Source organism: Paenibacillus sp. GM2, from assembly GCF_900069005.2.
Taxonomy (GTDB): domain Bacteria; phylum Bacillota; class Bacilli; order Paenibacillales; family Paenibacillaceae; genus Fontibacillus.
This window is the reverse complement of record NZ_LN831272.1, coordinates 56,391-104,010: the sequence shown is the minus strand read 5'-3', so window position 1 is coordinate 104,010 and position 47,620 is coordinate 56,391. Positions and strand designations below refer to the sequence as shown.

Sequence of the window (47,620 nt, the reverse complement as noted above, 5' to 3'; positions counted from 1 at the left end):
CGGCGAAGCGCTGTGCGCCGCTGTGCACGGCGCGCAGGCCAAACAGCATCGCGTACAGGCTCTTGCCTAGCGCGATGCGGGCGGGCAGACTGACCGGGTTAACGACGCTGCGACCGGCCAGCCGGTGCACATCGCCGGATTCAGGGCAGTCTTGCCCGTCGCCTGCGGACTCATATTCCTTGAGTCCGTCTTCAGCCCTGCTGTTCTTCAGCAGCGGGAATATGATGTGATTCATGCCGAGCAATTGAACCAAAGCGGGTCCATTCAAATCATCCATTGATAGCTGATAATGCGGATGGCGAAAGACCTGCTTGTCTATATAGTTCTGCTCATTAATGATAAGCCCAACAGTCAGTAGCGGGCTGCTGCGATCGATCCAAAACCGCTGCCAGAAGGGCTGCATGAAGCGGGAGACATGAAAATGCGGTAGCAGGTGGAACAGGCTCCGGCCTATTTCACGGCTTTTGGCATAGAGTAGAAGCTGCGGATAAGCATCCTGGAAAATAAGTGCATTGCTGCGCTCAAAAAAACGATAGAAAGACTGTTTTCCCGCTTCGTCGAGGGCATTCTGTAATCTGCTCCCCTTCAGATCAGTCATCCACCAGCCGGCGTTACGCGATACCATATGTGCCAGGAAGGCCCAATGCACCTCTGGATATTGCACATAAAACTGCCAATAAGCTTCGGTTCGCGTAATATTGCTAATCTCGGCTTTACGGGTTGCGTCGGTGATCTCTTCGGCAAGCTCTAGCTCGGCTTCTGTCCAGGACTCGGCACTGCTTCCAATTGCCGGTTTGCGGCGCAGCAGATCTTCAATTTCCGCTTTAACCGCATTGACTGCAGCCTCGTTCCAGTCCAGGGGCAATCGCTCTTCCCTTAATTTGCTGGAATTGGTCCATTGAGCAGTCTTGTCTTTGACAACTTCGCTGATCGCTGAAGGTAGGCGAAGAATCAATTTTCTTAGACCGTCTTTGGACGTGTTATCCGGATCAGGGGGAATTTGCTGCGTCATGGTTGGACCTCGCTTTCTTCAAAGCATGTTGTCGTGTAGTTAAAATAAGTGTGTATTTCAAAAGGTCGTTCCCAGCATCGAAGCTTATGCTTCCGATGTGGATCAAAATAGCCTTCCAGTTTTACAATACTCAGCTAATCTCTACAGACTCACCGCATTGTATTTCATACCGGTCATCCACTTTTCAGCTTGTTCCTTACTCAGTCCCAACTTGTTTTTTTGTAACGCTTCAGTTAAATTGAGCTGAGGAGCAGACCATGTGAACAACTTCTATAAGTATGGCCGAAATATTTGACTTCCACACTTCAATTTGATTGACTAGAGGTACATCGATTTGGAGAAAAACATTAGGAGAAGGGAATGAAAGTCAATGAGAAAAGTTACTTCCGCTGAGGAGTTTCAAGTCAGCATTCAATCCAGCCATTTGGTAGTCGCTGTATTTAAAGCAGACTGGTGCGTGGATTGCAAATTTATGGACCCGTTCATGCCTGAAGTAGAGCAAAAGTATGAAGACCGCTTGACCCTTGTTGAGGTCGATGTCGATCAGGTCGGAGACGTAAGTCAGGAACAGAACATCATGGGCATTCCTAGCTTTGTCGCTTATACGGACGGTAGAGAACTCGTTCGTTTTGTTAATAAACTCCGTAAATCGCGCGAGGAGATCGAGGATTTCCTGAATAAAGCGCTGGAGGTATATTCGGCCCTTCACAATACTTCAGAGAGACGAGAAAACTAAGACCGATCCGAACAGGCACGCTGTCCCCAATTAATTTGGCGGGCGGCGTGTTTTGTTTTTGAATATTTTGTCATGTTCCCCTATGATTGCATCGTGGATATCAGGTATAATGAAGTGGTATCAATTGTGAAAATTTCCTAACACTTTGTTATAGCGGGTGAGAATCATTGAAGACAAAGCATTTGAAATGGCTTAGTTATCTGTCCTGTTTTGTGATGTTCCTCGCTACCCTGGGCGGGAGCGTGGTGACGAAGACGGAGTCGGGGCTTGGCTGCGGCAATGAATGGCCGCTTTGCAACGGGAAATTTGTTCCGGCCCATACGCTTGCATCGATGATTGAATACTCGCATCGGGCCGTAAGCGGAGCCGCGGGATTGCTTGCCGTAGGCGCATTCGTCGCTTTTTGGCTGTATCGTAAAAACCGCAAGGACCTGCAGCTTTACGCTCTGCTGGCGCTAATTTTTGTGATGGTACAAGCGTTTATGGGGGCGATGGCGGTAATTTATCCTACCTCGTCCGGAGTGATGGCCCTTCATTTTGGCTTCTCACTAATTGCTTTTGCAAGTTCAATTATGTTAGTGCTAGGAATACGCACTGAAGAGACAGCGGAGAAGAATTCCGGTTCGGCGCCTGCTCAGTCCGATGCATTATCGGTATCGATCGGTTTTCGCAATTTAACCTGGTTTGCCACATTATATACTTATATCGTTGTATACATAGGAGCCTATGTCAGCCATACGGATTCAGCGGGGGGCTGCAGTGGATGGCCGCTGTGCAATAATGAGCTGATCCCCGATCTGACCGGCGGGACAGGGGTCGCTTTTATTCACCGTATCGCGGCTCTGCTGCTTCTGGTACTCATCGCGTTAGTCGGACATTTGGCATATTGGAAGCATCCGCATCACAGGGAAATTCGTAAATTAGGCGTCGCTGCAACGGTCCTGATCATCATTCAGGTGTTCACAGGTGCAGGGATTGTATTTACTTTGAACAATTTCGAAGTTTACTTGTTTACTTCACTTGCTCATATTATCGTGCTCGCTTCGTTATTCGGGGTGTTATGTTATTTGAGCGTCAGAACGTGGCAGCTCAGCAAACTAAGCTCCAGCAAAGTTAGCGGCAAGCGGGTCGATGCATAGCTCAACCGGACTCTTGATCCCATGATTTCATTTGATCTTATAAAATATAGTGAGAACAAAAGTCCACGATCTGCTCGCGGGCTTTGCTTCATATTTGCCATTTGTCATGAATCTGTTGTTGGTCTTGGCAGAAAGAAACGCGAGTAACTGCTATACTGTGAAGTGGAATATTAAATCATTGAAATCATAAAGACGACAGATATATAGATACGGCAATCCAGGCTGTTCAGGGAGGAAATTTGAAATGGGCTACAAAAATTTGCGTGATTGGATAGATATGCTTCAGAGGGAGAATGAACTGACGATTATCGATGCTCCGGTTGATCCCTACTTGGAATTGGCGGAAATCCACCGCCGGGTCATTGATGATAATGGACCTGCATTGCTGTTCACAAATGTGAAGGGAACTCCATTCCCGGTGGCGACGAATTTATTCGGAACGATCCGCCGCGTTGAGCTGGCGTTTGGACCTCGTCCGGAGCAGCTTGCCAATCAATTGGTTACGATGCTGGACCGCATTATGCCGCCAAATCCAAAGGCGATCTGGAATGAGCGCGGCTTGATACGGGAAGTGCTCAAGGTAGGGCTGAAAAGCGTGCCGAAGAGTAAGGCGCCGATTCTTGAGGTATGCAAGCAGGATGCGCCTCTGCGCGAGCTTCCGAAGCTGACAAGCTGGCAGCTTGATGGCGGTCCTTTTGTAACGTTGCCTTTAGTCTATACAGAGAATCCGCTTCATCCGAAAGAGAACAACCTCGGCATGTACCGGATTCAAATCTATGATGATCAGACGACAGGCGTACACTGGCAAATTCAAAAGGGCGGCGGCTTCCATTACCATGAAGCGGAGAAGATGGGACAAGCCCTGCCGGTATCCGTCTTTATTGGCGGCCCGCCAGCGATGATTGCCTCGGCGATTTCTCCGGTGCCTGAGAATTTATCAGAGCTGCTGGTAGCTTCATTTATCCTGGGTGAGAAATTGCCGATGGTTGATAATCCACTGGGTGGACATCGGATTCCAGCGGAGGTCGAATTCGCCATTCAGGGCGTAGTGCCTCCATTCGAACGCCGTCCGGAAGGACCGTTTGGTGATCATTTCGGTTACTATTCCTTGCAGCATGATTTTCCGGTGCTGCAGGTAAAGAACATGTGGCATCGGAAAAATGCGATATATCCGGCAACGATTGTGGGCAAGCCGCGTCAGGAGGACTACTACCTGGGAGATTTCCTGCAGAAGCTGTTGTCTCCGGCATTCCCGCTTGTGATGCCGAAGGTTCATTCCCTGTGGACCTATGCGGAGAGCGGCTTCCATGCGCTATCGTCCGCGGTAGTGCGGGAGAGCTATTCCCGTGAAGCGCTGGTGGCCGGCTTCCGCATTCTCGGCGAAGGCCAGCTATCATTAACCAAGTTTCTGATGCTGACGGATCAGAAGGTCGATCTGGCCGACTTCCGTCTGCTGTTGAAGACCGTGCTGGAACGCTTTGATCCGCGAAGCGATCTGTTCATCATTAACAATACTTCACATGACACACTGGACTATACAGGGCATAAGCTGAACCACGGCAGTAAAGCGATTATGATCGGGGTTGGCGAACCTGTCCGGAAGCTGCCGAAGACCTATGATGAAGGGGATCTCGCTGAGATCAGTCAAATTTCTGTCTTCCATGACGGATGTCTTGTCGTATCCGGTGCATCCTATGAGGACGAGCCGGAATTAGCTGAACGTGTTCTGGCACGTTTACGGGAACGGGGAACCGCTTGGCCGTTCGTCGTATTGGTTGACGATGCCAAGACAGTAACGTTTGATCAGACGTCATTCCTCTGGACTGTGTTCACCCGCTTCAATCCAGCGAGCGATATTTATACGGCAAGTGAGGTGCGTCAGCACCATCTCGTCTATAGTCTGCCGATCGTGATTGATGCTCGAATGAAGCCGGGGTATCCGGATGAACTGTTCCCTCGGGAGGATATTGTAAAATTAGTGGATGAGCGTTGGAAAAGCTATTTTGTATAATTGAGAAATAGCAATTGATCACTAACCGTATTTCAAAAGGTTTCGCTTTTTAGGGTCAAGAGGTCTGGATAAAGTTGGGTCTGGGAGAGAGCTGCATGCTTTTTCGGAGAAAACAACCGCGTAAACACTTGGGTTGTTTCCGGAAAAAACAAGGCGATTTGCAAGCATCCGCGTAGACCCGGCTGATTTAAGATTTGCTGTCAATTCATTCCTGATCCACTTTGCGATCAATCGCGGGATTTTTTGCACAACTTCTAGCAGGAAGCGAGGAATGTACATGCTGCGTAGCTTGCTTGGGGAGCCGCCCAGACAACCGGAGGAGAGACTGGACAAGGCGCATAAGGCGATGAAGGAGACCATCCGTATACTGCGTCGTGAAATCAAGCTTAAACAGGACCCGACACATGATTATCGCAAGCTTGAGATTTGGATTCTGGGATTGATCTCATCGCTCGATGAACTGGAGGAGTGCTTGTTCGCCTCAAGTCTGTTCCGTAAGAAGGTTACGCATGATTCGGTAGAAGACATGGAGTTGGTAGAGCGAGAGGATTATGCCCGATACGTATTTTTCTATAAAGATGGATTTATACGTGTTTTTGCGGTTTTGGACAAGCTGGGAACTGTGCTTAACGAGTTGTTTGATATGAAGATGGCCAAGATTAAGCCTCATTTTTCGTTCTTTACGGTGCTGCGTCAGCTTCAGCTCATTTCGAAGCATGCTGAATTGGGCAAAGACTTGAACGTCATCAAAAATCAATATCGCGAAGCTTTATCTGAACTTCGACGCCGCCGCAATACGGAGATCCATTATATGAACTCAGAATTGCGCGACGATTTGTGGCAACGGCACCAGGCCTTGTTTGGTAAAATCGAGCTGGAAAACCTGGACCTGCATCTCCGCGATTTGGAGCAAGGTTATCAGATGGTGTGTGAGACGCTTGGAGCGGTTTTTAGCTACACCAATCAAAGATGGAAGCAGTTGTCCGAGAGATAAAATACGTGGTGTGACGCCGAAAATGTGAACTGTGTCAAATTTCCTTTGACAAACTGTGAGAATGTTACTATACTCAGAATAGTTTCAGAAACATAAACCTAAAATTTCATAATATTTTCTTATCTAGAGTGGCGGAGGGAAAGGCCCGATGAAGCCCGGCAACCGATTTATCCGATGTTTGGTACGATACCGGAATCGATAAATGTCATGGTGCTAATTCCTTCAAAGTCTGTTTGCTTATGGCAGGCAGGGCTTTGGCAGATGAGAAGGCATTGTCTTTACGTAAAGAGAGCCCTTTGAATCTGTGCAGGGGCTCTTTTCTTATATTTTCTGGACGATTGATGATTAACAGTGGTGAAAGAAGCGGTCAACCGCAATTCATCATTGTAGTGGGGGGCAATTCGCTATGATTGAACTCAAGCAGCTAACGAAGACTTATGGCGACAAAAAGAAGAAGACAACAGCCTTATCCGGACTTAATCTATCCGTTGGCAAAGGCGAGATATTCGGCGTGATCGGTCATTCCGGCGCGGGAAAGAGCACGCTGATCCGCTGTATCAATCTGCTGGAGCGTCCAACGGAAGGCGAAATTTGGGTTGGCGGTGTGGAGCTGACAAAGCTGAACAAGCGGGATTTGCAGGAGAAGCGGCGAAAGATCGGTATGATATTCCAGCATTTTAACTTGCTCTCTTCGGCAACAGTGTTTGATAATATCGCATTTCCGCTGACGTTGATTCATACACCGAAGCAAGAGATTGAGAAGAAGGTCAGTGAGCTGCTTGAGCTGGTCGGACTTCAGGAACATCGCAATAAATATCCTTCCCAGCTGTCGGGGGGGCAGAAGCAGCGTGTCGGTATCGCCCGGGCGCTGGCCAGCGATCCGGATGTACTGCTCTGCGATGAGGCAACTTCCGCACTTGACCCGCAGACGACGGATTCCATTCTCAAGCTGCTGCTGGATATTAATAAGAAGTTTGGCTTAACGATCATGTTAATAACCCATGAGATGCATGTAATCCAGAGCATCTGTGACCGTGTCGCTGTTATACATGCGGGTGGTATCGTCGAGGAGGGGCCGGTGGCAGAAGTATTTCTGAAGCCCAAGCATTCTGTGACGAAGGAATTCATTGATCGCGATGCCCAAGGGGAGGAAGGCTTCAAGCTGGCGGCGGCCTCGCTGGCAAGCGGATCCAAGCTGGCAAGGATCACATTCCTCGGTGCGAAGACCTATGAGTCAATTATGTCGCAAGTGGTACGTGAGACCGGCGTTAACTTCGCTATTTTGCAGGGCACGATATCGACGATCAAGGATACGCCATATGGGAAACTTACCGTATCCTTTGAGGGCAGCCATGATGATGTTAGCCGTACAATAGCACGGTTAAGAGAGCGTGAACTTGATGTGGAGGTGATGGAGTGATGTGGGGTCTTGATTTCTCGAAGATTGATTGGTCCGAGATGGGAACGGCTTCGGTGGACACGCTGCAAATGATGCTGTATTCAACTTTGTTTACGCTCATAATTGGCTTGCCGCTGGGGGTGCTGTTATATGTTTCCTCACGTTCTAATTCCACGGTATTGCAGTGGGTATACAGAGTCATGTCATTTATCGTTAATATTATCCGTTCGGTACCGTTCATCATTCTAATCGTTGCTCTAATCCCGCTCACCCGTGCCATCGTCGGAGTCTCCTCCGGTGTGCAAGGGACGATCCCTCCGCTGGTGATTGCCGCCGCCCCGTTTTTCGCTCGTCTCGTCGAGACGGCGCTGCGCGAGGTCGATCGCGGTGTGATCGAAGCTTCGCAGGCGATGGGGGCAACCCCGCTCCAGGTTATTCGCAAGGTGCTGCTGCCGGAATCACTGCCAGGCCTGCTCGCAGGGATCACGATCACAGTGGTTACCCTTGTGTCCTATACCGCGATGTCAGGGATGATTGGCGGGGGTGGCCTGGGGGACCTGGCCATCCGATATGGCTACTACCGTTATGAGAAGGAAGTTATGATCGTTTCGGTTATTTTCATGGTTGTTTTGGTGCAGGTGCTGCAAATGCTGGGCGACCGGCTGGTCATTTATTTTACGAGGAAATAAGGAATTACTAAATATATAAGCTGTTCTGTCCTTATTCAAATTAAATTATTAGGAGGTCATACTGTATGAAGAAGTGGAGTCTTACCCTGTTGACGCTTGTGTTGGTGTTGGTGGTATCTGCTTGCGGAAGCAACGGAGACAAGGGAGCGAATAATACGGCGGGCAATAGCAGCGCTGCCGGTAGTGAGAATACACAGACGGATAAGCCTGTGAAGCTGGTTGTGGGGGCGACTTCGCCTCATGCGGACATTCTTAAGCATATTGCTCCAGCGTTAAAGGAAGAAGGCATTGAGCTTGAAGTCAAGGAATTCTCTGACTACGTACAGCCAAACGTACAAGTATACGAGAAGCAGCTGGATGCGAACTATTTCCAACATCAGCCGTATCTTGACGAGCAGAACACACAGAACAACTTCGATCTGGTGTCTGTCGTAGGTGTGCATGTTGAGCCATTTGGCGCATATTCGAAGAAAATTAAGTCTGTGGATGAACTTGCAGATGGTGCAGCTGTCGCTATTCCAAATGATGCAACCAACGGCGGACGCGCGTTGCTCTTGCTTGAGAAGCAAGGTCTGATCAAGCTGAACCCGGATGCCGGAATTACAGCTACTTCCAAAGACATTACGGAAAATCCAAAGAACCTGAAAATTAAAGAAGTGGATGCAGCTATGCTGCCGCGTCAATTGGATGAGGTTGATCTGGCCTTGATCAATACGAACTATGCGCTGAAGGCTGACCTGAACCCGTTGACAGACGCTCTGTTCATTGAAGATAAGGATTCCCCTTATACAAATATTCTCGTTGCCCGTCCGGACAATAAGGATTCCGACGCGATTCAGAAGCTAGCCAAAGCGCTGACTTCCGACGATGTAAGGACGTTTATTGAGGATACTTATAAAGGTGCGCTAGTACCTGTATTCTAAGAGGAAGTTCAAAAAGATCGCTTTTGATCACGAAGCATTTCAAGGAAGGGGCTCGACATCGAATCTTGAATTCAGCCGGGCCTTCCGGTGCTCACGTACCCACAACGTACGCTGTGCTCCTCAGTCCCTGGCTTCATCCAATCTTCTCGGTGCTGAAAACCGGTCTTTTTGAACCTCTATTTGGAGAGGAAGTTCAAAAAGATCGCTTTTGATAAGAAAACCAGATCGAAGTTATTTCAGGGTTGGGCGACCGCGATTCAGAAGTGGGTTTTCTTGCGATATAGAATTCATCAGCTCCGCTGATAACGAAAGAATTCTATATCTAACACGAAGCATTTCAGGGAAGTGGCTCGGCGTCGAATCTTGAATTCAGCCGGGCCTTCCGGTGCTCACGTACCCACAACGTACGCTGCGCTCCTCAGTCCCTGGCTTCATCCAATCTTCTCGGTGCTGAAAACCGATCTTTTGAACCTTTATTTGGAGAGGAAGTTCAAAAAGATCGCTTTTGATCACGAAGCATTTCAAGGAAGGGGCTCGACATCGAATCTTGAATTCAGCCGGGCCTTCCGGTGCTCACGTACCCACAACGTACGCTGCGCTCCTCAGTCCCTGGCTTCATCCAATCTTCTCGGTGCTGAAAACCGATCTTTTTGAACCTTTATTTGGAGAGGAAGTTCAAAAAGACCGCTTTTGATAAGAAAACCAGATCGAAGTTATTTCAGGGTTGGGCGACCGCGATTCAGAGGTGGGTTTTCTTGCGATATAGAATTCATCAGCTCCGCTGATAACGAAAGAATTCTATATCTAACACGAAGCATTTCAGGGAAGGGGCTCGACATCGAATCTTGAATTCAGCGGCCTTCCGGTGAAGGAGGCGGCTATAAAAATCAAGAAACCAATCCTTTGCGGACGTTAAAAGTCCGCCAGGATTGGTTTCTTTTTATTTGCACGACTATTGCTAAATCTCGTACCACTTGATTTCATTCGCATCCAGCCGGAGCTCGAAGCTGGAACCGTCTCCACGATAGACGGTGGTTTGCTGCGGCTCATAGGTGTTGTTGACTACGCAGTATTTGCCGTTTTTCACATAAGCATGAACCTCGACATTGTAGTTGTCGCTGAACCAGCGATGCAGTTCATCCTCACTGTGGGCGCTCCATAAAATGGCGCGATACAGCAGCCGGCTGTTCTCGAAGCTGTAAGGCAGGCCGCTGATATATACTCCACGTCCCTGGCCGAACTCATTTACGGCGAGTTGCACCTCTTTGTCGATATGGCGCAGCACGGTCGCACCTTCCAGGGCGAATATATGTTTCTTTCCCTCGCCGAAGTCGATTAGCTTCTGTCCTTGTTCATCGGTTTGGCAATCGGAAGTAATGAAATGATCATGCTCGGTCCAATTGTATTTATCATAGCCCAGCGTGAAGCCTCTTTCCTGCTCTACACCGAGAATGTTGGTCAGCTGGAAGTAACGTCCGTTAGCCTGGTGGGCCGCCGGCTCGCCAACGCCAATGAAGCCGCCGCCTTCATGCACGAATTTCTTAATAGCGGTTGCGATCTCCGGATCCAGCCACCAGTCGCCGCCAGTATAAGCGGTATCGCCGTCCCCGATGTTAAGAATAACATCAATCTCTTCGAGCATGCCTGGATTCTGCTTAATATCGTCGAAGCTAATGAATCTAACGTCAAACGGCGCTCCGGAAAGCGCCTCAATAATGCCGGCATAGCTGTAGTTAGGCTTGTAATAGAGGGCATGATGAACCATATGGTTGCCCCAGGCTCTCATCTTGCCCCAGCAGTTGAGTACAGCTACCGTCTTCACGCAATAAGGCGTTGTTCCTTGAACATTGTCATACAACGTCCGGAATTCATCGCAGACGCTCTCTACGTAATCTACGAATTCAGGGAAATCGAGCGCCAGCTTCAGATAACCGCCATAGCCGATCCGGTCGATGGGTTTGCGTAGAATGGCGCGGCGGGCCGTTACCCAATTCACTTTGGCTTCCCGTATCGGGTCTCCGCCTTCATGGAAGGTGTCCGGGAAGAAGTAGGGCAGGAACCGGCCTTCGGTATATTTTACGCCAGGAATATCGCTGATCAGGCGCAGGGTCGAGCCGTTGCCCACACTGCCGACAACCGCATCCAGCCCAATCGAGGCGAATTCCTCCATGAACGGTTCGGTGCCGATCCAATGATCGCCGAGGAACATCATGGCTTCCCTGCCGTATTCATGGACAATATCGACCATCTCCTTGGCCAGCTTGGCGACTTCCCGTCGCTGGAAGGCCTGGAAATCACGGAACTGCCTGGAAGGAATCCGGTACGTATTGTTGAAATAGCCTTGATCGATAATAAATTCAGGTCGGAATGTATATCCGGCTTCCTGCTCGAATTGCTCAAGAATATAGGGGCTGACTGAGGCAGAATAGCCATACCAGTCCACATATTTCTCTCGTGCCAGCTCATCGAAAATAAGCGTAAATTGGTGGAAAAATGTCGTGAATCGGATCACATTGACATAAGGATGCTCCTCAATAAATTTGCGAATGCGCTCCATCGTAAATTTATGGGTTTTGGGTTGTCTGACATCAAAAGTGACTTGATGCTCCACATCCTTCCAGTCATTAACCACCGAATTATACATATGCACCGGATCCCACATGATATAAGCGAGGAAGCTTACTGTATAGTCATGGTACCGAACGGCCTCCATCGTCACGCTCTCCGTTGCCGGATCATAGCTCCAGCGTGCGGTTGGCACGACTTCGCCGGTTGTGCGGTCAATGACCTCCCACCAGCGGGCTATATCATCCTGATCGTTCACCTTAAGCATATCCGGATACAGGCCCTTCATCAGTGGGATGGTCAGTTCAGCGGCTGTGGCCGTATAAAATGGAGTCATCAGATACATCTGCTGAATTTCGTCCGGATTCGCCAGCGCCCATTTATTATCTTTGCGAGTCGTATAGTAAGTAGAGTAGACCTTGGCATCAATTTTATTGAGTTCGGACGGAAAGTCGGTACCGTCGCAATCTCGTATAGCATCGGCGCCCCAGCGCTCCATAATGTCATGGGTTTGCGAGATCACGTCCAGATCTGTTGGAATCGTTACACGGCCTTTTCTGTTAGCCATAGAGAATCACTCCTATTTATAGTGTTTAAAAAGTCGGATTTTAGTACCCGAAGCTTATGCTCGCAATGTGCGTTTTTTCAAAACGCTAAAATCGCGGTGGCTTATTTTTGAATAAGCCCTTGAATAAGCTTCGATCGGGTTCTCTTATTAAAGGGGACTTTTTAAACCACCTCTATTTATATTGTTTATTATAGAACCATAGCAGGCCAACCAGCAGGCCAAGCCCGATTAGCATCGTGCCTAACCCGGCGGGACCAATACTCTTCTGACCGGTGATGACCAGGATCATGGCGATAATAAAAACGACCAGCATGAGCAAATAACGTAGCATCGTTCTCGGAGAATCGTTCATCATGGCACCTTACCCTTTCAGCCCGCCCATAGTCATGCCTTGGGTGAGCTTTTTTTGTACAAGCATATAGAGGATCAGGGTCGGCAGCATAACCAGCACCAGACCCGCATACATCTGACCGTATTGGACGGCGGATTTCTGAGCGGCCATCAGGTTCATCAAACCTACAGGCAGCGTTCTTAGTCCTGGCTTGGTCAGCAAGGTCATCGAGATAATATATTCGTTCCAGAAGGAGAGGAAGTTGAACAGAATGACGGTCACGATGCTGGGCTTGGCCATGGGCATAATAACCTGAACCATCGTACGGAAATAACCGGCACCGTCCACGGAAGCCGCTTCTTCATATTCCTTAGGCAAGGTCTTGAAATAGCCGGATAGCAGATAGATCGTGAAGGGCAGAGCCATCGCGGCATAGACGAGCGCCAGAATGAACAGATTGTTGAGAAGGAAGGGCTGCCCGAGGAGACTGCGCAGCGATTTGTCCCCATTGTTGAGCATCAGAAAGATCGGAACGACGATATAGTTAATGTTGATAAATAAACCGGCCATAAATAGCATGTTCCAGAAGCTGCTGCTTCTGAACTTGTATCTGGCCAGCACATAGGCGGCCGGCAGGGCTATGACAAGCAGCAAAACAAGGGCAATCGCCGTCGTAACCACGGAGTTGAGCATATAACTGCCCATCTTCGCCTTTTGCCAGGCGTCCGCAAAGTTCTGAAGATGGAAACCTTCCGGTAGGGCCCAAGGGCTGCCATAAAATTCAACGTCCTGCTTGATCGAAGCGAGGAAAGCCCAGCCAACAGGGACGATGATGACAACCGCAAGGGTAATCAGCAGAAGATAAATAAAGAATTTATACAATTTATTGCTGCTATGCTGATGTTCTGGACTCATTTTGTCCCCTCCTTAATATTCCAAATGCTCTCGCTTGGTGGCCGCATTCAAGATAGCGGCAAGCGCGAACGAGAACAGAAATACGATAACGCCGATAGCCATGCCGTAGCCATATGAGGAATTCGTGTAGGCTTCCTTGTACATATAGCTGAGGAACACCTCGGTCGCACCGTCCGGTCCGCCGCCCGTCATCGCCATGACGAACAAGAAGCTCATATTGATCGTACTGATGATGAAGAAGGTCAGCGTCGTGCGGATATTTGTCCAGATCAGCGGAATGGTGATGCTGAAAAATTGATGAATTCGTCCGGCGCCTTCAAGATCAGCAGATTCATACAAGCTCTCGGGAATGTTGGCCATGCTCGCCATATACATAACCATGTAGTAACCGATGGCCTGCCAGACCATGGCGCCGCTCAAGCTGTAAATGACGATCTTCTGATCGCCAAGCCAGAGAATCGGGTCTGAGCTGGCGCTGCGGAACAAATTCAGGAATGCGTTCAGCAGACCGCTGTTCGGGTCATAAATCGCTGAGAAAATAGCGCTGATAACGACGATGGACAGGATATTTGGAATATAAAAGATGATCCGAAAGAAATTTTGTCCTTTTAATTTCTCGCGCGACAGCATAGACGCAAAGATAAGAGCGAAGGCGAAGGTCACGATGGACACAACGACGATCAGCAGAATGCTGTTCTGGAATGATTGGTAGAATTTATCGCTCTGGAACAGCTTTGAGAAATTCTGCATTCCTACAAAGGTTTTGTTATCTGTATATCCGCCCCATTTATATAGAGACATGCGGAATACGTCAATCGTAGGAATAATCAGAAAGATAGTAAAAAGAATGACTGCAGGCGCAAGACAGAAAAATATGAAGCGGCCGCGTCCTTTTCTGTTATTCATGGGTCCAGCTCCCTCCTAAAGTAAAAATAACGGTGGACAGCCTGGGCTGACCACCATCATTTTCAATAATGCTTACTTAGCTCATACACAGCAGTTATTCTATTTCTTCAATGCGCCGCGCAGAGCATCGCTCGCTTTTGTAATGGCTTCAACCCATTGATCCTTTGTCTTGGACTTCGTTACCAACGAATCCACAGTACCGAATACCGTGTCCGAGATGCTTACGCCTTCCACCGGGTCGGTAGTTGCAAATGCGCCCATAGCGGCTTTGGCGCCGGAATCATAAATGCTGTAGAACAGTTGGTTATCGCCTTCCAGCTTGTCGGACATTCCCTTGATGGGTTGAACTGCGCCAACCTTTGCAAAGATGGAAGCTGCTTCATCGGAATACAGATAGGCAATGAACTGTTTGGCCAGATCCGCGTTCTCCGCTTTGGCCGGAACCCAGACCTGCTCAAAGAATGTATAGGAATAGCGATCTCCGCCGTCGGTCAGAGCAGGCAATGCCGTGAAGCCCCATTTGAAGCCGTCGGCACGAGGCGCCTTGCTCATTTCACCGACTACCCAGGTTCCGTTTGGCATGAACAGCGCTTTGTTATCGAGAATCAGCTGTTGATTTTTTACAAAGTTATCTTTGTTGCCGTTGGCAGGTACGGTCTTTTCGGTGTACCCGGCCAGCTTATCAACTACGTCGAATGCTTTGGCGGCTTCCGGTGTCTGCCAGATTCCTTCTGTGTAATTCATCGCTTGTGTGAAGAATTCTGGTCCGCCGGCTTCATTTAGCAAGGCGTAGAAGAAGGCGTCGAAGTATCCAGTCGTCGGATAGGCGAACAGGGAGATGCCTTCGGCTTTTGCTTTGTCGCCCAGCGCCCACATCTCTTCCCAGGTTTGCGGTACATCCCAGCCCTTCTGTTCGAATAACGCTGCGTTAAAGAACAGGCCGCATGGGCTATAGAACATAGGCATCAGATAGGTCTTGCCGTCTCCATATGGATTGGTGATGGTCGTGTCGGTAAAGCCTGGAATCAGCTTATCGCCAACGGTAGCGCTTTCACCTGGGACAGTCATGTAGAGTACATCGCTGAGATCGGTGAGGTTGTTGTCCTTGACAAATGTTTCCGTCAGTCCCTTAGGCTGCCCCACTGCCAGATGAATCACGTCGGGGAAATCACCGGATTTCATGCCCGGTCCAATCACGTCTTCAAGGTTCTTGTCGATGGTCAGCTCAACCTTGACTTCCGGATTAACCTTCTCGAAAGCGGTGGCAATTTCATGCCATACATCCGCACCGTAAGCGGTTTCCAAAGCGGATACTTTTAAAGTGCGCTTCTCGTTGCTGGTGGTCTGCGAGTTGGTCGAAGCCGGCTCATTCCCTGCATTGGAGCTTGAGTTTGTGCTGCTGTTGTTGCCGCCGCATGCAGCCAGGCTTAATGTAAGTGTTGCAGCGAGCGCAAGGCTAAGAAGCTTTTTCATGTTTACCCCTCCTGAAATTGTCTGTACAACGATTTGGAGAAACCTTGGATGTTTCTCGTGTTTCTCGGAGCCATCTCCTGCGAAGGATGGCCGATGACTTCCGGCATATTCAAATTAGCCTATCTGGATCATTGCTTTCAATGGGTTCAGGCGATGTCAGGAGAATAGTCCATGGATATGCAAAAATTATCTATAATCGGAATTTGAGCAGGATCGGCAGCATTCATCACCCAGGAATAAAAGCTAATTTTGTACATGGATTTTCGCGTTTACGCAGGGCGATCGAATGTTATAGTAGAATGAAAGAGGTATAAGACATAATAGGATCTAGGAGCCGAAGCGCAATGAAGAAAAAAATCAGCCTATTAGCCATCGTAGCGATAAGTCTCTTCTGTATGATTTATATAAGCAACCACATCATCGTTGGCCATGGGGCGGAGCAGTCTGCGGATGAAGTCTCGAATGACGATCTGAATCATGCTGCCGGGAAGTTCAAAAATAAGGAATTGAGCATAGCGGTGTTTATGGGGGGATATGGCCCTGAGTATTGGAAGGAAATCGTTAGCCAATTTGAGGAAGCCTATCCCGGGGTCAAGGTGGATATGACCATTAGTCCGAGAATTGGCGATGTGGTCCGGCCTCAGCTCGTCGCCGGCAATCCGCCGGATCTGTTGGCTGTGGCCGATACGGAGCAGAGTGGGTTAATTACTTCATTGGTGAAAGAGAAGGGCCTGCTTGATCTGACGGATGTATTCGAGAGCAAGGCGCTTGATAAAGATGTGAAGCTGAAGGACATGGTTCTGCCAGGCATGCTGGAGAGCACCAGGTTCTCGCCTTATCAGGACGGCAAAATATATATGGCTCCGTTTAATGCAGGGCCAATGGGTCTCATCTACAATAAGAATCTGTTCCGGGAGAAGGGATGGAAGCTGCCGGAAACCTGGGACGAGTTCTTCGCACTGGGGAAGGAACTGGAGAAAGAGGAGAACTATCTGACCGATGCGAACGGCCGCAAGGTCAAGAGGGCTTTATTTACTTATCAGGGGATTTATCCGGATTACCTCGAGGAGATCATGTATCCTTCCCTGGCGAACGCGGCGGGCATCGATCCATTGAAGAAAATTTTCTCTTATGAGCCGGGTTCGTTCGAGACGGATGAGGTGAAGAAGGTTCTGGATACCTTCGCCAAGATCGGCCTGGAAGGCTATCTGATGGATGGTACGGTGAATTTGAACCACACTCAATCCCAGACTGATATGATGCAGGGCAAGGCCATTTTTATCGTGAATGGGAACTGGATGGAGAATGAAATGAAGGATTCGCCGCGGGAAGAGGGCTTTGAATTCGGTATGATTCCCGTGCCGGTCTTCCACAAGGAGGACGAGCGCTATATTCTGTCCAGCTATGAACAATTTTCGATTCCCTTACGAGCCAAAAATCCGGAGCTGGCCAAGGAGTTCCTCAAGTTCCTGTACACCGATGAATCGGTCAAATTGTTCGCGCAGAAATCCAATGGTGCTTTTGCTCTGAAGGGGGCTCAGGAGCTCTCGAAGCCGTATCTAACGCCAGGCGTGTATGAGATGTTCAGTGCCTATGACGGTGCAACGGCGATCTTTCAAGATTGGAAGGCGCTCCCGAAGGGCTCTAAGATCGATATTAAGAATGTTCTATTCAGACAGTCCATGACGTCGATTATGACGGGGAAGATGACGACAGAGCAATGGATGGAGCGGGTGGAGCAGGTCTTCGCGCAGATTCAGACCGAGATGCGCACACCCGCAAAATAATTCTATCTTGCCTGCTTATTTTGACCCTTATATTTCGAAGGAGAAACGCCAAACTGTTTCTTAAACAGGCGGTTAAAGTAGAATTGATCGCTGATGCCTACGAGCGCTGCTACTTCTTTCATATAAGTATGTCCACTTGCAATCAGAGCGGCGGCCTTATTCATTTTCACCGTATTAATATAACTGATCGGACTCATACCAACCTGTTCTTTGAAAACACGGCACAGGTAGTTCTCACTGAAATTCACGTACGTGGAGATCATTTCCAGCGTGATCTTATCCTGATAATGGGCTTCGACATAATCCATGACGTCCAGCACGACCTTCTTCAGGGCAGGCGCATCAGAGGCCTCGTTTACCAGACGAAGATGCTCGATGGCCAAAGTCGCTGTCCTCAATAAGGAGGCTGTATCTTTGCATTGCAGCAGCGCTTTTTTATAGCGCTCATATTCCTCTTCATGATCGACCCGGACTTTGTCTTCACATAACTGAATATACTCGAGGCATTTCAGCATAAAGGCTTTGACGGCGGTAGGGTGAATGCTGCTCTGTTTGCACTGCTCGACAAAATCCTCCAGCAATCCTGAAATGCTTCCTCGTCCCAGCTCTTGCCAGTGGCGCAGCAGCGAGTTGGAATAATCCACGTAATTAGCATGCTCCAGCTCTTGTACAAACCTGATATCCTGCTCGCAGATGACGGAAGAATGCTCATAGAAATTAATATTCAAGGCATCCTTGCAAGCCCAATAGGCCTGCCTCGCCGCCTCATATCCCTGGATCTCACGGGAATAGACGATAAGCGGTTCTATAGAGATATACATCTGGATTAATTTGCGTATTTTGTTGATGAAGCTTATCGGATCACCTTGGTGCTTCTCCAGCTGCTTCCTGGAGATCATGGCTGCGATGCCGCCCATGCCAACCTGAAATAGTTCGACGTCGCCAGCGTCATCGATGAGGTCGAGAATCGTATTCTCAATGAAAGCGAGAGAGATATCGGATTTCTCATTGTGACCCGCGGATTTGTCCAGATCGAACGTAATGTAGAACAGATAGCAGGGGGTATCCGCCATATTCAAGGTAATTTGCTTGTCCTGTACAAAATGCTCTAATTCATAGTCTGTGTCATGAAAATAATCTTTCAAAATAGAATTCTTAACACTTTTGAGACTGTTCTGCATCATTTGTCTCATATCCTGCTCCTGCAAGGTTTGCTGCTGTTCCTCCAGCAGCTTGGCTGTCTTGTGAAGCTGGGCAATCAGATCATCGGTTTTGATGCTGATCTTGAGCATATAATCGACGGCACCTAGAAGCAATGCTTCGCGCACAAGCTCGTAATCGCCAAAATTGCTGGCAACGATCACCTTGCCGGGATAATTCAGGTTGTTCAACTCCCGGATTAATTGCAGACCGTCCATATTTGGCATTTTCAGATCGGTAATGATGATGTCAGGGTGTAATTTCTCAATTAATGCTAACGCCTCTGCTCCGTCTGAAGCGGTTCCACAAATCGGGAAGCCTAGCGCTTCCCAGGCAATCATCGTTCTCAGTGCGATTTTCACGATAGGTTCGTCATCCACTAGCAGTACATTATACATTGAAATTACCTCCTCATCTAAGGTGTCTTATGCGTAGGTATAATTATTTTACAGCAGGTGCCTTCCCCAATAACACTAGTAATGAACAACCCGTAACTTTCCCCGTAGTAGAGCTTGATTCGTTCATCGACATTGGTAATTCCGATCCCGGACAGCTTCTTGCTATTCGCAGCCGTATCCGGGTCTTGAACTACGCTCGTATCGAAGCCTTTACCGTTGTCGATAATCTCGATGCAGATGAGATCATTCTTCTGCTGAACTTTGATCCTGATCTCAATAGCTTTGCCGTGCTCTGACAGTCCATGGATAATCGCGTTCTCGGCGACCGGCTGCAGAATGAATTTCGGGATCAGACAATCAAGCAGCTCCTCATCGATGTCGTATTCAACCTGGAAGCTATCGGCGTAACGAATTTTCTGTATTTCAAAATAGTTGCTTAAGTTTTCGATTTCCTGGCGGATTGTAATTTGCTCGTCTCGGTCCAGGATCGTGCTGCGGAGCAGCTCTGATAAGGAACTGATTCCATTGCTCAGCACCGGAACATGATTGATAATGGCCAGCCAACGCAGCGTATTTAGCGTATTGAACAGGAAGTGGGGATTGATCTGCGATTGCAGCATCTGAAACTCCAATTCCCGCTTGCGTTTCTGATCCAGTCGCTGATTATGCATCAGGTGCTCAATTTCATCCACCATCATATTGATTTTGTAGGAGAGAATCCCCATCTCGTCCTCCTGATCATCCTTAATGCGGTTGGAGAAGTTGCCGGTCGATATTTGATTGCAGAAGCTGATAATCTTCTTGATCGGTTTGACAATGCTGCTGCTCATAAAAGAGATAATAATAATGCAGGTTATGGCCATCAGGATCATAATAATCGTCATGCTGACGGTTATTTTGCTCGTCTCCGAATTGATATAAGAGAAGGGCATCATGGAGATGAGATACCAGCCGATTTGTTCATTGTATATATAAGAGACCTGCTGCCCTGCATTGTTCACCTGCAGGGAGAAGGAATGGATGTCCTTCTGTTGATGTTCTTTAATCTGCTGGAAGAGATCCGGATCGGCATAAGGCCCACCCAGAGGAATCCCTTCTTCATTGGCCGACAGCACGCTTCCATCACGCCCCATAATCATCAGTTTGGAACCGGTTCCAAGATTGACGCTGGATAAAATATTTCTGGAGAATAAATCCCCGCTGATAAAGATAAAAGCATAACCGATAGGTACGGTACTGTCGTCTATAGCATGAATTTTACGCCCGAGCACAACGGTATCAAAGGAACGGATCGTCTTGACATAAGTAAGGCCGTCATAGGGGGCGTTTGCATCCACTTCATGCATCGCTTTCTCGAGAGAGTGATTATCCACCGTCTCAAAACCTAATTCATAGAATAGACGATGGTTCGCATCGAATATGCTTACATTGACAACATGAGACGGGAATATGGTCCGAAAGATAGCGTCCATTGCATCCTCTTTGGCCGTTTCATTGATGGGCTGATGATCCAATCCCTTGGACAAGCTTTCCTGAACAAAATTGTTGGTTGAAATAGAGCCGGCCAAATATTGATAATTTTGCAGCTCGGCCAACAGATTTTTGTTGACCAAGGTCAGGGCCTGATAGGTTGATTTGCTGAGCTTATCATTGATCGATTCCGAATAGAGCTGATAGGAATAATACCCTAGGAACAGGATCGGAAGGATGGATACGACTAAGAAGGTACCAATTAATCGATGCTGGATTTTAAATTGACGTAACATAGAATTGCCCCTTCAATTTGTTAAACATATTTTATCATAGCTTTGCAGCCTCACCAGTAATTCAGTGTACATTTGCTGTGAGTAGATAGAATAATCCATAAAGAAAATAAAATAGTCTATTTTAATTGGAAAATAAGTGGAAGTTTTGATAGTTATGGATAAATGCGGGTTTGAGGGAATGCTTCAAATCTCTTATACTTAATAAAAAGGGATTAAGTGTGTATTCTCAAGGTCGAAGCCGAAAGCTGATTCTCAGCAGCGAGAGGGCTGGAGTAGACTTCTGGAATATCCTCTTTAAGAAGGAGAAGGACAAAAGATGCGAAAAGTAGCCCTTATTACCGGAAGTGCCAAAGGTCTCGGGAAGAAGACGGCGTTGATGCTGGCGGAGCAGGGATGCGATATAGCAATTAATTACGTACATAGCGAGAGGGAAGCACAGTCCCTGCAGCGCGAGATCGAAGAGCTGGGTGTTCGCGCGATTGCGGTAAAGACGGATATCTCTCGCAGGGAGCAGCTTGAAGGCTTGGTACAGCAGGTGAATGACCAGCTGGGCACGGTGGATATTCTGGTGAACAATGCCGGCCCGTTCATTCGCGAGCGCCGTATGTTCGCTGATTATGATCAGACGGAAATTCTGGCGATGATTGACGGGAACCTGGTCGGGACGATGCTGCTGGACCACCTCGTCTTGCCGGGGATGCGGCAGAAGGGCTGGGGGCGGATCATCCACTTTGGCTTCGGCCATGCTGCCGAGTCCCGGGCGTGGCCGCACCGGGCTGTATATGCCGCTGCCAAGACCGGGCTTGTCTCCTTCACCAAGACGCTTGCCGTTGAAGAGGCGTCATATGGCATCACCGTCAACATGGTATGCCCCGGAGACATCCGCGGCGGCAACAAGGAAATCTCCATACAGGAGGCCCGTGAGCTATCTGATGGGGAGACGCCTCTAGGCCGACCGGGCAGCGGGGAGGATATCGCCCGCGTTATCACTTTCCTGTGCCATTCGGATTCGGATTTTATAACGGGGAATGTAATGGATATATCCGGAGGACTGGACCCGATCCGGCCATGGATTAAGCGATCTGTCGATTGATAAATAGAAAAAACCTGGCCCTTTCGGATTTCCGGAGGGGCCAGGTTCATGATACAGCATAAATGCTGGATTCAATTCCACTGTGCTATATCATTAGAATACTTGTACAACCTCTTGAACGCCGTCTACTTCTTCGAACAATGCACGTTCGATCCCGGCTTTCAGAGTAATCGTTGAACTTGGGCAGCTACCGCAAGCACCCATCAGTTTCAACTTGACGATTCCGTCTTCAACGTCGACCAGTTCTACGTCACCGCCGTCGCGTTGCAGGAATGGACGAAGTTTATCCAGAACTTCGGATACTTCATCATATAATTTATCTTGTACATTTTCACTCATTGTCTTCAGCTCCTTTCGCATCTTATTATAGTACAAATAACTTTAAATTTAAATGCTTATAGAGTTTATTAAAAATAAGCCTTGTGACCAAGCATGGAAATATGGAGGAGATTCGTTTGCGAGCCATTATAGAGTATTGTACCCACAATACAGTCCATGGCACCGAGGAAATTATGGATAAAATAAGGCAGTTGCCCGATTGTGATGTATACGAGTATGGATGTTTGACGAGCTGCGGGTTATGTTATTTGTCGCCATATGCACTTGTAAATGGAGAGAGCGTTGAGGGCGAAACGGCAGAAGCGCTATATGACCAAATAATGATCAAAATCCACGAAATCAGGATGATTGAAGATTGGCATTCATAGTTGGATAAGAGCAAATAAAAACAGCCGGGGAAATGAAGGCTATTCTCCGGCTGTAAACATTTTGAAAGCTCAGCTTATTCGTGAACTTCGATCTCGTTGTAGAAGGTGTCCCGTTCTACCGGAATTCTGCCGGCGCCTTTGACCAGCCAGATTAATTCCTTGCGGGTCAGCCCCTCAGGGGTATTGGCCCCGGCTGCGTGGCTAATCCGTTCTCTAACCAGCGTTCCATGCACATCGGATGCTCCAAAGGCCAGCGCCATTTGTGTTAGCTGTACGCCGATGTTGATGAAGTACGCCTTAATATGCTGAATATTGTCCAGCATCAGGCGGCTGATCGCGATCGTCTTCAGATCCTCGAAGGCGGAGTTGCGGCGCATAATCCCCGCATTCTTGTTGCGTGGCTGCATAGACAAAGGAATAAACACCATGAAACCTCCGGTCTCATCCTGAAGCTCGCGAATCTGAGTCATATGGCGTACGCGGTCTTCATGGCTTTCGATTGCTCCGTACAGCATTGTGGTATGTGTCTTCATCCCCAGCTGATGAGCTGTACGATGAACATCAAGATATTGGTCGACATTGGCTTTCTCGACCTTCATCTTCTGGCGATATTGGTCGGAGAGGATCTCCGCTCCGCCGCCAGTCAGCGATTTAAGGCCGGCCTGCCGCAGCGCCACTAACACTTCCCTCGTGCTCATCCCGCTGATGCGAGTGAAGAACTCGATCTCCGCTGCGGTGTAGGCTTTGATCGTCACCTCGGGGAAGTGCTCATGCAGTGCTTTCAATGAGTCGACGTAATATTGGAACGGAACATGTTGATTATGACCGCCTGTAATATGGAACTCGCGTACGCCAGGATGAATATGCTGCTCGACGTAGGCAATCATCTCTTGACCGGACAGTGTATATGCGCCGTCTTCTCCTTCATCGCGTCGGAAGTTGCAAAATGCGCAGTGTGATTCACAAACATTCGTGAAGTATAAGGTCATGTTCTCGATGAAATAAACTTTCCTGCCATTCTTTCTTAAATTGACCTCATTGGCCAGTTGGCCGATGGTCAGAATATCGTCGCTCTCATACAGGTATACCCCGTCCTCAAGAGTCAGTCGCTCACCGTTTCTTACTTTATTAACGATTTCAAGCATTCTTTGATCGGTTGTCTCAATCACTGTTGGAATCAATATGTCTACCTCCGTTTCTTCTTTGGATCTGAACTGTGAAAAATTGAACGAAATAGCCGATGCATAACCCGGCTTATATGGATGCAATTTTCATCATATCCCGTAAAACCTCATAAAGAGGTAGTTTAAAAAGTCCCCCTTTGGTCTCAAAGCAAATCATGAAGCTATTCGACATCGAATCTTGAATTCAGCCGGGCCAAAACGTATGCTTAAGAAGTCATATTTCCTACGGAAACATCTCAGGTGCTCACGTACCTTCTACGTACGCTCCGCTCAGTCTCTAGCTTCATCCAACATTCTCGGTGCCGGAGGTCTGGATTTTTAAACACATGCTTAAAATGCGAGTTTAAAAATCCGGGCGGACTCTTAGAACAACCTTTATTATAAACCTTGATTCTTATAGGGGGCAATAAGTCTGGAAGAAAAGACTTAAATTTTAGAGGAAAATCATGACAATTCATAGCGCGTTATAGAACCTGTCTCTTGAGAGGAGTTGCCATGTGGAGTATACTTTTATTAGTGAGAATTCAAAAAAGCAATCCTTTTTTTGAATGACCTCTTGGAAAGTAATCTTAAGGAGGGCGTAGGATGATTGAAATTTCTGAAAGTGCCGTCGAACGAATCAAAGATATGCTGGCCGAACAGGAAATACCGAATATGTTCTTGCGTTTAGCGGTGAAACCAGGCGGATGCAGCGGCTTCTCATATAGTATGGGTCTGGATGATGATGAGAGCGAAGCGGATGTGTTTATGGAGATCAAGGGTGTGAAGGTGGTTGTTGAGAAAGAGAATCTCCGTTACCTGAACGGTCTTGAAATCGATTTTCAGGAATCCGGCATGAGCGGTGGGTTCACTATCCACAATCCAAATGCTATCGCTACCTGCGGCTGTGGACAATCCTTCCGCATGCGTGGTGAAGAAGGCAAGCCAGAAGTTTGTGATTGAGATATATATAAAACACAGTCCCTGCAGAGGTTACTTGCAGGGACTGTGTTTTTTTGTGTTTGCTGTAATTTTGCCTTATAGAGCGGGGTTATCCACAGGGTCAGATTTGTCCTCATTTGATTCACTCGGTTGAGCCGGGTCAATGGAATCATATAAATGCGATTTTCGCTCGAACCAATCGAATAAATGAGTCACGACGACCTTCAATACCGCATATCCTGGAACCGCGAGCAGAATTCCGAAGAAGCCGAACAGATTTCCGGCAGTCAGAATAACGAAGATGATTGTAATAGGGTGAACTCGCAGCGTCTTGCCCATAATTTGCGGCGAGATGAACTTGCCTTCAATTAATTGTACGACCGTCCAGACGACGATCAGCTTGAGCAGCATAAACGGCGATGTGACTGAAGCGATAATCAGCGCCGGTGTAATGGCGATCGCCGGGCCCAGATAAGGCACGATGCTGGTGCAGGAAGCAATCAGGGCGAGAATCAGCGAATAATCAAGTCCGATAATAAGGAATCCGATGTACATCAGAATACCGATACAGAAGCTGACAATGATCTGTCCGCGAATATAATGGCTAATTTGCCCGTTCATCTCGGTCATTACTGTATGAGTGCTCTGCCGCAGGCGGATCGGCACAAATCTAAGAATGTATTGGGGCAGCTTCTTCCCGTCTTTCAGCAGATAGAACAAAATGAATGGCACGGTCGCGATGGCCAGAATGACATCCTTAATTGTCCCAAGGAAGCCGCCAATGCTGGACCAAGCGCTATTTAGAATCGTCGTGGCCTGTTGGGAGAAGGTGTCCCCAATGGTCGACGGATCAAATCCTGTCGTGGACTGGAATTGATGGAAGAAGTCGCTGCCAATCACACTTTCGAATTGAAGCTGAACCTCATAGCTGTATCTCGGGAAGTTATCAATCAGCCGAATGATCTGCTCCTGGAGGAGCGGAATGACAGACACGATAACGATGGTGAGCAAGCCAATAATCAGTAAATACAGGGCAGCGATCGTGTAGACGCGTTTGAGCCCTTTTCTCTCCAGCCAATCGACGAGTGGATTAAGCAGGTAATAGATCGCTCCGGTAAGCAGAACCGGGAGCAGGACTGTTTTTAACAATACGGTAATCGGTCTGAACACGAAGGAGATTTTATAAAAAACCAGTACATTTAAACCGATTAAGAGCAAGATCAATAGAAATAGAACGAAACGGTTGTTAATGAACAGCTTCTTGAAGCGTCCGCTCCATGTCTGTGAGTTTTCCATATAGCCGTAGAACCTCCTGAGAAATCTGTTATATAAATAATACGTTTTAGATTGATATAGTTTCAAATTTTTCAGAAAAAAAGATTCGCACCCTTTCATGGAGTGAAAAGGAACGAATCTCTTTTTGCCTGGATTATGTAGTGATTAGAAGAACTGCTTGTTGACCATGAGAACTACCATTCCAGCCGCGACGACCGAGAAGACGATGCAGCTGATTCCAAGCCCTCTGCTGGATGTCTTGATTGCCTTGAAGCCGAACAGGAACACAATTACCGTAATCGCGGCGAGCACCAGCGACATCGCAACCATACCGAACCAATACAATACTCCAAATAAAGCCGACATACTAACGTCCCTCCCGGTAATCTGAAAATTCTCCTATATCTATATGAGTTGAACTATAAGCTGGGTCAGTGACAGGCAATAGCAGTCGGAAAAACAGTTCACCCGGCTGCCTTCTGTATCATTCCATAGCTCAACTTATACACCTGCTACATACTATACGTTAAATTTGAAATTTTGCATAGAAAGCGGTTGCGAATAAAACAGGCCATTGCCGCGGACAAACATACAAGAAAAAATACATTCATTCGAGTATGAATATCACATAACGGAAAGGGGGACGTCAACCGTGGGAAGACAGTTAGCCAACAAGTGGCTGAAGACAGAAGCACTGCTCGGTAACGAAAGTGTGGCTGCCCACATACCTCAAACACGTAAGTTTAATTCAGAATCCTTGAAGCAGATGCTGCATAGTTTTGGTATGGTCGTCATCAAGCCAGTCCGTGGCGGTGGAGGTTACGGCGTAATCAAGGTAACCTATTCAGGCGGGATTTATTCTTTTACCAATATGTCAAGAAGGTCATCCTTTTCAACTTATGATGCGATGCTCCAGGCATTAAACCGGGTGAAGGTTCGCCGCTCATATATTATTCAGCAAGGCATACACCTGGCCAGGATAGCCGGTCGACCGATCGATTATCGTGTAAAGGTGGTAAAGCAAAATGGAAAATGGACCTATCGGGCAATGGTGGGAAGATTGGCTCGTCCGGGTCTGTTCGTTACGAACCTGTGCAAGGGCGGGACGCAATTGTCTGCTCGCTCAGGTTTAAGCCGTTCATTGCCTAAAGGGATGGCGAAGAAGAAAAGTGCAGAGATGCGTAATTTAACGAATACGTGCATCGGAATTATGGAGAGTTCTTTTCCGGGAATCGAGCAGTTGGGCTTTGATTATGGGATCGATGTCAGCGGCAAGGTATGGATATTTGAGGTCAACACGAGGCCGCAGTAATAAAAATGCAACAAATTTAAGAAATTTATAAAAAAATTTTCTGCGAAATTTTGACACAAAATTCCTGTGAATAACTTTTATCCACATTATCCAATTAGATTTTACAGTCAACTACGCATTTTACTAACAAGTTATTCACAGGATTTCCACAGGTATATGTGGATAACGGAACGCTTGTTCTGTCCGGAGAATCTTGTTATGATTAGAAAAAAATAGAAAGGGTGTATGATCAATGGCGATGTTAACAGATGAGATGTTGCTTGAATCCTATTTTATGGCCACGGAACTCAACCTGGATCGGGAGTTCATCGCACTTCTGTTGGCAGAGATCCATAGACGAGAACTTAATACATCGGACGGTTCTATTTTGCACTAGTTTGGACAAGCAAAGCTTCTCCCGGCCGGTGAAATCTCTAAATTTACTTCACTCGTAGTTAAGGGGATTCCCAAAGATTAACTCGATAAATATAAGCCTCATGGCAGTGTGGACATTGGACAACATGCTCGCAGCCCTCCAGGCTGTGGAGTGAGAGCGCCGAAGTATATTGGTCCGCGGAGCCATAGGGACTATATGGACCCGCATAATCCTCTCTTCGACCGGCATTATCCAGAGTATATCCACAGTCTGGACAAGCTGCAGTTAATGGGGCCAGGCCGTTGCATAACGGGCAGACATAAGGCAAAGGGTATCTCTCCTTTACGACATCATTTTCCTGCGTAAAGTTAAGATACCCTTTTTATTTGAATCTCATGTAGTTATTCTAGTAGAATTTCGAAAAGCTTGGTTTTCAGCCTCGAAGCTGGCCTTCCGATGCGCGTTTGACCAACCCCTATTATAGTTTCATATTGCTGCTATGACCTGGCGACAGCTTCGCTTCCGGATCGATATATACCTTGGCGTTGTTAACAGCAGTAGGCGCTTCACCGAAGCCGACAGCGATCAGGTCCAGCTTGCCAGGATACGTAGCGATATCTCCAGCTGCAAAGATCCCCGGAATCGAAGTCTCCATTCTTGAATCCACGACGATGGCGTTAGATTGAATATCCAGACCCCATTCAGCAATTGGACCAAGAGAAGATACGAAGCCAAAATTAACGATGACGTCATCGACATCGATGATCGATTCTTCCTTCGTCTTAACATGGGCCAGCGTTACTTGCTTGATTTGCTCCTCTCCGTGAAGCTGTGTAATCTCTGTAGGAGTTACGATATTCACACGGGAAGCCATCAACTTCTCAACGCTATGTTCATGAGCCCGGAATTTATCGCGGCGGTGTACAAGCGTTACTTGCTCGGCGATAGGTTCAAGCATGAGTGCCCAGTCGACTGCTGAGTCTCCGCCACCGCTGATCAGCACCTTCCGTCCCCGGAATTTCTCCATATCGCTAACGAAATAATGAAGATTATGTTTCTCGAAGCGGAGTGCGTTCTCAAGCTCAAGACGACGCGGTTCGAATGCGCCTACGCCTGCAGTGATTATAACCGCGTGGGCATGATGAACGTCTTTGTCGGTAGTTACGATAAAATGCCGTTCATCCTTTTTCTCGATTTGTAGTACTTTTTCCTCAAGACGAATGTCAGGGTTGAACATTTTGAGTTGTTCCGTTAAATTGTTCACTAGCTCCTGACCTGTAACTTTAGGAAAACCGGCAATATCGTAAATATATTTCTCAGGATAGAGGGCTGCTACTTGTCCACCTAACTGAGGCATACTTTCGATTAATTTGACGGAAGCTTTTCGCATTCCGCCGTAGAAAGCGGCGAACATACCTGCCGGGCCTCCTCCGATAATGAGAAGGTCGGTAAATTCTCCGTTGGCATTCAGGGATGACACAGACTTACACCTCCAGATCATTTCATGAAGTTTTTATATTGTCATTTCTACTTTATTATAATCTCCCGCTGTGGTCTTGCAAAGCTAACGCGATATTTGTCGAATTTCCAATTTATGCGACCCTAGAAATGCCCGCAAGTGGCGTAAAATAAGACTTGATCTTTTATACAAAAGTCGATATTATTCAAATTGTATGCACTTAAATTTGTGACGAAAAAAGCACATTTGAAAATTTTACACTGTCATTTTTTTGCTTTAAAATGGTTATAAGGGTTACAATATTTGTGAGAAATATCATAAACTTCATGATTGACTAATATACAAACTGGTTATTATTTTTTTATGTGGTTATTTTCACATTAAAATAGGATCCGGATAGAAAAAAATACAAAAATAGAGTGTTTGAGACTGGAAGGAGTACTAGAGATGAGTACCATACCTAAAATCGTCATTCTCGGTGCAGGATATGGCGGAATTTTAACGGCGCAGCGTCTGCAGAAGGAACTGAATTATAATGAAGCAGATGTAACCTTGGTTAATCGACATGATTATCATTATTTCACAACGCATTTGCATATGCCAGCTGCCGGGACGGATTCAATCGAGCATACTCGGGTGTCCATTTCGAAGTTAATCGATGAATTCAAAATAGACCTGGTTAAATCCAATGTCAAAGAAATTCGTCTATCAGACCGTAAGGTGATTCTTCAGGATGGGACTTTATCTTTTGATTACCTCGTCATTGCACTTGGCGGGGAGCCTGAGTCATTTGGCATTCCGGGGCTGTCTGAATTTGCGATGACGATTCGCAGCATTAATTCGGTTCGCTTGATCCGCGAGCATATTGAGTATCAATTCGCTCTATATAAGCTGGACGAGAGCCGCACTGACCGTCTCAATTTTGTCGTGGGCGGAGCCGGCTTCAGCGGCATTGAATTCGTTGCCGAATTGGCTGACCGTATCCCGCGTCTGTGCAAAGAATATGATGTCGATCCTAGCCTCGTTAATATTTATAATGTGGAGGCTGCTCCAGCGATTTTGCCGGGGTTTGATCCTGAACTGGTGGAATATGCCCAAAATGTGCTGGTGAAGAAGGGCGTTCAATTCAAGATCGGCATCGCGATCAAAGAGTGCATGGAAGATGGAGTGGTGCTGGCGAATGGAGAAGTAATCCGCTCCGCTACCGTCGTATGGACGGGGGGAATTCGCGGCAATCGTCTGGTCGAGGCCGCTGGCTTCGAGACATCCAGAGGCCGGGTGATGGTTGATGAATACTTGCATGCACCGGGTTATGATCATGTGTTCATTATTGGCGATAACTCCGTTATGCTTAATCCGGAAGGGCGACCATATCCGCCGACCGCACAAATTGCCATGCAGCAAGGGGTAACATGTGCGCAAAATGTTGTGGCTTCGATCCGTAACAAGGAACTGAAGAAATTCGTCTTCAGCAACAAGGGGACGGTGGCTTCCTTGGGCAAAGGCGAGGCGGTGGCCAGTGCGTTCGGCAAGAAGTACAAAGGCTGGGTCGCTGCTCAGATTAAGAAGCTGGTGGATATCCGATACTTGTTTACCATTGGCGGGATTCCGCTCGTTCTGAAGAAAGGCAGATTCCTGTAAAATGAGACATTGCAGCGTGCAGGTAAGAGGTTTGTTAACCCGGGAGGAACTGGATCGTTATAACGCCTTGATGGAGGTCGGCTCCTTTCTGGAGAAGCAAGGGCAATATGACTTATCCTATGTGATCCAGAAAGAAGTTGATATTCTGATCCTGCCTGCCATAGAGCGCTTGAAGGAGAAGAGCAGGGACCGCGACCGGGCGACTGCGGAATTTCTGGAATCGCTGCGCAGGCTTGAGGAAGAGGAAGATAGCGAAGAATAATATGATAGAGTTGTCCTATTAGTCGTTCAAGACGAGATGGGACAGCTCTTTTTAGAATCAAGGCAGCACAAATCGTATGACGTCGGCCATAAAATATAGAACTGTTGTTTTTGCCTAATAAACGTTTGTGGTGTTCGTTACACGCAGCGTAGAGAAAAAAAGAGCTATCCTTAGTCATGACTAGGGATAGCTCTTTTTGAATGGAGACTGTTTGACTGTCTCTATTAGATTTTGAGCATGTCTTCGAACAACTGTTCATTTAACAAATTACCTACAAAGAAGGAACCGAACTCACCATAACGAGCACTTACTTCATCAAAGCGCATCTCATAAACAAGCTTCTTGAACTGCAGCGGGTCATCGGAAAACAATGTGACTCCCCATTCCCAATCGTCCAGACCGACGGAACCGGAAATGATCTGCTTGACCTTGCCGGCATAACTGCGTCCAATCAAACCGTGACTTCGCATCATCGCGCGTCTCTCATCCATAGAGAGCATGTACCAGTTATCGCCTAGATCCCGCTTTTTATTCATAGGATAGAAGCAGATATGCTTCGATTTAGGAAGAATAGGCTGCAAACGGGCCATAACTTCCGGGTTCTCCTTGGGATCTCCTCCGCCGGAAGCGAGATAATTGCTAAGCTCTACTACACTGACATATGAATAGGCTTTGTTTGTATATTCGGCAAAGGTCGTTTTATTAAAAGCATTCTCCAAAGCATTCAGCTCCTCAAGCGAGTCGCGAAGGTGCATGAATACAAAATCAGCCTTTTGTCCAAGGATAGAATAAACGGCAGTACTGCCCGTCTTGGATTGCTCTAATAAGTCCCATTCCTGCAGAAAGGTGTGAAGCTCCTCCAGGGCGCCAGCACGCTCTTCATCATCAGTCTCTTTCCAGGCGGTCCAGTTCATGGTGCGGAAATCATGGAGAGCATACCAGCCTTCCAGGGTTAATGCAGCTTCGTTCATTTTATGATCACTCCTAAATAATCATTAGGTAGGCATAAGTATATGCACTGTCACCATTGTATCCTAATATGATCGGCAGGAGCAAATGAAAACGTTATAAAAATAAGTAAAGTTCATTGCTTTGCAACATTTTTTTTAGTAAACTATCTACTAGTTATAAATAGTGTGACCTTTGTTATAGTGTACATAAGGGGTGAGGTTCGTGGGATGGCTCATCGTATTGATATTGATGGTATTGTTTTTTGTCATGATGTTTGGGATCGGATTCATTCTTAATATGCTAATGAAAACGACATGGTTCCCCGCTTACGTGTTCGTCATTATCATCGTCCCGGTAGTTGTATATACGCTATGGGATCATGATAGGAGTCTGGGGCTTTATTTGTCCTCATTCCGTCTCGTTGATTATTTGACCGCTGTGGCTGGTCTGGCAGGAGCAATTCTGAGCGGATGGACGATACGCAAGCTGCGTTTTGCCGGTTATAAGATGTTTTAGATTTACAGGTTCATACTTAACAGATGGGAAAAAGCCGATAATGCTGCAGTTTGAAGCGTTATCGGCTTTGTTTTGTCGATTTTTTAGAATTATTGCCAGGGAAATGGCATGATTTTTGTAAGGTTTAAATGATTCAAGTAGAATCATTTTGTGATAGAATATAGAAACATTGATCGAACGTGGACAAGTTCAGAGGATGATCAATTCCGTATCGAATCAGATCCTCAGAAGACGTTTCAATAGAGTATGACCATTTAATTGTGGGAAGGGGCGATGAAGCCGTGCGCATGAACAACATGCTGCATTTTACTGAAAATCATCGTTACTGCGTATATCGTGACTTCAGTCTCAGTCCTGTTGACGGGAAGACGCTTAGTCTAATCTATCAGCCTATGGTCGGGGCTTTTGCCATTTCACTATATCGGCTCCTGGTGGAGCAGGTGCCTCAGGATCAGGTCGGCTATTCACGAGTTGAGCAGCAGCGGGTGCTTTTCTTGACTTTGGGGATTGATCCGAGCGAGAGGGGACGCACTTATCTCGTAGAGCAGACATCCAAATTGGAAGCAGTCGGCCTACTGCAGACGAGCCGGATGTATATGACGGATAGCGATGAGTATATGTATGAATACGAGTTGCAGCCGCCTTTATCGCCAACGGAATTTTTTAATACTCAGCATTTGACGCTGCTGCTGCGCGACAAGATCGGGAAGTTTGCCGTCTTGTCTTTGCGTGAACGGTTCTTCAGCAAGGAACCGGGGGATATGTACGGCTTGTCTCATAACAAAGAAAATATTACGGTTCCGTTTTATGATATTTTTGAATTAAATACTCATTCCATAGATTACGAACTGGAGCAGGCGATCGCCGAGACAGCTCTGGCTCGGCAAAGCGGAGGCCCGCTTGATGCGGAAGAAGAGCGGATTAACTACGCGGATATTATTCTTCGCTTCCCGCGCGATTCGGTAAACCGTTCTCATGTCGAAGGGCTTCGCTTCAATCTGGAAGGGATGGGCGTGCTTAATTTTGTGTCCCGGAAATTCGATTTAAGCGTCCAGGATCTTTGCCGCCTGCTGGATGAGGATGGGGTATTTGATCCAAGCGGAGGCATCCTGCTGGATGAGCTGCAGCATCGGGCGAATCTCCATTTCCGTCAAGGCAAGCGGCGCAACGAGGAACGGGAAGTGGCCTACGCCAAGGTTGTCTCTATTGCTTCTGCTCGGGAAGAAGAGGAACAGCTGGAAGAGTTCCCGGTACAGATGGAATATTATTTGGAGGTGCCCAAGCAATTCATTAACAAATGCGATATTCATCAGTACAACATGATGCTCCGCAATGAGCCGTATACGCGCCTCTTGAGAACTTTCTTCCCGGGAGCTGTTCCTGACAATTTGCTGGATATTTTTACGAAGATCGATTTGAATTATAAATTGCCAGGTGAAGTCATCAATGTTCTGATTCATTACTTGATGTCGTTGCTAACTTCCAATACAGAGCAGCGGATTAATCGCAATTTTGTGGAGGCGATTGCTTCCAATATGCTGATGAAGCAAATTAATACTTATGAGAAGGCGGTTGGCTACATCCGTGAGCAGTCTAAGGTCAAGGCCAAATCCACCTTAGAGGCGCAAGATGGGGCGGGCCGCAGACGCACCTACAAAGGGCGTCAAGCCACTGGCAAGAGCAAGCCGGAAATTCCTATTGTGCCGAGCTCTACCCAGGAGGAGGGCGTCTCGGATGAGGAATTCGCGGAGATGCTGAAGCTTGCGGAACGGATGCAGGCGGGCAGAAACAATGAGGCTTAATCGGGAAGGGGGACGCAAGCCATGGATTCACTCGGTCAAATACTGGCAGGAATGAAGAATAGCAACCTGCTCAGGCGGTCGGAGCAGCTTAAGGCGGAGCTGTTGAACGATCCGCTTGTACTTGAACTGCGCGCGAAGCATCCCGAACTGGACGAAGAGCAGTTGATTCGAGATATGGCCAAGCTATATCAATACGTAAATGACAGCCGTCATTGCGCCAAGTGTCCCGGGCTCGATCAATGTCCTAATGATTTCCCCGGCCATTTCACGAAATTAACCGTAGAGAACAATACGCTTGGTCCGCAAATCGTCGCTCGCCAGGTTCCTTGCTCGAAACAACTGCAAAGGGAGAACGAGCTATCGATTCAGAAGAAGATCCGCAGCTTCTATGTCGATGAGCGGGCCCTTCAGGAAGGTTATGATGAAGTCGAGATTCTCACCAAGGATCGTGTCCGTGCGCCTGCCGTAACCCAAGTGCTTCGCTATATCAGCGCTACAGAGGAGGGCGGTTTGCAACCGCGCGGTTTGTATCTGGAAGGCAACTTTGGAACGGGCAAGACCTTCTTGATGTGCTATCTGCTGCACAAGCTGGCGAAGTCGGGATATTCCGGGGTCATTGTGTATATGCCGGAATTTGTAGAGGACCTGAAGTCGATGCTTCAGGATTCCCAGAAGCTGAAGGAGACCGTTGAAGTGATGAAGCAGGCGGACCTGCTCATCTTTGATGATATCGGGGCGGAGAATTTGAACCCATGGGTTCGCGATCATGTCATGGGCTCGATCTTGAATTTTCGAATGAATCGTAAGCCGACCTTCTATACCTCCAATTATTCCTTGGAAGCGCTGGAGCAGCATTTGAGCTTTACAAGCAAGGACGGGGAGGAACGGCATAAAGGCCAGCGGCTGATGGATCGGATCGCTCCATTCGTAGATGTGGTGACCGTCACTGGCAGCAATAAGCGCGGCAAGAGATCTTAGATGGGATGAATGGGAATCATCGGTCATATATATCCACAGACGCAAAGAAGACCTCGGCAACAACCCTTACCTAGGATTGCGAGGTCTTCTGTGTGTTATCCAAGCGTAGATTAGAAAAATATCGGCCGGACTGCCTTGACCGACAGCAGCAGCGATTAGGCTAGCTGGCGATAAATTTCAAAATGACCATGCCGAAGAAAATAACGGCCATAAGGGTGAGCATACCGAAAAAACCATTCATCAGATCGAACAAATCATTGCGCGGCTCTTCATTGATATGCTGACGCGGGTCGTTCACATGCGGGTTAGCATCCATGCGGGCGAGGCCTCCTTAAACAACTTTTATGTAGCGTCAATTAAAAACATCATAGACAAATCGATATTTGGATATTCTTAGTATAACCAATCGCTTTTAAGTTTGTAAAGATGATGCCTGAACGCGAATTCCCATTTACTAAAAAGTTATGTTATAATGTAATCCATAGCGTCAACATAGGGCGCTACTATACCATTACTGATTAGTTAGGGAATGCTGTGGCTGGCTTCATACAGGCATTCCAGTAACATACAAGGAGGAGATATCATGGCAATAGTAAATGTTTCCGATCAATCTTTTAACAGTGAAGTCGAAAGTACGGGTACCGTTCTGGTCGACTTTTGGGCGCCTTGGTGTGGTCCTTGCAAAATGATAGCGCCAATTTTGGAAGAATTGTCTGGTGATTTGGGGGATTCGGTTAAAATCGCAAAGGTAAATGTGGACGAGAACCCTGAATCCGCATCCCGTTTTGGCGTAATGAGTATCCCAACTCTGATCTTGTTCAAAGACGGCCAACCTGTCGATAAGGTTGTTGGCTTGAACTCCAAAGATGCGCTGAAAAACATGATTGCCAAACATTAATTTGGCCAGCTGATTTAGAGTGCTACAACTACGCCTCCGGCATGCCCGGGGGCGTTTTCTGTGCAGAACAGCATCATGTAGTGAGAGGGGGAGAGGACAATGAGCAATAGCCATCATTCGGATACCTATGCCAAGGAAATGCGGGAGAAGGAGCAGGCGATGGAAGCGATCCGTCACAAGCTTGCGCTGCTGCCGGATCTGCCGGGCTGTTATTTGATGAAGAACAAGAACGGCACGATTATTTATGTCGGAAAGGCCAAAATCCTGAAGAATCGTGTGCGCTCCTACTTCACTGGCAGTCATGACGGGAAAACTCAACGGCTCGTCTCGGAGATTCGCGATTTCGAATATATCGTTACCGGCAGCAATATGGAGGCTCTTATTCTGGAGTGCAATCTGATCAAGAAGCATTCTCCCCGATATAACGTATTGTTGAAAGATGATAAGACCTATCCATATATCAAAATTACAAATGAACGTCATCCGCGGCTGGAAGTCACGCGGAAGATCCTTAAGGATAAGGCTAAGTATTTTGGACCCTATCCGAACGCTTATGCAGCACAACAAACGAAGAAGCTGCTCGATCGGATGTACCCGCTGCGCAAGTGCAATGTGATGCCGAAGGAGGTTTGTCTGTATTATCATATGGGCCAATGCTTGGCGCCCTGTGTCAAGGAAGTGCCGCAAGAAACCTATGACGAGATGATTCAGGAGATCGTATCCTTCCTGAATGGCGGGCATGAGGAGATCAAGCAAGAGTTTCAGCGCAAGATGGAGGAAGCGGCAGAGGAGCTGTACTTCGAGCGGGCAAAGGAGCTGCGGGATCAGATCAGAAGCATAGACGCTCTGATGGAGAAGCAAAAGATTACGATGAATGATGCGAGAAATCGTGATGTATTTGGCTTTGCCGTTGATAAGGGCTGGATGTGTGTACAGATTCTATATGTAAGACAAGGGAAAATGATCGAACGGCATGCCTCGGTATTTCCGTTCTATGGGGAGGCCTATGGTGACTTCTTGTCCTACGTAACACAATATTATAGCGACAATCCTGCGCTTCCACAGGAGATTCTGCTGCCAGATATGAAGCCGGGACAGCGGGAGGAGCAGGCGGGCGAAGACGTCGAAGGGCCAGTTAGCGAGGCTTCGGATGATGAAGGCGGAGAGCTGCTTGATGCGGAAAGTGGGGCAGCCGCTTTGCAGAACTGGCTGAATGTGAAGACGCTGGTTCCCAAACGGGGACTGAAGCGTCAGATGACGCAGATGGCCTTTGATAATGCCCGCGTTGCGTTGGATGAGAAATTCCGTCTGATCGAGCGGGATGAGGAGCGAACCTCCAGGGCGGCGGAGAATCTGGGCGTTGCTCTCGGCTTGAACGAGCTGTCTCGGATCGAAGCGTTCGATAACTCGAATATTCAAGGAACCAATCCGGTATCGGCGATGGTCGTATTTATCGATGGCAAGCCGGCCAAGAAGGAATACCGCAAGTACAAGGTTCGTACGGTTCAGGGCCCTGATGATGTGGAGACGATGCGTGAGGTGGTGCGGCGCAGATATGAGCGCGTGCTCAAAGAGAATCTGCCGCTTCCTGATCTAATCGTTATGGACGGCGGCAAGGGGCAGATGGCTGCGGCCAAGGATGTGCTGGAGAATGAGTTGGGACTGTTCATTCCCGTCTGCGGTCTCGTGAAGGATACGAAGCATAAGACGGCCCAGCTTATGATCGGCGATCCGCCGGAACCGGTGAATCTGGCTCGGGATAGCCAGGAGTTCTATTTGCTGCAGCGCATTCAGGATGAGGTGCACCGCTTCGCGATTTCTTTCCACCGCGAGCAGCGGGCCAAATCGATGGTCGTATCTCAGCTAGACGCGATTCCCGGTGTAGGCGAGAAGCGGCGCAAGCAGTTGCTGAAGCATTTCGGATCGCTGAAAAAAATAAAAGAGGCCTCGATCGAAGATTTTCGGCCTCTTTCTATTGGAGATAAACTCGCACAAACTATTATGGATTCGCTTCGGGATGAGGAGTCGGAATAAACGGCTCCTCTTTTTTTATTGGCCCAAGCGGACGTTCCTTATGCGCTGGATTGAAGCGGTAGATCAGATAACCGACAATGGCTGGCAGTACCAGATAGAATAACCCGGCGGCTATATTCAATCCTCCGCCCATGACCATCAGACTAATTGACATCAGTATCGTATCAAAGATGACGTGGGAGAAGACAGCGGTAATAAATCCGTAGCGCAGAAACACGAAGCTGAACAGCAAGCCGATGAACATGAGCTCAATAGGCCGCGAAATGACCGGATATATCGGATACAGGGTATGGCCGAAAGCCCAGATCAGTGAAGTAATCAAGCTGGCTACAAATGTGCTGCGGAACATCTTCTTCAGCATAGCGATTCCGAATAGTCGGTATACGGCCTCCTCTCCGATACCTGCTACCCAGGCCAGCAGCGGGAATAGCAGCGGCAGAAGCATGTTGTAGGTGGATTGGGAGGCATCTGTCGTCGACCAGGTGTGAATCGTATTTTCGAGAGCCAGGAAAATAATGGACTGTACCCCGAGCAAAATCAGCGCCCAGGCATACCCGTTCGTCATCGCTGTCAGCACGTGGCGTCCATAACCGGGCTCTTTGGCCCTTGGCCAGAGATTCCGCCCCTTCTGTCTCCAGAGCGCATCGCCACCCACTAGCGATACATAGATAGAGCCGGACAGCAGGAGAGTAACTACACCCTGGATCACGAAGCTGAAAATAAGTATGGAGTTGCTCAGGCTATCCTTTTGTAAATAGGGCAGCATGTTGATTGCTCCGACCATACTTAGGACAAAATAAAGAGAAGTCAAAAAGAGACCCCGCTTAAAAGAGGTGTAAGCTCTTGTCACTATGCTGTATACGATGGCCAGAACAGCCAGAACGAAGGTGAGCAGCCCATAACCTGCAAAGGTAAGGATGTAGGCGAGCGTCTTTTGACTACTGAGATACTCGTTGTAGGAATTCGGAACGGTGAACTTCGTCTCCATGGAAGCTACTGTGCCGTATTCAAAATAGAATTGGATCTGGGCCCGCGACTGTCCGATCTCGTAATTTGGCAATCCATACAGCAGCCCATATTGCCCTTCAGCGGTAGCCAGCTCCAGATCGGCTTCACTCACTCCTAAAGCCTTCAGGTAAGGTCGGACCAGCTGCTCTTTATCAGCCAGGTTGATATCGCCTTCCCGGGCCACCAGGGATCGTGTATTCTCGCGACCGTAGTCGAGTAAAGTCTGCTTGGTGGCATTGCTTGTCGAGATGACCTTCTCAAAGGCGACGACGTTCCCCTCCTGCATATTGACATCAATGCTCAACAGGCTTAAGATGTCGTCCGGGTCCGTAAAGGCAACATGGAAAACGTCATAAGGAAATTGTTTGCCGTAGGATTTAGAATATTGGCGGATTAAATTTTCCTTTGTCAAATAACCAAACAGTTCAGGTTTTGTATCGTATGTAACGTGAGCGTTCTGGAAATTGCCGTTGATACCAAGCTCCGTCTGAGCGAATGAAGCAGCGGCTTGCCTGGCTTGCTCTTTGCTGATGGTCTTGCTTAATTGCTGCTCCGGCTCGTTCACAGAAGGCAGCCAAAGCTGCAGGACGATGAAGAGGACCAATCCAATTGCAGCAAGTATCCAGAGTGCTTTAGGTTTGAGCAAGATCCCAGGTGAGTTCTTGGAAGTTTGCATGTTTACAGCTCCTTTAACACTTTTTTCTATAACAAGAAATTGTTCAATGAGTCCGCTTGTCATAACCCGGCGAGAGAAGTGGGTGTGACATAAAGCGTAATTCTCAGAAAACACGTCAATTAAAGATAACATAGGAAACCTTAAATTTGCCAATCGGGCTTTAGTTCACGAGAATCTGCAATATCTCTGGTAAGGTCTCGCACGGCTCAGATAATGGAGTATCATAATCATAGTTTCACTCCTTTTAGGCCTTTTTCGAGTTATTTAATCCAAAAGAAACTTTGTTATTACACGCCGATAAGGCTTATAATCCATTTGACGAAAATGAAATGAAAACAATGAAATAATAAAATATATAAATGGCCGAATTTCTTTACGAAAACGGGGGAACCGATTTTTAGGGGTGAGTTTCACTGAATTCCTGGATATTCCAAGGATCCAAGCGAATAGGGCAACCGTTCATGTCCGAATCCGTCAGCTAACCTCGTAGGCCTTTGAGCAGGGACCAATCAAAAAGCATTGGATTTCCAGTGCTTTTTTTCTTTGCTACAAAAAGGATGGAGTGATCAAGTTGCAGTTGAACATGTGGGTAAAATGGTTCAGGTTTTCCCCGCCGCAGATTTTAGTATTGGGCTTTGCAGCCATTATCTTCGTCGGAGCGCTGCTGTTAATGCTGCCGATCTCAAGTACAACAGGGGAATCTTTACCTTTCGTTGATGCGCTGTTTACCGCAACTTCAGCAACCTGTGTAACTGGATTAATCGTCGTGGATACCGGGACATATTATTCTACGTTCGGTCAGGTCGTGATTATGCTGCTGATTCAGACCGGCGGTCTCGGTTTCATGACCGTGGCTACCCTATTCTCGCTCGTATTCAAGCGTAGAATATCGCTCAAGGATCGTCTCTTGCTGCAAGAGGCGATGAACCAGAACACGATGGAAGGGATTGTCCGCTTGATTCGCAAGGTTCTGATCTATTCCCTGGTCATTGAGAGCAGCGCGGCGTTGATCTATACGATTCGCTGGTCCTTTGATATGCCGTTTGGACGCGCGCTATATTTTGGAATCTTCCATGGAGTGTCCATGTTTAATAATGCCGGTTTTGACTTGTTTGGCCACTATCAGAGCCTTACTCGCTACGTAGGCGATCCGATTGTTAACCTGGTTACGATGTTCCTGATCGTATCCGGTGGCCTTGGATTCATCGTGTTGTCGGATCTCGTTGACTTTCGGAAGCACCGGAAGCTATCGCTTCATTCCAAAGTGGTATTGACGATGACGGCTTCGCTTATATTGATCGGGGCCTTGGTGATTTACGTATTTGAATTTACAAATCCGGGCACCTTCTCAAGCCTTAGCTGGGGAGAGAAGATATGGGCTTCCTTCTTCCAGTCGGTATCGCCGCGGACGGCAGGGGCAAATACGGTCGACCTGGGCTTGCTAAGACAGGCTACTCAATTCTTTATGGTTATCCTTATGTTTATCGGTGCTTCCCCGAGCTCTACCGGGGGCGGGATTAAGACAACGACTTTCATGATTCTGGTCGGCGCTGTCATCTCGATGATTCGCGGCCGGTCTGATCTAGTGCTGTTCCGCTATCGTCTGACTCAGGACCGTATCTTCAAAGCAGTTACGCTGACGATGTTATCCTTGTTTCTTGTCATCGCGGTATCGATGGTGCTATCGACGACCGAGAGTGCAAGCTTCCTGAGCATCCTGTTCGAGACGACTTCGGCTTTTGGCACGGTTGGCTTGACCGTAGGATTAACGGGTAAATTAACAGTGATAGGTAAATTTATTATCAGCTTCACGATGTTTGCCGGACGGCTTGGGCCATTGACGATGGCTTATGCGCTTGGGCCGAAGAAGGGCAAAGAATTATATAGACATCCGGAAGGTAAAATTATTATTGGATAAGGGGAAGGTTAAGCATGAAAACACAGCAGTTTGTAGTGATCGGACTGGGGCGTTTCGGATCTAGTTTGGCACTGGAACTGATGGATCTCGGTTATGAGGTACTGGGAATCGACCGGGATGAGGAAATTGTAAATGAATGGAGCGATAAGCTGACTCATGCCGTTGTGGCTGACGCAACGGATGAAGAGGTGCTCAAATCGCTGGGAGTGCGTAACTTTGACTGCGGGATCGTCGCGATCGGCAATGATATTCAGATGAGCATATTAGCGGCGATTTTGCTTAAAGATCTCGGCTTGCCGATGGTAGTAGCCAAGGCGATCTCAGTACTGCATGGCAGGGCACTGGAGAAGTTGGGCGTGGATCGGGTTATTTCGCCGGAGCGGGATATGGGCATTCGGGTAGCTCACCAATTGGTGACGCCCAATCTGCTGGATTATATCCAGCTATCCAAAAATTACAGCATCGTGGAGATGAACGTTCCGGAATGCCTTAACGGTAAAAATGTAGGGGAGCTTCATCCGCGAGCGCGCTTTGGCTGCACGATTGTGGCTATTCATCGCGAGAATGGCGTTATCGTTGCCCCGACAGCGATGGATCAATTGAAAACCGGAGATATCATGGTCATTATCGGCTCCAATGAAAATGTTGAAGAGTTCGAGATGATGGTCAACGAGAATATTTCCTAATCTATCCCTGGGATGTGATCACAGATGGAATCTGCAGCTACCGAGGCCATCAGGCACTTACTTATTTTGATTTTATTTGTTATTACCGTGGGTATGATCTCGGGGAAAATTGCTTCCATTCTTAAGCTCCCGGATGTAGCAGTCTATATTGCAACAGGGATGCTGCTGGGTCCGGGGCTCGGCTGGATTCATGAAGCGAGCGGCTCGCTGATCAATCAGATCATTCTGACCGTTGGCTCGGTCCTGATTCTGTTTGATGGGGGACGCAACTTAAGGCTTAGCGGGCTCAAGGAGATTTGGATCAGCCTCTCGCTGTTAAGTGTATTGGGAGTGCTAATTACGATGGGCGTAGTTGGTGTAGGGGTTCATTATTTATTTGGGGTCAGTTGGGTGTTCTCGTTCCTGGCCGGTGCGGTGATCGCTTCAACGGACCCGGCATCCATCATTCCGGTTTTCAGGCAGGTGAACATCAAGAAGCGGGTTCGGGAGACAGTGGAAAGCGAATCAGCTTTCAATGATGCTACCGGCTCGATTCTAACCTTTGCCTTCCTGGCGGCAGTTGCCAGCGGCGGAGAGCTGAACATCGGGATCATGGGCTGGGATTTCGTAAAGACAGCCTTTGGCGGCATTGCTGTCGGACTTGTTATAGCCGGTTGTCTGTCGTATTTTACCGGACATATTAAGCGCGGGATTCTAAGTGAATATACGACCCTCGTTATGATCGTGTGTGCATTGGCCAGCTATCTGATTGCGGATTTGCTGGGTTTCAGCGGATTTATGGCTACTTTCGTAGCTGGAGTTATATGGGGGAACGCGGACATATTCAATCTGAATATGGAGGAAAAGCGCTCAGAGATCGGAGCCGTCTCCGACAACATTACTTTAATGATGCGCATGCTAATTTTTATCCTTCTAGGCAGCCAAGTGAATTTCACGACGCTGGGGCATTACTTCTGGCAAAGTCTGGCTGCTGTCTTAATATTGATGTTCGTGGCCCGGCCTGTAACGGTGTTGATCTGCGCATGGCCAGACCGTAAAGCGAAGTGGACCTGGCAGGAACTGCTCTTCATGTGCTGGGTGCGGGAGACGGGAGTTATTCCCGCGGCGTTATCCGGCATGATTGTAGGGATGGGCGTCGCCAATGCCCAGATGATTTCAGCGATCGCCTTTATGGCTATTATGCTGACGATTATCGTACAAGCCAGCACGACAGGTTGGGTAGCCCGGAAGCTGGGGCTTGAAGTAAGCAAGGAAGCGGCGCGCCTGTAAGACAGGCGCGCTGCTTTTTTATACATATTAGATAGTAAGAACCTGAATCAAATGGCTGCGGATGTCGTTTACCCATTCTTTGATTTCACTGCTTAGATTGGTCTTGCTGCCATAGATCAGACAAGTCTCCCGGCGTGTCTGCTCCAGCTCCTTCATCGGCAAGGTGACGAGATCATTATCCCTTAGAAGTTGCTTGCGCAAATAGGATTTTGGAAGCAGCGTGGCGAATTTACAAGTGGGCAGAAGACGCACGATCGCTTCAAAGGAATCGATCTCCATCCTGACATCAGGGATAATGCCATAACGTACGAACATCTCATCAATCAGCTTGCGATACCAGGTGCCTTTGGAGAAGATGATCATCGAGCGGTCATTCAGATCGCCCATCGTCACAGGACCGCCATCCGCAAGCTCGTGTCCGCGCGGGACGACCAGTTCAAGATGATCCTGGAAGAGCGGAATGCATTTTAAGCCGGACTCGCTGATGGAGGAGGCGATGACGCCGATATCGACTTTTTTCTCCCTAACGTAGGAGACAATTTCATGGGTTTTGCCAGTAAGCAGCTTGACCTCCATGTCCGGGTAGTTGTTCATCAGAGCGGTGACAAGAGGAGGCAATGTTGTCTGCAATGTTGTGAGGCTGGCGCCAAGGGTTACGATGCTGCGATTGGCTGCTTTGAAGCGTGAGACGGACTGCAGAAAGTTCTGATGGCGCTGCCGCTGCTCCATGGCATATAGATAGGCCTCATGACCAACCCGGGTCAACTCCAGCTTCTTGCCGTTGCGGTGGAACAGGGCGATTCCCCATTCTTCCTCCAGCTTGGCAATTTTCCTCGATAAGGCAGGCTGAGACAAATTAAGCAGCTTCGAAGCTTTATTTAAGCTAGACTGTTCTACAACGGTAGTAAAGACAATCAATTCTTCCAGCAATTCGATCCTCCTCTTTATTCAATCGATTTCCACAGATATATTCTCTTATGCGTAATAGTTATAACAGTTAATAATTATATTGCAATTCCATTATAAGCTAAAAAGGAGTAACATGAAAGTGACACAAGTTGTTCACATGTTACTTTTGTAACAAAGTACTTAGATGGCGGTTTGTGCGATTTTTCATATACGATTTATTTCGTAGACTGCTGTCGAATTTTAATGTATGAGTATTTAAAAGGACGATGGAGACAAGAAAGGGGTACACGAACTTATGAAAGGGTTTTATTCCAGGAAACTGCATTCGCTTCTGGGCATTATTCCGCTAGGTTTTTTCCTTCTGGAGCACATGCTGACGAACTTCTCTGCGGTTGAGGGGGGGAGCCAGGGCTTTAAGGACAGTGTGGCATTCTTGAACAGTCTGCCGCTGATCCTGGTACTGGAGATTGTGGGCATTTATTTGCCGCTGCTGTACCACGGGGTTTACGGCATATACATCGCTTTTCAGGCGAAGCCGAATAACGGCAATTATGCTACGGAGCGCAATCTGCGCTATCTGCTGCAGCGAATTACGGGAATTATCGTATTCATATTTGTGATCTGGCATGTGTATGAGACGAGAATACAAGTGGCGCTTGGCCATGTAACGCACGATCAGTTGGGCGGAGTCATGCATGACATTATGATGCAGCCGATATTTTTCATTATTTATTTGATCGCGGTTGTGTCTGCCTCTTTCCATTTTGCCAATGGCTTATGGTCGTTTCTGGTTAGCTGGGGCATTACGGTGGGGCCGCGCTCGCAGCGTGTATCCTCATATATTTGCATGAGTATGTTTGTGATCGTATCGATTATGTTTGTATGGTCATTGTTCGCATTCCGCAGTGTGGAATTTGCGGGAGGAACGGCCCTGCTGCAATCATTTAGAATGCTAGGATAGGGAAGGCCGCTTGCGAAGCAGGTTTTGTACGATGTAAATCTAAGCAGCATAGCTCACAAAACGAAGCGAATGCTTACGAAGCAAGTTTTGTATGGTGTCCGTCTAAGTAGCATAGCTCACAAAACTTTTAGGAGTTGAAAAGGATGTCGAAACAAAGCATAGTTGTCGTCGGTGGAGGGCTTGCCGGGCTGATGGCTACCATCAAGGCGGCCGAAGCCGGGGTTCAGGTTCATCTATTCTCGATCGTTCCGGTTAAGAGATCGCACTCTGTGTGTGCGCAGGGCGGGATCAACGGCGCGGTAAATACAAAGGGGGAAGGCGACTCTCCTTGGGAGCACTTCGATGATACGGTATACGGCGGAGACTTCCTCGCCAACCAGCCGCCTGTCAAAGCCATGTGTGAAGCAGCACCGGGCATTATCCATCTGATGGACCGGATGGGGGTTATGTTCAATCGTACCCCTGAAGGCCTCCTCGATTTCCGCCGATTCGGCGGTACGAAGCGTCACCGTACGGCGTTTGCCGGTGCAACAACTGGCCAGCAGCTGCTTTACGCTCTCGATGAACAAGTTCGCCGTCATGAGACGGAAGGGCTGGTGGTCAAATATGAGAACTGGGAGTTCCTGTCCGTAGTTCTTGATGACGAGGGGGCTTGCCGCGGTATTACTGCACAGAATTTACGCTCTATGGAGGTCGTGACCTTCGCCTCGGATGCCGTGATACTGGCAACAGGCGGGCCGGGGATTATTTTTGGCAAGACGACCAACTCTGTTATTAACACAGGAACAGCAGCGAGCGCGGTGTACCAGCAAGGCGTGCATTATGCAAATGGTGAATTCATTCAAATCCATCCGACAGCGATTCCAGGCGATGATAAGCTGCGCCTGATGTCGGAGTCAGCTCGCGGTGAGGGCGGACGGATCTGGACTTATAAAGACGGCAAGCCATGGTACTTCCTTGAGGAGAAATATCCGGCCTACGGCAATCTTGTGCCACGGGATATCGCAACGCGGGAGATCTTCTCTGTATGTGTTGACCAGAAGCTTGGCATCAACGGCGAGAACATGGTGTATCTCGATTTGTCGCATAAAGATCCGAAGGAACTGGACGTTAAGCTCGGCGGCATTATTGAGATTTATGAAAAATTCGTCGGCGATGATCCGCGTAAGGTTCCGATGAGAATCTTCCCGGCGGTCCATTACTCGATGGGCGGCATGTGGGTCGATTATAATCAGATGACGAACATCCCGGGGCTGTTTGCAGCAGGCGAATGCGATTATCAATATCATGGCGCCAACCGCTTAGGTGCGAACTCGCTCGTATCCGCTATTTTCGGCGGCATGGTTGCCGGTCCTAAAGCGGTGGAGTACATTCACGGTCTGAAGAAATCGGTCGAAGATATGAGCTCGACAATACTGGACAATGCCCGCAAGGTACAAGAGGACAAATTCGAGAAGCTGCTCAAGATGGAAGGCAAGGAAAATGCCTATGTACTCCATAAAGAGCTAGGGGATTGGATGACGGACAATATGACCGTGGTTCGCTATAACAATCGATTGGAAGCGACGATTAACAAAATTAAAGAACTGAAGGTTCGTTATAAAGATATCAATATTAATGATAATTCGCGTTGGAACAACGCGGGGGCTGCCTTTACCCGTCAGCTATGGAACATGCTGGAGCTGGCTGAAGCGATGACGCTTGGCGCATTGCTCCGTAATGAGAGCCGTGGCGCCCATTATAAACCGGATTATCCGGATCGTAATGACGAGGAATTCCTGAAGACGACCAAGGCGACTTGGACGCCGGACGGGCCGCAAATTTCATATGAAGATGTCGATGTATCACTGATTCCGCCGCGTATTCGCGACTATTCGAAGGAAAAGTAGGAGGGGAGAGCAATGGCAATGGCGGAAACAAAAGCAGCAAGCAGAAAGATAAAGTTTATTATCACGCGTCAGGATGGCCCGGAAACCAAGCCATATACCGAGGA

43 protein-coding genes and 2 riboswitches (1 of these 45 running past the window's edge) are annotated in these 47,620 nt (G+C 47.9%); of the genes, 26 read left to right on the top strand and 17 right to left on the bottom strand.

The window, feature by feature from the left end; genetic code table 11:
* Positions 1 to 1,012 (bottom strand): DUF2515 family protein (locus BN1360_RS00590; RefSeq protein ID WP_068777972.1); only part of this gene is annotated, 1,012 nt, incomplete at its 3' end.
* A gap of 370 nt (positions 1,013 to 1,382) precedes the next feature.
* Between BN1360_RS00590 and BN1360_RS00585 the strand changes: the two genes are divergently transcribed.
* The 7 genes from BN1360_RS00585 to BN1360_RS00555 all read left to right on the top strand — a co-directional run bounded on the left by BN1360_RS00585 (position 1,383) and on the right by BN1360_RS00555 (position 8,903).
* Positions 1,383 to 1,748: a thioredoxin family protein gene (locus BN1360_RS00585; RefSeq protein ID WP_068777971.1), complete on the top strand. Its 366-nt coding sequence runs from the start codon at positions 1,383 to 1,385 to the stop codon at positions 1,746 to 1,748.
* A gap of 167 nt (positions 1,749 to 1,915) precedes the next feature.
* Positions 1,916 to 2,887, top strand: coding sequence for a COX15/CtaA family protein (locus BN1360_RS00580; RefSeq protein ID WP_148466488.1), 972 nt, complete (start codon positions 1,916 to 1,918; stop codon positions 2,885 to 2,887).
* A gap of 244 nt (positions 2,888 to 3,131) precedes the next feature.
* A complete protein-coding gene (locus BN1360_RS00575) occupies positions 3,132 to 4,898 on the top strand; it encodes a UbiD family decarboxylase (protein ID WP_068777970.1) in 1,767 nt (588 codons plus the stop codon).
* Between the two features lie 277 nt (positions 4,899 to 5,175).
* The gene (locus BN1360_RS00570; protein ID WP_068777991.1) at positions 5,176 to 5,892 is read left to right on the top strand and encodes a Cthe_2314 family HEPN domain-containing protein; all 717 of its coding nucleotides are present in this window, start codon (positions 5,176 to 5,178) and stop codon (positions 5,890 to 5,892) included.
* 116 nt (positions 5,893 to 6,008) lie between these two features.
* Positions 6,009 to 6,160, top strand: a riboswitch (SAM riboswitch).
* A 138-nt stretch (positions 6,161 to 6,298) separates the two neighbouring features.
* The gene (locus tag BN1360_RS00565) at positions 6,299 to 7,312 is read left to right on the top strand and encodes a methionine ABC transporter ATP-binding protein (RefSeq protein ID WP_068777969.1); all 1,014 of its coding nucleotides are present in this window, start codon (positions 6,299 to 6,301) and stop codon (positions 7,310 to 7,312) included.
* A complete protein-coding gene (locus BN1360_RS00560; RefSeq protein ID WP_068777968.1) occupies positions 7,312 to 7,980 on the top strand; it encodes a methionine ABC transporter permease in 669 nt (222 codons plus the stop codon). The genes BN1360_RS00565 and BN1360_RS00560 overlap by 1 nt, the downstream gene beginning before the upstream one ends.
* A 65-nt stretch (positions 7,981 to 8,045) precedes the next feature.
* Positions 8,046 to 8,903: a MetQ/NlpA family ABC transporter substrate-binding protein gene (locus BN1360_RS00555; RefSeq protein WP_068777967.1), complete on the top strand. Its 858-nt coding sequence runs from the start codon at positions 8,046 to 8,048 to the stop codon at positions 8,901 to 8,903.
* A 958-nt stretch (positions 8,904 to 9,861) separates the two neighbouring features.
* Here the strand turns inward: BN1360_RS00555 and gnpA are convergent.
* From gnpA to BN1360_RS00530, 5 genes are all read right to left on the bottom strand, one after another.
* Positions 9,862 to 12,036 carry a 1,3-beta-galactosyl-N-acetylhexosamine phosphorylase gene (gene gnpA / locus BN1360_RS00550; RefSeq protein ID WP_068777966.1) on the bottom strand — a complete coding sequence of 725 codons (2,175 nt, stop codon included), beginning with the start codon at positions 12,034 to 12,036 and terminating at the stop codon, positions 9,862 to 9,864.
* Between the two features lie 172 nt (positions 12,037 to 12,208).
* A complete protein-coding gene (locus BN1360_RS00545) occupies positions 12,209 to 12,391 on the bottom strand; it encodes a DUF6903 family protein (protein ID WP_068777965.1) in 183 nt (60 codons plus the stop codon).
* 6 nt (positions 12,392 to 12,397) lie between these two features.
* Entirely contained in the window at positions 12,398 to 13,282 is an 885-nt protein-coding gene (locus tag BN1360_RS00540) for a carbohydrate ABC transporter permease (RefSeq protein WP_068777964.1), read from the bottom strand.
* 12 nt (positions 13,283 to 13,294) lie between these two features.
* Complete coding sequence (locus tag BN1360_RS00535; RefSeq protein WP_068777963.1) at positions 13,295 to 14,188, bottom strand: carbohydrate ABC transporter permease; 894 nt, start codon at positions 14,186 to 14,188, stop codon at positions 13,295 to 13,297.
* A 99-nt stretch (positions 14,189 to 14,287) separates the two neighbouring features.
* On the bottom strand, positions 14,288 to 15,661 hold the full coding sequence (locus BN1360_RS00530) for a carbohydrate ABC transporter substrate-binding protein (protein ID WP_068777962.1): 1,374 nt from the start codon (positions 15,659 to 15,661) through the stop codon (positions 14,288 to 14,290).
* 344 nt (positions 15,662 to 16,005) lie between these two features.
* Here BN1360_RS00530 and BN1360_RS00525 point away from each other — a divergent pair, with 344 nt between their 5' ends.
* Positions 16,006 to 17,448 carry a carbohydrate ABC transporter substrate-binding protein gene (locus BN1360_RS00525; protein ID WP_068777961.1) on the top strand — a complete coding sequence of 481 codons (1,443 nt, stop codon included), beginning with the start codon at positions 16,006 to 16,008 and terminating at the stop codon, positions 17,446 to 17,448.
* Positions 17,449 to 17,450: 2 nt separating this feature from the next.
* On the opposite strand, the gene BN1360_RS00520 is transcribed toward BN1360_RS00525, so the two are convergent.
* Together BN1360_RS00520 and BN1360_RS00515 are read right to left on the bottom strand one after the other, a co-directional pair.
* Positions 17,451 to 19,046, bottom strand: a complete 1,596-nt coding sequence (locus BN1360_RS00520) for a response regulator (protein ID WP_068777960.1) — start codon at positions 19,044 to 19,046, stop codon at positions 17,451 to 17,453.
* 17 nt (positions 19,047 to 19,063) lie between these two features.
* Positions 19,064 to 20,812 (bottom strand): sensor histidine kinase, encoded by a 1,749-nt coding sequence (locus tag BN1360_RS00515; RefSeq protein WP_068777959.1) that lies wholly within the window; start codon positions 20,810 to 20,812, stop codon positions 19,064 to 19,066.
* 316 nt (positions 20,813 to 21,128) lie between these two features.
* Between BN1360_RS00515 and BN1360_RS00510 the strand changes: the two genes are divergently transcribed.
* A complete protein-coding gene (locus BN1360_RS00510; RefSeq protein ID WP_068777958.1) occupies positions 21,129 to 21,905 on the top strand; it encodes an SDR family oxidoreductase in 777 nt (258 codons plus the stop codon).
* Between the two features lie 93 nt (positions 21,906 to 21,998).
* On the opposite strand, the gene BN1360_RS00505 is transcribed toward BN1360_RS00510, so the two are convergent.
* A complete protein-coding gene (locus BN1360_RS00505) occupies positions 21,999 to 22,244 on the bottom strand; it encodes a NifU family protein (RefSeq protein ID WP_068777957.1) in 246 nt (81 codons plus the stop codon).
* A gap of 101 nt (positions 22,245 to 22,345) precedes the next feature.
* Between BN1360_RS00505 and BN1360_RS00500 the strand changes: the two genes are divergently transcribed.
* Entirely contained in the window at positions 22,346 to 22,612 is a 267-nt protein-coding gene (locus BN1360_RS00500) for a YuzB family protein (RefSeq protein ID WP_082789881.1), read from the top strand.
* A gap of 74 nt (positions 22,613 to 22,686) precedes the next feature.
* On the opposite strand, the gene mqnE is transcribed toward BN1360_RS00500, so the two are convergent.
* Positions 22,687 to 23,757: an aminofutalosine synthase MqnE gene (mqnE, locus tag BN1360_RS00495; protein WP_068777990.1), complete on the bottom strand. Its 1,071-nt coding sequence runs from the start codon at positions 23,755 to 23,757 to the stop codon at positions 22,687 to 22,689.
* A 624-nt stretch (positions 23,758 to 24,381) separates the two neighbouring features.
* On the opposite strand from mqnE, the gene BN1360_RS00490 reads away from it, so the two are divergent.
* Positions 24,382 to 24,738, top strand: coding sequence for a HesB/IscA family protein (locus BN1360_RS00490; RefSeq protein ID WP_068777955.1), 357 nt, complete (start codon positions 24,382 to 24,384; stop codon positions 24,736 to 24,738).
* 75 nt (positions 24,739 to 24,813) lie between these two features.
* Here BN1360_RS00490 and BN1360_RS00485 read toward each other — a convergent pair whose 3' ends face one another.
* Both BN1360_RS00485 and BN1360_RS00480 read right to left on the bottom strand, forming a co-directional pair.
* Positions 24,814 to 26,013, bottom strand: a complete 1,200-nt coding sequence (locus BN1360_RS00485; protein WP_068777954.1) for an AI-2E family transporter — start codon at positions 26,011 to 26,013, stop codon at positions 24,814 to 24,816.
* Between the two features lie 144 nt (positions 26,014 to 26,157).
* Complete coding sequence (locus BN1360_RS00480; RefSeq protein WP_068777953.1) at positions 26,158 to 26,358, bottom strand: hypothetical protein; 201 nt, start codon at positions 26,356 to 26,358, stop codon at positions 26,158 to 26,160.
* 286 nt (positions 26,359 to 26,644) lie between these two features.
* Here BN1360_RS00480 and BN1360_RS00475 point away from each other — a divergent pair, with 286 nt between their 5' ends.
* Both BN1360_RS00475 and sda read left to right on the top strand, forming a co-directional pair.
* Positions 26,645 to 27,304, top strand: a complete 660-nt coding sequence (locus BN1360_RS00475; RefSeq protein ID WP_068777952.1) for a YheC/YheD family protein — start codon at positions 26,645 to 26,647, stop codon at positions 27,302 to 27,304.
* A 232-nt stretch (positions 27,305 to 27,536) separates the two neighbouring features.
* On the top strand, positions 27,537 to 27,680 hold the full coding sequence (gene sda / locus BN1360_RS00470; protein WP_148466487.1) for a sporulation histidine kinase inhibitor Sda: 144 nt from the start codon (positions 27,537 to 27,539) through the stop codon (positions 27,678 to 27,680).
* Between the two features lie 457 nt (positions 27,681 to 28,137).
* Here the strand turns inward: sda and BN1360_RS00465 are convergent, their stop codons facing one another.
* A complete protein-coding gene (locus BN1360_RS00465; RefSeq protein WP_179015516.1) occupies positions 28,138 to 29,160 on the bottom strand; it encodes an NAD(P)/FAD-dependent oxidoreductase in 1,023 nt (340 codons plus the stop codon).
* Between the two features lie 405 nt (positions 29,161 to 29,565).
* Here BN1360_RS00465 and BN1360_RS00460 point away from each other — a divergent pair, with 405 nt between their 5' ends.
* Both BN1360_RS00460 and BN1360_RS00455 read left to right on the top strand, forming a co-directional pair.
* Positions 29,566 to 30,759, top strand: a complete 1,194-nt coding sequence (locus tag BN1360_RS00460) for an NAD(P)/FAD-dependent oxidoreductase (RefSeq protein ID WP_068777950.1) — start codon at positions 29,566 to 29,568, stop codon at positions 30,757 to 30,759.
* Between the two features lies 1 nt (position 30,760).
* Positions 30,761 to 31,021, top strand: coding sequence for a hypothetical protein (locus BN1360_RS00455; RefSeq protein ID WP_068777949.1), 261 nt, complete (start codon positions 30,761 to 30,763; stop codon positions 31,019 to 31,021).
* A gap of 224 nt (positions 31,022 to 31,245) precedes the next feature.
* Here the strand turns inward: BN1360_RS00455 and hemQ are convergent, their stop codons facing one another.
* Positions 31,246 to 31,992 (bottom strand): hydrogen peroxide-dependent heme synthase, encoded by a 747-nt coding sequence (gene hemQ / locus BN1360_RS00450; RefSeq protein WP_068777948.1) that lies wholly within the window; start codon positions 31,990 to 31,992, stop codon positions 31,246 to 31,248.
* A gap of 202 nt (positions 31,993 to 32,194) precedes the next feature.
* On the opposite strand from hemQ, the gene BN1360_RS00445 reads away from it, so the two are divergent.
* From BN1360_RS00445 to dnaI, 3 genes are all read left to right on the top strand, one after another.
* A complete protein-coding gene (locus BN1360_RS00445) occupies positions 32,195 to 32,488 on the top strand; it encodes a YuiB family protein (protein WP_068777947.1) in 294 nt (97 codons plus the stop codon).
* Positions 32,489 to 32,769: 281 nt separating this feature from the next.
* Positions 32,770 to 34,290 carry a replication initiation and membrane attachment family protein gene (locus tag BN1360_RS00440; protein ID WP_068777946.1) on the top strand — a complete coding sequence of 507 codons (1,521 nt, stop codon included), beginning with the start codon at positions 32,770 to 32,772 and terminating at the stop codon, positions 34,288 to 34,290.
* Between the two features lie 21 nt (positions 34,291 to 34,311).
* Positions 34,312 to 35,268, top strand: coding sequence for a primosomal protein DnaI (dnaI, locus tag BN1360_RS00435; protein WP_068777945.1), 957 nt, complete (start codon positions 34,312 to 34,314; stop codon positions 35,266 to 35,268).
* Between the two features lie 160 nt (positions 35,269 to 35,428).
* Here the strand turns inward: dnaI and BN1360_RS00430 are convergent, their stop codons facing one another.
* Complete coding sequence (locus BN1360_RS00430; protein WP_127002435.1) at positions 35,429 to 35,584, bottom strand: YqzM family protein; 156 nt, start codon at positions 35,582 to 35,584, stop codon at positions 35,429 to 35,431.
* A 267-nt stretch (positions 35,585 to 35,851) separates the two neighbouring features.
* Between BN1360_RS00430 and trxA the strand changes: the two genes are divergently transcribed.
* Complete coding sequence (gene trxA, locus BN1360_RS00425) at positions 35,852 to 36,166, top strand: thioredoxin (protein WP_068777944.1); 315 nt, start codon at positions 35,852 to 35,854, stop codon at positions 36,164 to 36,166.
* A gap of 99 nt (positions 36,167 to 36,265) precedes the next feature.
* Positions 36,266 to 38,200, top strand: coding sequence for an excinuclease ABC subunit UvrC (uvrC, locus tag BN1360_RS00420; protein WP_068777943.1), 1,935 nt, complete (start codon positions 36,266 to 36,268; stop codon positions 38,198 to 38,200).
* Here uvrC and BN1360_RS00415 read toward each other — a convergent pair.
* A complete protein-coding gene (locus BN1360_RS00415) occupies positions 38,166 to 39,884 on the bottom strand; it encodes a CPBP family intramembrane glutamic endopeptidase (RefSeq protein WP_068777942.1) in 1,719 nt (572 codons plus the stop codon). The two genes, uvrC and BN1360_RS00415, sit on opposite strands and share 35 nt — an antisense overlap.
* 351 nt (positions 39,885 to 40,235) lie before the next feature.
* Positions 40,236 to 40,392: riboswitch (cyclic di-AMP (ydaO/yuaA leader) on the top strand.
* Between the two features lie 75 nt (positions 40,393 to 40,467).
* Here BN1360_RS00415 and BN1360_RS00410 point away from each other — a divergent pair.
* From BN1360_RS00410 to BN1360_RS00400, 3 genes are read left to right on the top strand one after another with little or no spacing between them, the layout of a single operon-like run.
* Positions 40,468 to 41,802 carry a TrkH family potassium uptake protein gene (locus BN1360_RS00410; protein ID WP_082789885.1) on the top strand — a complete coding sequence of 445 codons (1,335 nt, stop codon included), beginning with the start codon at positions 40,468 to 40,470 and terminating at the stop codon, positions 41,800 to 41,802.
* A gap of 14 nt (positions 41,803 to 41,816) precedes the next feature.
* Positions 41,817 to 42,488, top strand: coding sequence for a potassium channel family protein (locus tag BN1360_RS00405; RefSeq protein WP_068777941.1), 672 nt, complete (start codon positions 41,817 to 41,819; stop codon positions 42,486 to 42,488).
* Between the two features lie 24 nt (positions 42,489 to 42,512).
* A complete protein-coding gene (locus BN1360_RS00400; protein ID WP_068777940.1) occupies positions 42,513 to 43,757 on the top strand; it encodes a cation:proton antiporter in 1,245 nt (414 codons plus the stop codon).
* A gap of 27 nt (positions 43,758 to 43,784) precedes the next feature.
* Here BN1360_RS00400 and BN1360_RS00395 read toward each other — a convergent pair whose 3' ends face one another.
* Positions 43,785 to 44,687 (bottom strand): LysR family transcriptional regulator, encoded by a 903-nt coding sequence (locus BN1360_RS00395; RefSeq protein WP_068777939.1) that lies wholly within the window; start codon positions 44,685 to 44,687, stop codon positions 43,785 to 43,787.
* A 274-nt stretch (positions 44,688 to 44,961) separates the two neighbouring features.
* Here BN1360_RS00395 and BN1360_RS00390 point away from each other — a divergent pair, with 274 nt between their 5' ends.
* The 3 genes from BN1360_RS00390 to sdhB all read left to right on the top strand — a co-directional run.
* Entirely contained in the window at positions 44,962 to 45,627 is a 666-nt protein-coding gene (locus BN1360_RS00390) for a succinate dehydrogenase cytochrome b558 subunit (protein ID WP_068777938.1), read from the top strand.
* Positions 45,628 to 45,770: 143 nt separating this feature from the next.
* On the top strand, positions 45,771 to 47,516 hold the full coding sequence (gene sdhA / locus BN1360_RS00385) for a succinate dehydrogenase flavoprotein subunit (protein WP_068777937.1): 1,746 nt from the start codon (positions 45,771 to 45,773) through the stop codon (positions 47,514 to 47,516).
* A gap of 18 nt (positions 47,517 to 47,534) precedes the next feature.
* Positions 47,535 to 47,620 carry the 5' portion of a succinate dehydrogenase iron-sulfur subunit gene (gene sdhB, locus BN1360_RS00380; protein WP_068777987.1) on the top strand. It continues 679 nt past the right edge of the window, so the window shows 86 of its 765 coding nt (coding positions 1–86); it begins with the start codon at positions 47,535 to 47,537; the stop codon falls past the right edge of the window.

Coding starts and splice junctions, on each gene's coding strand:
- BN1360_RS00560 (WP_068777968.1), top strand. CDS start 7,312: ATGTGGGGTCTTGATTTCTCGAAGATTGATTGGTCCGAGATGGGAACG.
- BN1360_RS00525 (WP_068777961.1), top strand. CDS start 16,006: ATGAAGAAAAAAATCAGCCTATTAGCCATCGTAGCGATAAGTCTCTTC.
- dnaI (WP_068777945.1), top strand. CDS start 34,312: ATGGATTCACTCGGTCAAATACTGGCAGGAATGAAGAATAGCAACCTG.
- BN1360_RS00570 (WP_068777991.1), top strand. CDS start 5,176: ATGCTGCGTAGCTTGCTTGGGGAGCCGCCCAGACAACCGGAGGAGAGA.
- BN1360_RS00545 (WP_068777965.1), bottom strand. CDS start 12,391: ATGATGAACGATTCTCCGAGAACGATGCTACGTTATTTGCTCATGCTG.
- BN1360_RS00500 (WP_082789881.1), top strand. CDS start 22,346: ATGGAGGAGATTCGTTTGCGAGCCATTATAGAGTATTGTACCCACAAT.
- BN1360_RS00575 (WP_068777970.1), top strand. CDS start 3,132: ATGGGCTACAAAAATTTGCGTGATTGGATAGATATGCTTCAGAGGGAG.
- BN1360_RS00390 (WP_068777938.1), top strand. CDS start 44,962: ATGAAAGGGTTTTATTCCAGGAAACTGCATTCGCTTCTGGGCATTATT.
- BN1360_RS00505 (WP_068777957.1), bottom strand. CDS start 22,244: ATGAGTGAAAATGTACAAGATAAATTATATGATGAAGTATCCGAAGTT.
- sda (WP_148466487.1), top strand. CDS start 27,537: ATGGCGATGTTAACAGATGAGATGTTGCTTGAATCCTATTTTATGGCC.
- BN1360_RS00540 (WP_068777964.1), bottom strand. CDS start 13,282: ATGAGTCCAGAACATCAGCATAGCAGCAATAAATTGTATAAATTCTTT.
- BN1360_RS00410 (WP_082789885.1), top strand. CDS start 40,468: ATGTGGGTAAAATGGTTCAGGTTTTCCCCGCCGCAGATTTTAGTATTG.
- BN1360_RS00460 (WP_068777950.1), top strand. CDS start 29,566: ATGAGTACCATACCTAAAATCGTCATTCTCGGTGCAGGATATGGCGGA.
- BN1360_RS00535 (WP_068777963.1), bottom strand. CDS start 14,188: ATGAATAACAGAAAAGGACGCGGCCGCTTCATATTTTTCTGTCTTGCG.
- sdhA (WP_068777937.1), top strand. CDS start 45,771: ATGTCGAAACAAAGCATAGTTGTCGTCGGTGGAGGGCTTGCCGGGCTG.
- BN1360_RS00510 (WP_068777958.1), top strand. CDS start 21,129: ATGCGAAAAGTAGCCCTTATTACCGGAAGTGCCAAAGGTCTCGGGAAG.
- uvrC (WP_068777943.1), top strand. CDS start 36,266: ATGAGCAATAGCCATCATTCGGATACCTATGCCAAGGAAATGCGGGAG.
- BN1360_RS00565 (WP_068777969.1), top strand. CDS start 6,299: ATGATTGAACTCAAGCAGCTAACGAAGACTTATGGCGACAAAAAGAAG.
- BN1360_RS00480 (WP_068777953.1), bottom strand. CDS start 26,358: ATGTCGGCTTTATTTGGAGTATTGTATTGGTTCGGTATGGTTGCGATG.
- BN1360_RS00400 (WP_068777940.1), top strand. CDS start 42,513: ATGGAATCTGCAGCTACCGAGGCCATCAGGCACTTACTTATTTTGATT.
- BN1360_RS00415 (WP_068777942.1), bottom strand. CDS start 39,884: ATGCAAACTTCCAAGAACTCACCTGGGATCTTGCTCAAACCTAAAGCA.
- BN1360_RS00405 (WP_068777941.1), top strand. CDS start 41,817: ATGAAAACACAGCAGTTTGTAGTGATCGGACTGGGGCGTTTCGGATCT.
- mqnE (WP_068777990.1), bottom strand. CDS start 23,757: ATGCTTGAAATCGTTAATAAAGTAAGAAACGGTGAGCGACTGACTCTT.
- BN1360_RS00430 (WP_127002435.1), bottom strand. CDS start 35,584: ATGGATGCTAACCCGCATGTGAACGACCCGCGTCAGCATATCAATGAA.
- BN1360_RS00490 (WP_068777955.1), top strand. CDS start 24,382: ATGATTGAAATTTCTGAAAGTGCCGTCGAACGAATCAAAGATATGCTG.
- gnpA (WP_068777966.1), bottom strand. CDS start 12,036: ATGGCTAACAGAAAAGGCCGTGTAACGATTCCAACAGATCTGGACGTG.
- BN1360_RS00520 (WP_068777960.1), bottom strand. CDS start 19,046: ATGTATAATGTACTGCTAGTGGATGACGAACCTATCGTGAAAATCGCA.
- BN1360_RS00515 (WP_068777959.1), bottom strand. CDS start 20,812: ATGTTACGTCAATTTAAAATCCAGCATCGATTAATTGGTACCTTCTTA.
- BN1360_RS00555 (WP_068777967.1), top strand. CDS start 8,046: ATGAAGAAGTGGAGTCTTACCCTGTTGACGCTTGTGTTGGTGTTGGTG.
- BN1360_RS00485 (WP_068777954.1), bottom strand. CDS start 26,013: ATGGAAAACTCACAGACATGGAGCGGACGCTTCAAGAAGCTGTTCATT.
- BN1360_RS00585 (WP_068777971.1), top strand. CDS start 1,383: ATGAGAAAAGTTACTTCCGCTGAGGAGTTTCAAGTCAGCATTCAATCC.
- BN1360_RS00455 (WP_068777949.1), top strand. CDS start 30,761: ATGAGACATTGCAGCGTGCAGGTAAGAGGTTTGTTAACCCGGGAGGAA.
- hemQ (WP_068777948.1), bottom strand. CDS start 31,992: ATGAACGAAGCTGCATTAACCCTGGAAGGCTGGTATGCTCTCCATGAT.
- trxA (WP_068777944.1), top strand. CDS start 35,852: ATGGCAATAGTAAATGTTTCCGATCAATCTTTTAACAGTGAAGTCGAA.
- BN1360_RS00465 (WP_179015516.1), bottom strand. CDS start 29,160: ATGATCTGGAGGTGTAAGTCTGTGTCATCCCTGAATGCCAACGGAGAA.
- BN1360_RS00530 (WP_068777962.1), bottom strand. CDS start 15,661: ATGAAAAAGCTTCTTAGCCTTGCGCTCGCTGCAACACTTACATTAAGC.